At 64.5% G+C, this 54806-nt stretch carries 56 protein-coding genes, 1 tRNA gene and 4 pseudogenes (2 of these 61 cut by a window edge); 25 read left to right on the top strand and 36 right to left on the bottom strand.

Annotated elements, in window-relative coordinates:
• The 4 genes from ACVWY3_RS27315 to ACVWY3_RS27300 form a co-directional block, all read left to right on the top strand.
• Positions 1-1231, top strand: the 3' portion of a protein-coding gene (locus tag ACVWY3_RS27315; protein WP_456841226.1) for an HlyD family type I secretion periplasmic adaptor subunit. It extends 104 nt beyond the left edge of the window; 1231 of the gene's 1335 nt are visible here — the last part of the coding sequence; its start codon lies beyond the left edge, outside the window; the stop codon is at positions 1229-1231.
• 159 nt (positions 1232-1390) lie between these two features.
• Entirely contained in the window at positions 1391-2860 is a 1470-nt protein-coding gene (locus ACVWY3_RS27310; RefSeq protein WP_456841225.1) for an AMP nucleosidase, read from the top strand.
• A 121-nt stretch (positions 2861-2981) separates the two neighbouring features.
• A complete protein-coding gene (locus ACVWY3_RS27305; protein WP_456841224.1) occupies positions 2982-3596 on the top strand; it encodes a tetratricopeptide repeat protein in 615 nt (204 codons plus the stop codon).
• Positions 3597-3702: 106 nt separating this feature from the next.
• Positions 3703-3978, top strand: a complete 276-nt coding sequence (locus ACVWY3_RS27300; RefSeq protein ID WP_456841223.1) for a DUF1488 family protein — start codon at positions 3703-3705, stop codon at positions 3976-3978.
• Between the two features lie 149 nt (positions 3979-4127).
• Here the strand turns inward: ACVWY3_RS27300 and ACVWY3_RS27295 are convergent.
• Positions 4128-4611, bottom strand: a pseudogene (locus ACVWY3_RS27295) (CinA family protein).
• 143 nt (positions 4612-4754) lie between these two features.
• Here ACVWY3_RS27295 and ACVWY3_RS27290 point away from each other — a divergent pair.
• Genes ACVWY3_RS27290 through ACVWY3_RS27280 form a run of 3 tightly spaced genes read left to right on the top strand, consistent with a single transcriptional unit; the run spans position 4755 to position 7414 of the window.
• A complete protein-coding gene (locus ACVWY3_RS27290; protein WP_456841222.1) occupies positions 4755-5813 on the top strand; it encodes an amidohydrolase family protein in 1059 nt (352 codons plus the stop codon).
• A 25-nt stretch (positions 5814-5838) separates the two neighbouring features.
• Positions 5839-6951 carry an amidohydrolase family protein gene (locus ACVWY3_RS27285; RefSeq protein ID WP_456841221.1) on the top strand — a complete coding sequence of 371 codons (1113 nt, stop codon included), beginning with the start codon at positions 5839-5841 and terminating at the stop codon, positions 6949-6951.
• 49 nt (positions 6952-7000) lie between these two features.
• Positions 7001-7414, top strand: a complete 414-nt coding sequence (locus ACVWY3_RS27280) for a Rieske (2Fe-2S) protein (protein WP_456841220.1) — start codon at positions 7001-7003, stop codon at positions 7412-7414.
• 215 nt (positions 7415-7629) lie between these two features.
• On the opposite strand, the gene ACVWY3_RS27275 is transcribed toward ACVWY3_RS27280, so the two are convergent.
• On the bottom strand, positions 7630-8529 hold the full coding sequence (locus ACVWY3_RS27275) for a transcriptional regulator GcvA (RefSeq protein ID WP_456841219.1): 900 nt from the start codon (positions 8527-8529) through the stop codon (positions 7630-7632).
• Positions 8530-8639: 110 nt separating this feature from the next.
• Here ACVWY3_RS27275 and ACVWY3_RS27270 point away from each other — a divergent pair, with 110 nt between their 5' ends.
• Both ACVWY3_RS27270 and ACVWY3_RS27265 read left to right on the top strand, forming a co-directional pair.
• Positions 8640-8843: a DUF1127 domain-containing protein gene (locus tag ACVWY3_RS27270; protein WP_456841218.1), complete on the top strand. Its 204-nt coding sequence runs from the start codon at positions 8640-8642 to the stop codon at positions 8841-8843.
• A 68-nt stretch (positions 8844-8911) separates the two neighbouring features.
• Positions 8912-9535, top strand: coding sequence for an N-acetyltransferase family protein (locus ACVWY3_RS27265; RefSeq protein ID WP_456841217.1), 624 nt, complete (start codon positions 8912-8914; stop codon positions 9533-9535).
• 113 nt (positions 9536-9648) lie between these two features.
• Here the strand turns inward: ACVWY3_RS27265 and ACVWY3_RS27260 are convergent, their stop codons facing one another.
• Both ACVWY3_RS27260 and ACVWY3_RS27255 read right to left on the bottom strand, forming a co-directional pair.
• Positions 9649-10479 (bottom strand): enoyl-CoA hydratase, encoded by an 831-nt coding sequence (locus ACVWY3_RS27260; protein ID WP_456841216.1) that lies wholly within the window; start codon positions 10477-10479, stop codon positions 9649-9651.
• A gap of 133 nt (positions 10480-10612) precedes the next feature.
• Positions 10613-11314, bottom strand: a complete 702-nt coding sequence (locus ACVWY3_RS27255) for an SDR family NAD(P)-dependent oxidoreductase (RefSeq protein WP_456841215.1) — start codon at positions 11312-11314, stop codon at positions 10613-10615.
• A 246-nt stretch (positions 11315-11560) separates the two neighbouring features.
• Between ACVWY3_RS27255 and ACVWY3_RS27250 the strand changes: the two genes are divergently transcribed.
• Positions 11561-13345, top strand: a complete 1785-nt coding sequence (locus tag ACVWY3_RS27250) for an acyl-CoA dehydrogenase family protein (protein WP_456841214.1) — start codon at positions 11561-11563, stop codon at positions 13343-13345.
• A gap of 77 nt (positions 13346-13422) precedes the next feature.
• Positions 13423-14511, top strand: a complete 1089-nt coding sequence (locus tag ACVWY3_RS27245) for a Zn-dependent alcohol dehydrogenase (RefSeq protein WP_456841213.1) — start codon at positions 13423-13425, stop codon at positions 14509-14511.
• 176 nt (positions 14512-14687) lie between these two features.
• Here the strand turns inward: ACVWY3_RS27245 and ACVWY3_RS27240 are convergent, their stop codons facing one another.
• From ACVWY3_RS27240 to ACVWY3_RS27205, 8 genes are all read right to left on the bottom strand, one after another.
• Positions 14688-15041 carry a nuclear transport factor 2 family protein gene (locus ACVWY3_RS27240; protein WP_456841212.1) on the bottom strand — a complete coding sequence of 118 codons (354 nt, stop codon included), beginning with the start codon at positions 15039-15041 and terminating at the stop codon, positions 14688-14690.
• A gap of 134 nt (positions 15042-15175) precedes the next feature.
• Positions 15176-16651, bottom strand: a complete 1476-nt coding sequence (locus ACVWY3_RS27235; RefSeq protein ID WP_456841211.1) for an amidase — start codon at positions 16649-16651, stop codon at positions 15176-15178.
• 225 nt (positions 16652-16876) lie between these two features.
• Positions 16877-17848, bottom strand: coding sequence for an iron exporter MbfA (gene mbfA / locus ACVWY3_RS27230; RefSeq protein ID WP_456841210.1), 972 nt, complete (start codon positions 17846-17848; stop codon positions 16877-16879).
• Between the two features lie 66 nt (positions 17849-17914).
• Positions 17915-19063 (bottom strand): alpha/beta fold hydrolase, encoded by a 1149-nt coding sequence (locus ACVWY3_RS27225; RefSeq protein ID WP_456841209.1) that lies wholly within the window; start codon positions 19061-19063, stop codon positions 17915-17917.
• A 150-nt stretch (positions 19064-19213) separates the two neighbouring features.
• Positions 19214-20083 carry an MBL fold metallo-hydrolase gene (locus ACVWY3_RS27220; protein WP_456841208.1) on the bottom strand — a complete coding sequence of 290 codons (870 nt, stop codon included), beginning with the start codon at positions 20081-20083 and terminating at the stop codon, positions 19214-19216.
• A 90-nt stretch (positions 20084-20173) separates the two neighbouring features.
• Positions 20174-20785 carry a glutathione S-transferase family protein gene (locus ACVWY3_RS27215; RefSeq protein ID WP_456841207.1) on the bottom strand — a complete coding sequence of 204 codons (612 nt, stop codon included), beginning with the start codon at positions 20783-20785 and terminating at the stop codon, positions 20174-20176.
• Between the two features lie 199 nt (positions 20786-20984).
• Positions 20985-21827 carry a fumarylacetoacetate hydrolase family protein gene (locus ACVWY3_RS27210; RefSeq protein ID WP_456841206.1) on the bottom strand — a complete coding sequence of 281 codons (843 nt, stop codon included), beginning with the start codon at positions 21825-21827 and terminating at the stop codon, positions 20985-20987.
• A gap of 243 nt (positions 21828-22070) precedes the next feature.
• Positions 22071-22919, bottom strand: a complete 849-nt coding sequence (locus ACVWY3_RS27205) for an MBL fold metallo-hydrolase (RefSeq protein WP_456841205.1) — start codon at positions 22917-22919, stop codon at positions 22071-22073.
• Between the two features lie 138 nt (positions 22920-23057).
• Here ACVWY3_RS27205 and ACVWY3_RS27200 point away from each other — a divergent pair, with 138 nt between their 5' ends.
• The gene (locus tag ACVWY3_RS27200; protein WP_456841204.1) at positions 23058-23534 is read left to right on the top strand and encodes a DUF3775 domain-containing protein; all 477 of its coding nucleotides are present in this window, start codon (positions 23058-23060) and stop codon (positions 23532-23534) included.
• 214 nt (positions 23535-23748) lie between these two features.
• On the opposite strand, the gene ACVWY3_RS27195 is transcribed toward ACVWY3_RS27200, so the two are convergent.
• Positions 23749-24531 carry an SDR family oxidoreductase gene (locus ACVWY3_RS27195; protein ID WP_456841203.1) on the bottom strand — a complete coding sequence of 261 codons (783 nt, stop codon included), beginning with the start codon at positions 24529-24531 and terminating at the stop codon, positions 23749-23751.
• Positions 24532-24646: 115 nt separating this feature from the next.
• On the bottom strand, positions 24647-25159 hold the full coding sequence (locus ACVWY3_RS27190) for a CvpA family protein (protein WP_456841202.1): 513 nt from the start codon (positions 25157-25159) through the stop codon (positions 24647-24649).
• Between the two features lie 122 nt (positions 25160-25281).
• Here ACVWY3_RS27190 and ACVWY3_RS27185 point away from each other — a divergent pair, with 122 nt between their 5' ends.
• Entirely contained in the window at positions 25282-26043 is a 762-nt protein-coding gene (locus ACVWY3_RS27185) for an SDR family oxidoreductase (RefSeq protein ID WP_456841201.1), read from the top strand.
• Positions 26044-26682: 639 nt separating this feature from the next.
• Positions 26683-26759: transfer RNA gene (locus ACVWY3_RS27180), tRNA-Met, on the top strand.
• 78 nt (positions 26760-26837) lie between these two features.
• Here ACVWY3_RS27180 and ACVWY3_RS27175 read toward each other — a convergent pair.
• Positions 26838-27875 (bottom strand): thermonuclease family protein, encoded by a 1038-nt coding sequence (locus ACVWY3_RS27175; protein WP_456841200.1) that lies wholly within the window; start codon positions 27873-27875, stop codon positions 26838-26840.
• A 488-nt stretch (positions 27876-28363) separates the two neighbouring features.
• Between ACVWY3_RS27175 and ACVWY3_RS27170 the strand changes: the two genes are divergently transcribed.
• Both ACVWY3_RS27170 and ACVWY3_RS27165 read left to right on the top strand, forming a co-directional pair.
• Complete coding sequence (locus tag ACVWY3_RS27170; RefSeq protein WP_456841199.1) at positions 28364-29581, top strand: OpgC domain-containing protein; 1218 nt, start codon at positions 28364-28366, stop codon at positions 29579-29581.
• A gap of 35 nt (positions 29582-29616) precedes the next feature.
• Positions 29617-30105 carry a DUF2059 domain-containing protein gene (locus ACVWY3_RS27165; RefSeq protein ID WP_456841198.1) on the top strand — a complete coding sequence of 163 codons (489 nt, stop codon included), beginning with the start codon at positions 29617-29619 and terminating at the stop codon, positions 30103-30105.
• On the opposite strand, the pseudogene ACVWY3_RS27160 reads toward ACVWY3_RS27165, so the two are convergent.
• Positions 30040-30252: pseudogene (locus ACVWY3_RS27160) on the bottom strand (ABC transporter substrate-binding protein); the annotation flags it as partial. The gene ACVWY3_RS27165 and the pseudogene ACVWY3_RS27160 sit on opposite strands and share 66 nt — an antisense overlap.
• 131 nt (positions 30253-30383) lie before the next feature.
• Here ACVWY3_RS27160 and ACVWY3_RS27155 point away from each other — a divergent pair.
• Entirely contained in the window at positions 30384-31997 is a 1614-nt protein-coding gene (locus tag ACVWY3_RS27155) for an acyl-CoA synthetase (RefSeq protein ID WP_456841197.1), read from the top strand.
• A gap of 12 nt (positions 31998-32009) precedes the next feature.
• Here ACVWY3_RS27155 and ACVWY3_RS27150 read toward each other — a convergent pair.
• Positions 32010-33211, bottom strand: a pseudogene (locus tag ACVWY3_RS27150) (MFS transporter).
• Between the two features lie 176 nt (positions 33212-33387).
• Here ACVWY3_RS27150 and ACVWY3_RS27145 point away from each other — a divergent pair.
• From ACVWY3_RS27145 to ACVWY3_RS27135, 3 genes are all read left to right on the top strand, one after another.
• Positions 33388-34191 (top strand): MBL fold metallo-hydrolase, encoded by an 804-nt coding sequence (locus ACVWY3_RS27145; protein WP_456841196.1) that lies wholly within the window; start codon positions 33388-33390, stop codon positions 34189-34191.
• 154 nt (positions 34192-34345) lie between these two features.
• The gene (locus tag ACVWY3_RS27140) at positions 34346-35368 is read left to right on the top strand and encodes an alpha/beta fold hydrolase (protein WP_456841195.1); all 1023 of its coding nucleotides are present in this window, start codon (positions 34346-34348) and stop codon (positions 35366-35368) included.
• A gap of 2 nt (positions 35369-35370) precedes the next feature.
• Entirely contained in the window at positions 35371-36318 is a 948-nt protein-coding gene (locus ACVWY3_RS27135) for a fatty acid desaturase (RefSeq protein ID WP_456841194.1), read from the top strand.
• Positions 36319-36370: 52 nt separating this feature from the next.
• Here ACVWY3_RS27135 and ACVWY3_RS27130 read toward each other — a convergent pair whose 3' ends face one another.
• Together ACVWY3_RS27130 and ACVWY3_RS27125 are read right to left on the bottom strand one after the other, a co-directional pair.
• Entirely contained in the window at positions 36371-36610 is a 240-nt protein-coding gene (locus tag ACVWY3_RS27130; RefSeq protein ID WP_456841193.1) for a hypothetical protein, read from the bottom strand.
• 137 nt (positions 36611-36747) lie between these two features.
• Positions 36748-37728, bottom strand: coding sequence for a helix-turn-helix transcriptional regulator (locus ACVWY3_RS27125; protein WP_456841192.1), 981 nt, complete (start codon positions 37726-37728; stop codon positions 36748-36750).
• 86 nt (positions 37729-37814) lie between these two features.
• Between ACVWY3_RS27125 and ACVWY3_RS27120 the strand changes: the two genes are divergently transcribed.
• On the top strand, positions 37815-38459 hold the full coding sequence (locus tag ACVWY3_RS27120; RefSeq protein WP_456841191.1) for a glutathione S-transferase family protein: 645 nt from the start codon (positions 37815-37817) through the stop codon (positions 38457-38459).
• Between the two features lie 81 nt (positions 38460-38540).
• Here ACVWY3_RS27120 and ACVWY3_RS27115 read toward each other — a convergent pair whose 3' ends face one another.
• The 4 genes from ACVWY3_RS27115 to ACVWY3_RS27100 form a co-directional block, all read right to left on the bottom strand.
• Positions 38541-39326: an enoyl-CoA hydratase/isomerase family protein gene (locus ACVWY3_RS27115; RefSeq protein ID WP_456841190.1), complete on the bottom strand. Its 786-nt coding sequence runs from the start codon at positions 39324-39326 to the stop codon at positions 38541-38543.
• A gap of 12 nt (positions 39327-39338) precedes the next feature.
• Positions 39339-40448 (bottom strand): cyclic nucleotide-gated ion channel, encoded by a 1110-nt coding sequence (locus ACVWY3_RS27110; protein WP_456841189.1) that lies wholly within the window; start codon positions 40446-40448, stop codon positions 39339-39341.
• 125 nt (positions 40449-40573) lie between these two features.
• Positions 40574-40792 carry a hypothetical protein gene (locus ACVWY3_RS27105; RefSeq protein WP_456841188.1) on the bottom strand — a complete coding sequence of 73 codons (219 nt, stop codon included), beginning with the start codon at positions 40790-40792 and terminating at the stop codon, positions 40574-40576.
• Between the two features lie 261 nt (positions 40793-41053).
• Complete coding sequence (locus ACVWY3_RS27100; protein ID WP_456841187.1) at positions 41054-42499, bottom strand: TAXI family TRAP transporter solute-binding subunit; 1446 nt, start codon at positions 42497-42499, stop codon at positions 41054-41056.
• 433 nt (positions 42500-42932) lie between these two features.
• Here ACVWY3_RS27100 and ACVWY3_RS27095 point away from each other — a divergent pair, with 433 nt between their 5' ends.
• Together ACVWY3_RS27095 and ACVWY3_RS27090 are read left to right on the top strand one after the other, a co-directional pair.
• Positions 42933-43280 (top strand): DUF3307 domain-containing protein, encoded by a 348-nt coding sequence (locus tag ACVWY3_RS27095; protein ID WP_456843471.1) that lies wholly within the window; start codon positions 42933-42935, stop codon positions 43278-43280.
• A gap of 244 nt (positions 43281-43524) precedes the next feature.
• Positions 43525-43923 carry a hypothetical protein gene (locus tag ACVWY3_RS27090; RefSeq protein WP_456841186.1) on the top strand — a complete coding sequence of 133 codons (399 nt, stop codon included), beginning with the start codon at positions 43525-43527 and terminating at the stop codon, positions 43921-43923.
• Here ACVWY3_RS27090 and ACVWY3_RS27085 read toward each other — a convergent pair.
• Both ACVWY3_RS27085 and ACVWY3_RS27080 read right to left on the bottom strand, forming a co-directional pair.
• Complete coding sequence (locus tag ACVWY3_RS27085; protein ID WP_456841185.1) at positions 43920-44234, bottom strand: YkgJ family cysteine cluster protein; 315 nt, start codon at positions 44232-44234, stop codon at positions 43920-43922. The genes ACVWY3_RS27090 and ACVWY3_RS27085 overlap by 4 nt on opposite strands.
• Before the next feature lie 5 nt (positions 44235-44239).
• On the bottom strand, positions 44240-44938 hold the full coding sequence (locus tag ACVWY3_RS27080; RefSeq protein WP_456841184.1) for a helix-turn-helix transcriptional regulator: 699 nt from the start codon (positions 44936-44938) through the stop codon (positions 44240-44242).
• Between the two features lie 112 nt (positions 44939-45050).
• Between ACVWY3_RS27080 and ACVWY3_RS27075 the strand changes: the two genes are divergently transcribed.
• A complete protein-coding gene (locus ACVWY3_RS27075; RefSeq protein ID WP_456841183.1) occupies positions 45051-45311 on the top strand; it encodes a hypothetical protein in 261 nt (86 codons plus the stop codon).
• 36 nt (positions 45312-45347) lie between these two features.
• Positions 45348-46076, top strand: coding sequence for a glutathione S-transferase family protein (locus tag ACVWY3_RS27070; protein WP_456841182.1), 729 nt, complete (start codon positions 45348-45350; stop codon positions 46074-46076).
• A 176-nt stretch (positions 46077-46252) separates the two neighbouring features.
• Here ACVWY3_RS27070 and ACVWY3_RS27065 read toward each other — a convergent pair whose 3' ends face one another.
• From ACVWY3_RS27065 to ACVWY3_RS27015, 11 genes and pseudogenes are all read right to left on the bottom strand, one after another.
• Entirely contained in the window at positions 46253-47404 is a 1152-nt protein-coding gene (locus tag ACVWY3_RS27065; protein WP_456841181.1) for an ABC transporter substrate-binding protein, read from the bottom strand.
• Between the two features lie 78 nt (positions 47405-47482).
• On the bottom strand, positions 47483-47902 hold the full coding sequence (locus ACVWY3_RS27060) for an acyl-CoA thioesterase (RefSeq protein WP_456841180.1): 420 nt from the start codon (positions 47900-47902) through the stop codon (positions 47483-47485).
• 10 nt (positions 47903-47912) lie between these two features.
• A complete protein-coding gene (locus ACVWY3_RS27055; protein WP_456841179.1) occupies positions 47913-48674 on the bottom strand; it encodes an SDR family NAD(P)-dependent oxidoreductase in 762 nt (253 codons plus the stop codon).
• 26 nt (positions 48675-48700) lie between these two features.
• Positions 48701-50587: a feruloyl-CoA synthase gene (locus tag ACVWY3_RS27050; protein ID WP_456841178.1), complete on the bottom strand. Its 1887-nt coding sequence runs from the start codon at positions 50585-50587 to the stop codon at positions 48701-48703.
• Positions 50584-51393, bottom strand: a complete 810-nt coding sequence (locus ACVWY3_RS27045) for a crotonase/enoyl-CoA hydratase family protein (protein WP_456841177.1) — start codon at positions 51391-51393, stop codon at positions 50584-50586. Before ACVWY3_RS27045 ends, ACVWY3_RS27050 begins: the two co-directional genes overlap by 4 nt.
• A gap of 145 nt (positions 51394-51538) precedes the next feature.
• Positions 51539-51937, bottom strand: coding sequence for a type II toxin-antitoxin system HicB family antitoxin (locus ACVWY3_RS27040; RefSeq protein WP_456841176.1), 399 nt, complete (start codon positions 51935-51937; stop codon positions 51539-51541).
• 5 nt (positions 51938-51942) lie between these two features.
• A pseudogene (locus tag ACVWY3_RS27035) lies at positions 51943-52130 on the bottom strand (type II toxin-antitoxin system HicA family toxin).
• Between the two features lie 44 nt (positions 52131-52174).
• Positions 52175-52636, bottom strand: a complete 462-nt coding sequence (locus ACVWY3_RS27030) for a DUF3237 domain-containing protein (RefSeq protein WP_456841175.1) — start codon at positions 52634-52636, stop codon at positions 52175-52177.
• Positions 52637-52648: 12 nt separating this feature from the next.
• The gene (locus tag ACVWY3_RS27025; RefSeq protein WP_456841174.1) at positions 52649-53968 is read right to left on the bottom strand and encodes a TRAP transporter large permease; all 1320 of its coding nucleotides are present in this window, start codon (positions 53966-53968) and stop codon (positions 52649-52651) included.
• Between the two features lie 2 nt (positions 53969-53970).
• The gene (locus ACVWY3_RS27020; RefSeq protein WP_194404518.1) at positions 53971-54480 is read right to left on the bottom strand and encodes a TRAP transporter small permease; all 510 of its coding nucleotides are present in this window, start codon (positions 54478-54480) and stop codon (positions 53971-53973) included.
• A gap of 223 nt (positions 54481-54703) precedes the next feature.
• Positions 54704-54806, bottom strand: the end of a protein-coding gene (locus tag ACVWY3_RS27015) for a TRAP transporter substrate-binding protein (protein ID WP_456841173.1). It continues 914 nt past the right edge of the window; 103 of the gene's 1017 nt are visible here — the last part of the coding sequence; the start codon falls outside the window, past its right edge; its stop codon occupies positions 54704-54706.

Here is a 54806-nt window from a genome sequence, read left to right as displayed (position 1 = left end):
CGTGCTCGGCCTCGGCGGCTGGGCATCCACGGTGCTGATCTCGGGCGCGCTGATCGCGCCGGGCCAGATCGTGGTCGAATCCAACGTCAAGAAGGTGCAGCACCCGACCGGCGGCGTGGTCGGCGAGTTGCGCGCCCGCGACGGCGACGTTGTCAAGGCCGGCGACATCGTGGTGCGGCTCGATGACACCGTGACCAAGGCGAACCTCGCCATCGTCACCAAGAATCTGGACGCCGCGCAGGCACGCACGGCGCGACTGCAGGCCGAGCAGCGCGGCATCGACAAGATCGAGTTTCCGCAATCGTTGCTCGATCGCGCCGACGATCCCGACGTCAAGGCGCTGCTCTCCGCCGAGACCAAGCTGTTCGACGTCCGCGTCAACGGCCGCGCCGGCCAGAAGGCGCAGCTCCGCGAGCGCGTCCTGCAGCTCAACGAGGAGATCGAGGGACTCCAGGCGCAGGAGAAAGCCAAGGACAAGGAAATCGCCCTGGTGCAGCAGGAGCTCACCGGCGTGCGCGATCTCTACGAGAAGCGCCTGGTGCAGATCTCGCGCCTGACCACGCTCGAGCGCGACAGCGCCCGCCTCAATGGCGAGCGCGCGCAGTACATCGCTTCGCGGGCGCAGGCCAAGGGCAAGATCACCGAGACCGAGCTCCAGATCATCCAGGTCGACAAGGACATGGTGAGCGAGGTCTCCAAGGATTTGCGCGAGACCAACGACAAGATCGGCGAGCTGATCGAGCGCAAGGTCGCCGCCGAGGACCAGCTCCGCCGTGTCGACATCCGCGCCCCGCAGGACGGCATGGTGCTGCAATCGACGGTGCACACCGTCGGCGGCGTCGTCACCGCCGGCGACACGTTGATGCTGATCGTGCCGCAGGCCGACGATCTCCAGGTCGAGGCCAAGGTCAATCCGGTCGACATCGACAAGCTCCAGATCGGCCAGAAGACGCTGCTGCGCCTCTCCGCCTTCAACCAGCGCACCACGCCGGAGCTCAACGGCGTCGTCAGCCGCGTCTCTCCCGACGTCACTACCGACCAGCGCACCGGCCAGAGCTACTACACCATCCGCGTTTCGATGCCGGCCGAAGAGGTCGCCCGCCTCGGCGACGTCAAGCTGATCCCCGGCATGCCTGTCGAAGCCTTCGTCCAGACCGGCGACCGCACCATGCTGTCCTATCTGATGAAGCCGCTGCACGATCAGCTGATGCGGGCGTTCCGCGAGAAGTGACGCGCTAAGATCAAGGGTGGGCAAAGGCGCAACGCGCCGTGCCCACCACCTTTCACGTTTCGATAGAAAGACGTGGGCACGCTTTCGCTTTGCCCACCCTACGGCACCGCCTTCTTTGCTATAGTTCGACTCGAGCACTAGCAACCCGGCGGTCGAACCATGCAATCTCCCCCCACCATCGCCACCGAATCCTTCTCCGACGCGTCTGCGGCCGTCGCCCGGCTCGAAGAGATCTACGAGCGCAACACAAAATTCCTGCGCGACCGGTTCGAGGCCTACGTCAATGGCGAAGCCGTCACGACGCGGGTGCGGGCCTATTATCCCTTCGTCCGCGTCACCACCGCGACGCATGCGCGGCTGGATTCGCGTCTCTCCTATGGCTTCGTCGCCGGCCCCGGCGTGCACGAGACCAGCGTGACGCGGCCGGATCTGTTTCGCGCCTATCTCACCGAGCAGATCGGACTTTTGATCCAGAACCACGGCGTGCCCGTCGAGATCGGCGAATCCGCCGAGCCGATCCCGATCCACTTCGCCTATCGCCGCGACATCAACATCGAGGCCGCTATCACCACCAGCGAGAACTCGCCCGTGGCGCGATCGCTGCGCGATGCGTTCGACGTGCCTGATCTCGCCACCATGGACGATTCCATCGCCGACGGCACCTTCGAGCTCCAGCCCGGCGCGCCCGAGCCGCTGTCGCTGTTCCGCGCCGCGCGCGTCGATTACTCGCTGCGCCGGCTATATCACTACACCGGCACCGATCCCGAGCATTTCCAGAACTTCGTGATCTTCACCAACTACCAGTTCTATGTCGATGCCTTCGCGCAGCTCTGCCAGCAACGGCTCCAGTCGGGCGAGGCGGGCCTCGACTCCTTCGTCGCGCCGGGCAATGTGATCATGCAGAATGGCGGTGCGACCAGCGGAACTGCGCCGGTGCGTGCGCCGCAGATGCCGGCCTTCCATCTTGTCGCGTCGGGCTATCGCGGCATCACACTGATCAACATCGGCACAGGCCCGTCTAACGCCCGCAATGTCACCGACCATGTCGCCGTGCTGCGGCCGCACGCCTGGTTGATGCTCGGCCATTGCGCGGGCCTGCGCAACACGCAGCGGCTCGGCGACTACGTGCTCGCCCATGGCTATGTGCGCGAGGACCATGTGCTCGACCGCGAGTTGCCGCTCTGGGTGCCGATCCCGGCACTCGCCGAGATGCAGGTCGCGCTCGAACAAGCGGTCGAGGATGTCACCGGCCTCGAAGGTTTTGAGCTCAAGCGCCTGATGCGCACCGGCACGGTGGCGAGCGTCGACAACCGCAATTGGGAGATCTCCGGCCGCGACGTGATCCGTCGCCTGTCGCAATCGCGCGCGGTCGCGCTCGACATGGAATCGGCCGCGATCGCCGCCAACGGCTACCGCTTCCGCGTCCCCTACGGCACGCTGCTCTGTGTCTCCGACAAGCCGCTGCATGGCGAGATCAAGCTCGCCGGCATGGCCAGTGAATTCTACCGCCGCCGCGTCGGCCAGCATCTCGAGATCGGCCTGAAGGCGCTGGAGCGGCTGAAGCAGCAGGAATCCGAGCGGCTGCATTCGCGAAAGCTCCGCAGCTTCGCCGAAGTCGCGTTCCAGTAAAGGACAACAGACCTGCCGTACGAACGCTGACGTCTCCGTGAGCACGACGCCCTGGAATATCGCTGCCGAGACAGGGTTATCACCTCGTCCGGGGCCGCTCGAAACAGGACTGGAGACCGAGATGTTCACGACGATGATCAGGCTCGTCGCGCTGGGTACGTTTGCGGCAGCATTGTTGAACGCGCCGGCGTTGGCCGCCGGCGGAGGCGGGGGTGGCGGCGGCGGTGGCGGCATCAGCTCCTCCGATCCCTACGCCGGCGCCTATTCGGATCAGAAACCGCAGCCGACCTATCCGAAGCGCCCCGGCAGCAGAGCAACGCAGAAGGGCAAGAAGCCAAGCAATCAATCCAGCATCGGCGATCCCGCATTCGCGGCCGGCTATCGCGTCGCCTATGACACCATCTACGAGCGCAACGACTATGCGGCCGCGATTGCGCAATTGAGGTCGCTCGGCCATGACGACCATCCGAACGTCGCCAACCTCATCGGCTACTCCTATCGCAAGCTCGGCGATTACGAGCAGTCGCAGGTCTGGTACCAGCGTGCGCTCAAGGCCGACCCGAACCACGTGCTGACCTGGCAGTACTATGGACTCTGGCAGCTCGAGCAGGGCAATCGCGAGCAGGCGATGTATCATCTGAGCCGGATTGCTGCCATTTGCGGAACCGATTGCGAGGAGTACAAATCCCTGGCTGCGGCGCTGGAGAAGCCGACCGGCACGGCGCTCGTGTATTGAACGCGCGGTGTGGGTTGGCTGCGAAGCGCAACCCCACTCCAGGGCAGGTGACAAGTCGTCAAAATTTCAGCATTGTCCCGCGCGGGGCGCGACCCGGGACGACTTGATGCCACTCATGCGCGACAGAATCATCGGCCATGATCTCGAACGGCTGGCCTTTCGCTTCACGATGATGCGTGACGACGAGGTCGTGCAGTGCCAGATCTCTGACGCGGCGATGGACGAGCTCGCGGGCATGCAAGGCACCGAAAGCAGCGCGCGCCAGGCGCAGTTCCTGTCGCTCCGCGACACCATCGAGCGGATCGCGTCGGACATTTACGACGAAGCGCCGCGGGTGCCCGGCTATGTGGTGCGGATTTTCATGCGGCATTTGGGGAGGTAGTGTCTGCCCGCCCACCGCTGTCATGCCCCGGCTTTGACCGGGGCATCCAGTACTCCGAGGCCTATCGATTCCATCACAGGCGCTGCGGAGTACTGGATCGCCCGCCTTCGCGTGAGACTGTGCCCGACTCGCTCACATGGTTCAGCGACTTACTCCCCCAGCTTTCTCAGCAACAACTGCAGCGCCGTCGCAGCGAATACTTGCATGTTCGCAAACCGGTCGTTGCTATTAGTTTCCAGCGTCATTACCTCGGCCGCAGGTCCGGCGACCGCCATGCAGCTATGGCCGGCGGCGTCGCCGTAGCGGTTGCCGGGTAGGGCCGGCTGCGCCGGTCTCGGAGAGGCCCCAGTCGGAGTTGAAGCGACTGCGCATCCGTTCGGCGAGCAGCTTTGCGTAGGGCTCCGACGAGGAACGAAAGCCCTTCATTCCCTCATCCGAAATATCCATCAGCACGCGCCTCGCATCGCGGGTGTAGACCACGGCGCCACCGAGGAAATAGGCGGAGGCGCCGGGCACCGCGAGCAGGCTCGCCGCGATCAGGCCGCCGGCGGAGGATTCGGCGACCGCAATGGTCTGTTTGCACGCGATCAGTTTGGCCGCGACTTGTTCCGCAATGCCGACGAGCTCTTTCATCCCAATACCCCTTATGCCTTCGCAACTGAGCCCAGCCTTCCTAGCATATGACAGAAGCCTTGGCCGAGTTGCGGGCGGCGGGCAGGCCTGCTTGAATGGCAGACAGAAGAGAGAAGACGAGGAAACGTGAGAAGGGAGACGTCATGACGTCCCTGATCGCCGGCGGGGTGGATTGCGATGTGCATCCGGCCGTGCCGCATCTGACCAGCCTACTGCCGTACCTGAACGACTATTGGCGCGATCAGGTGACGACGCGCGGCATGGTCGATCTCGTCTCGCAATCCTACCCGAAGAACTCGCCGATCGTGGGGCGGCCCGATTGGCGACCTGAGAAGGGAAAACCGGGTGAGAGCCTGGACGACATGCAGCGCCATGTGCTCGATCCCTTCCAGCTCAAGCTCGCGATCTGCAATCCGCTCTATGGCGTGCAGATGGTGTTTTCCGAGGACATGCAGGCCGCCTTCTGCCGCGCGCTGAACGATTGGCTCGTCAAAGAGTGGCTCGATCGCGATTCGCGGCTGCGCGGCGCGATCGTGATCCCGACGCAAAGCATCGAGAAATCAGTCGCCGAGATCGAGCGCTGCGCGCCCGACAAGCGCTTCGTGCAGGTGCTGATGCTCGTGATGGGCGACACCCCGCTCGGCAAGCGCGCGCTGTGGCCGATCTACGAGGTCGCTGAGCGGCTGGAACTTGCCATCGGCATTCACGCCGGTTCCGCCTATCACAATCCGCCGACGGCGGTGGGCTGGGGGTCCTATCACATCGAAGACTATGTCGGTCAGGCCCAGGCATTCCAGACCCAGCTCACCAGCCTGATTGTCGAAGGCGTGTTCGCAAAGTATCCGCGGCTGAAAATGGTGATGCTGGAATCCGGGATCTCCTGGATCGCGCCCTATCTCTGGCGCCTGCACAAGTTCTGGCGCGGGGTGCGAATGGAGACGCCCTGGGTCGATCGCGCGCCATCGGAGATTGTGCGCAGCAACATCCGCTTCTCGTTACAGCCTTTTGATGCGCCGCCGGAACCTGAGACATTAATTCGCCTGTTTGATCATATGCAGTCCGACGAATTGGTCCTATTCTCCACGGACTATCCGCACTGGCAGTTCGACGGCCAGGACGCGCTGCCCGAGGGTCTTTCCCCCGATCTCGTGCACAAGATTATGATCGACAATCCGTATGCAACTTTTCCCCGCCTGACCTGAGCCCGCTGCCATAGGAGGCAAGGCGATGAATATCCAGTTCCGCGAGAGCCAAGAAGCCGCTTCCCCCCTGACAACGAAATCCGCGATCGCGGACTGTGACATCCATCCGGCCCGCGCCACCCGCACCGAGCTCTATCCCTATCTCGCCAAACGCTGGCAGCATCATCTCGAAATCTACGGCGTCCATGCCTATCAGGGCATGATGGAAGGCCCGCCCTATCCGAAGGCCCAGCCCAACGCCTCGCGCCGCGACGCCTATCCGCCGGAAGGCGGCCCGCAGGGCTCGTCGCTCTCCTTCATGCAAAAGCAGCTGCTCGATCCCAACAATGTCCAGCTCGGCGTGCTCAATCCGCTCAACACCGGGCAGGGCATCCGCAATCACGAGCTGTCGGCTGCGCTGTGCTCGGCGATCAACGACTGGCAGATCGACAAATGGACCAGCAAGGACAAGCGGCTGAAGGCGTCCATCGTCGTCGGCAATGAGGACGGCCTGTCGGCCGCCGCCGAGATCCGCGAGCGCGCCGGCGACAAGAATTTCGTGCAGGTGCTGCTGCTGAGCCGCAACGTCGAGCCGCTCGGCCAGCGCCGCTATTGGCCGATCTATCAGGCCGCGGAAGAGGCCGGCCTTCCCGTCGGCGTGCACGCCTTCGGCTTCGGCGGCAACCCGATCACGCCGTCCGGCTGGCCGTCTTATTACATCGAGGAGATGGTCGGCCACTCGCAGTGCCAGCAATCGGCGCTGGCGAGCCTCGTGCTCGAAGGCGTGTTCGAGCGCTTCCCGAAATTGAAGATGGTGATGATCGAGGCCGGCTTCGGCTGGGCGCCGTCGCTGGCGTGGCGGCTCGACAAGGCCTGGCAGCGCCTGCGCGGCGAGGTGCCGCATGTGAAGCGGCCGCCGTCGGAATATATCCGCGAGCAGGTGTGGTGGACGACGCAGCCGATGGAGGATCCGGAGCGGCGCGAGGATCTGTTCGACGTCATCAAATGGATCGGCTGGGACCGGCTGCTGTTTGCGACCGACTATCCGCATTGGGACTATGACGAGCCGTCGCGGGTGCTGCCGGCGGGCGTGAGCGAAGCCAATCGCGAGGCGTTCTATTTCGGTAATGCTAAGAAGCTCTACGGGATCGCCGCATGATCCGAAAAAGTGTGAAGCGGTTTTTCGATCAGATCATGCGGAAGACATAATGGCGCGGCATGTGATCGCCGCGGTCGATGAGCTTCCGCCCGGCACGCGAAAATTTCTGGAGATCGATGGTCGGCCGATCGCGGTCTTCAACATCAAGGGCGAGTATTTCGGCCTGATGAACCGCTGCCCGCATCAGGGCGCAGCGCTGTGCGAAGGGCCGCTGATCGGCCTCGCGCAGTCCAAAGATCCCGGCGAGATCGAATACACCAAGCTCGGCGAGATCATCCGCTGCCCCTGGCATGGCTGGGAGTTCGACATCCGCACCGGCCAGTCCTATTGCGATCCCCGCCGCTTCCGCGTGAAGAGCTATCCGGCCCATGTCGAGCCAGGCGCGAGCGTGGTGAAGGGGCCGTACGTGGTGGAGACGATTCCGGTCAAAGTCGAGAGCGACTACGTGGTGGTGGAGTTGTAGCTCTCACTGTCATTCCGGGGCGGTTCGCAGGACCGAACCCGGAATCCCGAGGTTCCGGGTTCGATGCTTCGCATCGCCCCGGAACGACCCGCCATCAAAGCCCCCGCCACCGGATCATATGTCGGCACCGCCTTGTCGCCGCCCGCGATAGACGATCAGCGCGGCGATGATGCCGAGCACAGTCAATTGAATTTGCCGCGGAAGCTGATGATTTTTCAGACTTTATTTTGCGTTGCAGCGACCAGCCATTGGCGGAAGGCAGTCAGCTTCGGCGCCTCGCGGCCGCCCTCCGGCGCGACCAGGTAGAAGCCGGCGTCGGCCGGCAGCGCGATCTTGAAGGGGACGACGAGCCGGCCCTTGGCGATGTCGTCCTGCACGTAGGAGGTCCGCCCCATCGCAACCCCGATGCCATCGATCGCAGCCTGGATGGTCATGAAGATCATGTCGAAGGTGATGCCGGGCTGCCGCGCGATGTCGGCCGGCAGGCCCGCCGCCGTCAGCCACAGCCGCCAGTCGTCGCTGTTGGCGTTGGAGGTGTGCAGCAGCGGATGGTTGCGCAGATCCTCCGGCTGGCGCAGCGGCTTGTCGCCGCGCAGCAGCGAGGGGCTGCACACCGGAAACAGCTCGTCCGCCATCAGCCAGTCCGCACGCAGACCCGGCCATTGGCCGCGGCCATAGCGGATCGCGGCATCGACATTGTCGCGCTGAAAATCGACGAGACTCGTCGATGTCGTGATGCGGACGTCGATGCCGGGGTGCTGCTCCTGGAAATCGGTCAGCCGCGGCAGCAGCCATTTGGCGGCGAGCGAGGCCAAGGTCGAGACCGTAAGCACCTTGTCGTCGTCCTTGCGCAGCAGGCGGTCGGTGGCGAGGCGCAAGTCGTTGAAGGCGGCACGCACGCCAGGCAGGTAGTCGCGCGCCTCCGGCGTCAGCGCCAGCGCGCGGTTCTGCCGGATGAACAGGCGGATGCCGAGCTCCTCCTCGAGCCGCCGGATCTGATGACTGATCGCGGTCTGGGTCACGTTCAGCTCGGCCGCCGCCAAGGTGAAGCTGAGATGGCGCGCAGCGGCCTCGAAGGCCCGCAGTCCGTTCAGCGAGGGCAATCTGGCAGTCATCTGGCAGCAGGATGCATGACGTTATTTCATGCGAAAAGGTACAAATTGTCGTTTGTCGCAGCGCGCTAAGAGGCAGAAACTAGCGCCCAAGTTAGCTCAAGGAGCTGAACATGTCCACTTTGACGCACAATTCGATGACAAATCATCATGCACCCGGTCTGATCCAGCAGGTCAGTGAGACCCTTCACGTCTGGCACGAGCGCTATCGGACCCGGCGCGAGCTCGCCAACTGGACCGCCCGTGACCTTCATGACGTTGGCCTGTCCTGGAGCGACATCGCTTTCGAGGCTGAGAAACCCTTCTGGCGGGCCTGATGGCCGCCAGGCCGGCGCCGCCTGATCAGGGGCGCCGGCGGTCCCTTTGGTCACCTTGGACATGTGTCATGAGCACCCTTGGCCTGGAAGACCTGAAGCAATATTCCGACGTGCTGCGTACCCGGCATGGTGAGCGGCTCAACGTTCGCTTCGTCGAGCCGCGCGACACCGAGGAGCTTCAGCACTATTTCCGCTCGCTCTCGACCCGCTCCCGTTACAACCGCTTCTTCGGCGCGATCAGCGAGTTGCCGAAGGGGCTGTTGCGCGACTTCCTGCAGGTGGGCGAGCGCGAGCGCTTCACCGTGGTCGCGACGATGATGGTCGACGGTTTCGAGACCATTGTCGCCGAAGCTCGCTACGCCTTTCACGCCGAGAGCTCGACGCTCGAGTTCGGCCTGTCGGTCGATGATCGCTGGCACGGCCATGGCGTCGCCACGGCGCTGATGAAGAATCTCGAATGCCGCGCCGCCGCGCTCGGCGCTGAGCACATGTTCGGCGATACGCTGCGCTCCAACGAAACCATGATCTCGCTCGCGCGCAAATCCGGCTTCGGCTTCGTCAATCATCCTGATGATTGGAAGCTGGTGCGCTTCGACAAGGAGATCAACGTCGCGCCGAAGGACATTCCCTGCGCGAGCTGGCGTCTCGCCGCCCTTTCCCGTCAGGCCGGTAGCCCCTCAGCCTCGGCCTGACACCACTCCGAGCCCGGCCTGGCCTAGCCAGCACCGGGCATTTTTTTGCCTTCACTTGGCAGCGTCGTCGGTGAAGTCGGTCGAGGTTGCGACCGAGCGCCAGCTAGCCAGGCCTACTTCCCCGTGAACACCGCTTTCCGCTTCTCGATGAAGGCCTGCACCGCTTCCTTGTGATCGGCGGTCGTGGTCAGGCGGATCAGCCGCTCGGCCTCGTGATCCCTGGCGGTCTCGAAGTCGAACAGCAGGGCTTCGTCGAGATTGTCCTTCATGTAGCGCAGCGCGAGGCGCGGGCCTTCGGCGAGGGACTTTGCCAGCGCGAACGCCTCAGTCTGCAGCTTGTCATCGGGCACGACGCGGTTGACGAGGCCGATCGCTTCGCAGCGCGCGGCATCGACGCGGTCGCCGGTGAACAGCAGCTCGCGCGCCCGCGCGGTGCCGACGAGGCGGGTGAGGAGCCAGGCGATGCCGTAGTCGCCGCTGAGCGCAATACGCGCATAGCCGGTGGCGACGAAGGCCGTTTGCGCGGCGATGCGGATGTCGCAGGCCATGGCGATGGCGAGACCGGCGCCGACCGCGGGGCCGGGCAGGGCGGCGATGGTCGGCTTGCGCACCGAGACCAGCGCGCCCGTGAGCAGCCGCTGCCGCTCCTGGAGATCGGCGACCTTGTCGTCGAACGACATCTCCAGCTTCTTCGGGTCGCGATGCGCGCCCATGCCCTTGACGTTGCCGCCGGCGCAGAACGCCTCGCCCGCGCCGGTGAGCAGCAGCACGCCGACGTCAGGGCTTTCGCCGCAGGTGCGGATCATCGTCCGCAGCGCGGGCGTCAGCGTGTCCGACAGCGGATTACGCGCCTCGGGACGGTTCAGCGTGATGACGGCGACGCCTTCACGGATGACGCAGAGCAGTTCGTTGGTGCCGGTGTCGATGGTGGTTTCGGTGGTCATGTCGCCTCCCCGTTTTGTTCGTCGTCATTCCGGGGGGATGCGAAGCATCGAACCCGGAATCTCGAGATTCTCAGGTGCGCAAGTGCGCACCATAGTTCGGCTCTTCGAGCCGCCCCGGAATGACAAATTGACCTCAAAACTTCTCTACCCAGGGCCGCAGCTCGATCTCCCAGCTCCAGGCGCTGCGCGGTTGCTGCAAGACGTTCCAATAGCTCTCCGCGATCGCATCGGGATCGAGCATCGAATCCGGCTTGTCTGCAGGCTCAGTCCGCGCTGCGTTGCGGATGCCGCCGTCGATGACGAAATGCGCGACATGGATACCTTGCGGCGACAATTCGCGCGCCATGCTTTGCGCGAGGCCACGCAGCGCGAACTTGCCCATTGCGAACGGCGCGGATTGCGCATAGCCCTTGACGCTGGCGGAGGCGCCCGTGAACAGAATGGCGCCGTGCTTGTTCGGCAGCATGCGCCTCGCCGCCTGCTGCGCCACCAGGAAGCCGCCATAGGCGCTGACCGCGATCGCGTTCGCAACGTCGGCCGGCACGAGATCGACGAACGGACCGCGCGAGCGGCCGCTGGCGTTGTAGACGACGAGATCGGGCGTGCCGATCTCGCGCTCGACCAGGCCGAACAGGCGCTCGACTTCGTCGGCCTCGGTCGCGTTGCAGGCATAGGCCTTCGCGCCGGTCTCGGTGCAGAGCGCGCCCAGCTTCTCGATCTTGCGCGCGGCCAGCGCGACGCGGATGCCCTGCTTGGAGAGCAACCGCGCCAGCGAGGCGCTCAGGCCTTCTCCGGCGCCGACGATGAGGGCGATCCTGTATTTCGGGTGTTCCATGGTGTGATCTCTGGCGTGATCTCGCGGGGACGGGAAGCCGCTGATCTATGCATGGTTCGTGCGGACAACCAGCCGGAGCGCCGGTCGGGCTGATCACAATTCCGCAGAGCGAATTGCTCCTTCACGGCGATCATGCCTCCCTGACAATTTGCGGCTTTATCCGTCTTTGCGATGGGAGCATGATCGACATCATCCAAAGCGGCAAGCGTTAAGAATTGCCGCCGGGCGGAAACGAAGAGGACGAGCATGCACAAGCCGGTCACAGCGCAGCCGAAAGATGTCGCGGCCGAGCCATCGGGTCTGCTGGCGCCCGATACCACGGGCATGAATTTCTACCGTGCCGATCCCGCGCTGACGGATCTGTTGCGCATCCATCTGCCGGACAATCTGTTCCGCCACATCGAGCCGCATCTCGACCGCCTCGGCGAACTTGCCGGCGGCCGTCTCGACGAATGCGCGCGGCTGGCCGACCGGCACACGCCCGTGCTGCACCAGCGCGACAAGTTCGGCCGCGACGTTCAATGGATCGAATATCACCCGGCCTATCGCGAGCTGGAGAACGCCGCGTTCGGCGAATTCGGCATCCATGCGCTCTCGATCCGCAAGGGCATCATGGGCTGGCCGGACAAATATCCTGTCGTGGCCAAGCATGCCTTCACCTTCCTGTTCAACCAGACCGAATTCGGCATGGGTTGCCCGATCAACGTCACCGACGGCTGCGCCAAGCTGCTTTCGAATTTCGGCGACGAGGCGCTGAAAGCAAAATATCTCGACGGCCTGACCTCGACCGACATGAGCAAGCTGACGCAGGGCGGCCAGTTCATGACCGAGAAGGAAGGCGGCTCCGACGTTGGCACGCTGACCACGCGCGCCGTGCAAGAGAGCGACCATTGGCGCCTCTATGGCGAGAAATGGTTCTGCTCGAATGCCGATGCCAAAGTCGTGATGCTCTTGGCGCGTCCCGAAGGCGCCGGTCCCGGCACACGCGGTGTCGGCCTGTTCCTGATGCCGCGCTTCCTCGACGATGGTTCGCAGAACCATTATCGGATCGTGCGCCTGAAGGACAAACTCGGCACGCGTTCGATGGCTTCGGGGGAGATCAAGCTCGAAGGCGCGATCGCCTATGCCGTCGGCAAGCTCGACCGTGGCTTCGTGCAGATGGCCGAGATGGTGAACTCCTCGCGGCTCTCCAACGGCGTCAAATCCGCCGCGCTGATGCGCCGCGCCTATCATGACGCCATGACGGTGGCGAAGAACCGTGTGGTGTTCGGCAATCGCATCATCGACCTGCCGCTGGGACGCCGGCAGGTGCTGAAGATCATGCTCTCGGTGGAGCAGGCGCTGTCGATGAGCTTTCTCACCGCCGACGCGCTCGACCGCGCCGAAGCGGGTAGCCAGGATGCCGCGGCCCTGTTGCGCATCCTGACGCCAACCTTGAAATTCCGCGCGACGCGCGATGCGCGCAAGGTCTGCGGCGATGCGCTCGAGATGCGCGGTGGCATCGGCTATATCGAGGAATTCGTCACGCCGCGCCTTTTGCGCGATGCCCATCTCGGCTCGGTCTGGGAAGGCACCGGCAACATCGTCGCCATCGACGCGCTCCGGCGCGCGGTGGGTCGGCACGGCGCTGAATCCGCGCTCGCCGCCGATCTTCATGCCCGCCTCGACGACAGCGCCTCGGTGCCGCAGGCCTGGTGCGACAATCTGCGCGGCTTGGTTGATCGCGCGGTCGGCTTCGCACGCGAGGTCGCGGGCAAGTCGGAGAACGAGGCCGACGCGCGGCGCGCCACCAGCTTGCTCTATCACGTCGCCAGCGCCGTCGCGCTCGCCTGGGAGGCGCACCGCATCCACGCAATGCGCGGCGATGCGCGCCGGTTGCTGCTGTCGCGCCTCGTCATCGACCATCGCGTGACTCCCAGCGATCCGTTCCGGCTGACGGAAAATGCGGCGCAGGCGAAGATCGCAGCGCTGCTGCTGAGTGATCGCGATGCCGGCATGAGCGAGGTTGGCGAACTCGTTCTGGCAGCGTAGGCTCTCCTTTCACCTCTCCCATAGGGAGAGGTGAAGAGTCGACCGCTCAACGAAAAAATAACAACGAGGAAACACCGATGAAGGCCGCCGTCCTCTATGAAGTCAACAAGCCCCTGGTCATCGAGGATGTCAGCCTGCCGAAGCCCGGCCCGCGCGAGGTCCTGATCCGCACCGCGGTCGCCGGCCTCTGCCATTCTGATTTGCACTTCATGGAAGGCCTCTATCCGCATCCGCTGCCGGCGGTACTCGGCCACGAGTCCGCTGGCGTCGTCGAGCAGGTCGGCTCCGACGTCACCTATGTGAAGCCGGGCGATCACGTCGTCACGTGCCTGTCCGTGTTCTGCGGCACCTGCGACAATTGCACCACGGGTCGCACCGTGCTCTGCACCGACGCGACGGTGAAGATGCTGCCGGGCGTCTCCAACCGCATGCAATGGTCGAAGCCGGAGAAGCTGCACCAATTCCTCAATCTCTCCTCCTTCGCCGAGCAGATGCTGGTGCACGAGAACGCCATCGTGAAGATCCGCAAGGACATGCCGCTCGATCTCGCCGCGCTGATCGGCTGCGGCGTCATCACCGGCTACGGCGCGGTGGTGAACACGGCGAAGGTGACGGCCGGCGAGACCGTGGCCGTGATTGGCTGCGGCGGCGTCGGCATGGCCGCAATCAACGGCGCGCAGATTGCCGGTGCGGGTCGCATCATCGCCATCGACACCAATCCCGCAAAGCTCCAGCTCGCGACCAAGCTGGGGGCGACCGACATCATCAACCCGGCGGATGGCGATGTCGTCAAGCAGGTGCGCGATCTCACCAATGGCGGCGTCCAGCATTCCTTCGAGGTGCTCGGCCGCAAGGAAACCGCAGAGCAGGCCTTCGCCATGCTCGCCGCGGGCGGCACCGCCACCATCGTCGGCATGATCCCGTTCGGCCAGAAGATCGAGCTGCACGGTTTCGATTTCCTCAGGGAGCGCCGGATCCAGGGCTCCTCGATGGGCTCCAACCATTTCCGCCTCGACATGCCGCGCCTCGTCGATTTTTACCTGCGCGGCCGGCTGCACCTCGAAGACTGGATCTCCGCCAAGCTGAAGCTCTCCGAGATCAACGAGGGCTTTGCCAACATGAAAGCCGGCAAGACGCTGCGCAGCGTGATCGTGTTTGATAGCTGAGCGTTGAAGCTGGCGCTCGCCAGTGTCACTCCGATACCGGTGTCATCGCCCGGCTCGACCGGACGATCCAGTACTCCGCGGCTGGAGTGGTGCGAACGAACTGCTGCCGCGGCGTCCTGGATGCCGCCGCCTTCGCCGGGCATGACAGCGGAGAGGCGACGCCCGATGTGCCCGCCTCACCGCGAGACGTGTGCGGACACCGCGAGCCACGTGCCATTCTGTTTGGCCCAGCAATCGGTGTACCGCCCGGTCGCCTGCTGGCCGTCCGCCGTGGTGTAGCTCGTCGCTGCGTGGATGATGGCGAAGTCGCCCATGATGCGGATCATAACGTCGTAGGCATGCAGATTGCGAATCGCGATCGGCCCCGCGGTCTGCTCCAGGAAGGCGGCGCGGTCGACCAGCGTCTTGTCGGGATTGGAGCAATAGAATTCCGGCGCCAGGATTTCGTTGAAGCGCTTGACGTCGCAGTTTTGCACGGAGGCGACGTAGTCGCGATTGAGTGCGGTGAGCTGCTCGAGGTCCTGGCTCATGACGTTTCACTCCCATGTTGCCCCTCAAGGTGGCGAGGCGCTCAAGCGCCGTCTCGAACCATGAAGACCCGCTGCTACGTCTCGGCCTTCATCCTTCGAGACGGGCGCGATGCGGCCTCCTCAGGATGAGGGTCTCACTTGTCGTTGAACAAAGGCGGCGGCACGAACCCGCCGAATTCGCGCTCGATCAGTTCAGCCAGCTTGAGCGGCGTACGGTCGTCCAGCCACGGACCGACGATCTGCACGCCGATCGGCAGCCCGTCCGGCGCAAAGCCTGTGGGGATAGCAGTGGAGGGCAGCCCGGGCAGCGTCGCGATGCCGGGCCAGGCGAGCTGGTCGGTATAGACGTGCTCCTTGCCGTCGATCTTGATCCGACGCTGTTCCTGGTCCGGCAAATGGTCGTGCGGATAGGCGGCCGTCGGCATCACTGGGCAGATCACCGCGTCGAAGGACTTGAACAGCTCGCGCCATTGCGCACGCAGGCGGGTGCGGCCGGCATTCGCCGCCTGCCAGTCGCGATGGCTGAGCGCGATGCCGCGCAGGCGTTCGGCGGCAAGGCTATTGTCGCTTTCCGGCAGCGCAGCCGCGGCCGCCTTGGCGCCGGCATAGATGTCGGGCGCGAAGCTCGCTCCCAGGATCGACATCAACATCCGCATATAGAGCCGCGAGGACGCGGCGAAGTCCGGCAGCAGCGGACTGCTGCGTGCGATCTTCACGCCTGATTTGGCGAGATTGTCGGCCAGCCGGTTGATGGCGCCGCGAACGTTCGTATCGGTCGGCAGCACCGGATCGGTGTCGATCACCAGCACGCGGAAATCCCTGAATGACGTATGTCGCGCGGGCGGCAATTCGAGCCGGTAAGCGATGCCGGCGTCGATCGGATCCGGCCCGGCCATCACGTCGAGTACGAGCGACAGGTCGACGGCGCTGCGCGCCATCGGCCCGATCACCGACAGGTCGCGCTCGAACGGCAGCGGCGGCAGCGGCGGCGGCGTGTGGCCACGCATCGCGACGAGATTGAAGGTCGGCTTGTGCGCGTAGATGCCGCAATGGAACGCCGGCACGCGCAGCGAGCCGCCGATGTCGGAGCCGATCGACAACGGGCCATACCCCGCGGCGAGCGCGGCCGACGAACCGCCGGAGGAGCCGCCCGGCGTGCGGCCGAGATCGTAGGGGTTGTTGGTGGTGCCGTAGATGTCGTTGTAGCTCTGCCAGTCGGTGAGCCCGAGCGGCACGTTGGTCTTGCCGATTATGATGGTGCCGGCGTCCTTCACGCGCGTGACCGGCAGCGCATCTTCCCTGGCGATGAAATCCTCGTGCGCGGGAATGCCCCAGGTCGTCGGCAGGCCGGCGACGTTGTAGGATTCCTTCACTGTCATGGGCAGGCCGAGCAAAGGCTTACGCTCGCCGCGGGCCAATGCGGCGTCCGCCTCGCGCGCGGCGCTCAGCGCGCGATCAAAGTCCCGCACACAGATCGCGTTGATCTTGCCGTCATGCCGTTCGATGCGCCCGATCGCATCCTCTGTGAGCTCGACCGCGGAGACTTTCTTTGCGGTCAATGCGGCCGACAGCTCGACCGCACTCTTGTAGCTCCATTCCGATTTGGCCACGGCATGCTCCTGCGATTTCACCGATGAGATGATGCGCAGTTTGGCCGAAGGCTGCAACCGCCGTTTGATGGCGATTGATATGTCACCAGCTGTCATCGCCCGGCTCGACCGGGCGATGAAGTACTCCGGGACGGTTGTGATTGACCCGACACGCCGCGGCGTACTGGCCCGCCCGCCCCAGTGCGCTTGCGCAGAAGGCCGGCGATGACACCGCTGCGAGGCGACCTACGCCGCCCCGATGAGGATCCCCACCGCGAGCACGATGGCGCCGCCGAGCACGATCTGGAATACGGCCTGGAGGAACGGCGTGTCCATGTAGCGCGCGCGGATGAAGGCGATCGCCCATAGCTCGAAGAACACGACGACGCAGGCGATCGCGGTCGCGATCCAGAACGCGTTGGGCCAGCCGTCGGGCACGAGATAGGGCGCGGTGTGGCCGAGCCCGCCGAGCGTGGTCATTGCGCCGCAGGTGATGCCGCGCAGCCAGGGCGAGCCGCGCCCCGTCAGCGAGCCGTCGTCGGACAGCGCCTCCGCAAAGCCCATGCTGATGCCGGCGCCGATCGAGGCGGCGAGGCCGACGAGAAACGTCTGCCAGTTCTGGTGCGTGGCGAAAGCGGCCGCGAACAGCGGCGCCAGCGTCGAGACCGAGCCGTCCATCAGGCCGGCAAGGCCGGGCTGCACATATTGCAGCACGAACATCCGCCGCCGCGTGCGGTCTTCCTCTGCGCGCACGTCGGGCTTCAGGATCTCGTCGGTCAGCGCCACCGCGCGGTTCTCGTGGTGCTTCTCTTCTTCTGCAAGGTCGCCAAGCAGGCGGCGCACGCCGACATCCTCGGCCTGCTCGGCGGCGCGCGCGTAGAAGCGCTCGGCCTCGAGCTCCATGGTCTCGACCTCCTTGCGGATCGTGTCGAGCGGCAGGTTCTTGGTCAGCCAGATCGGGCGCCGGCGCAGAAAGCCTTTGACGTCCTCGCGGCGGATCGGCGGCAGATGCGGGCCGAACCGCTCCTCATAAAGCTTGAGCAGCCGGTGCCGGTGGCCGCGCTCTTCCTCGGCCATCTCCTCGAAGATTTTGGCCGTGTCCGGGTAGCGCTCGCGCAAATCTTCGGCGAAGGTCATGTAGATGCGGCTGTCCTCCTCCTCGGAGGAGATCGCGACCGCAAGCACCTCGCGCTCGGTCAGATCGGCAAAAGTCTTCACGGCGGCCCTGCTATCTAGTTTAGAACGATTCTAAACTATATAGGGCGGCGCAGTTCGCCGGTCAAATCAGGCCATGTGGGCCTTTGCGAGGAAGTCGAGCAGCAGCCGGCTGACCTCGGCGGGCTGCTCCTGCTGCACCCAGTGGCCGGCGCCCTCGACGAGATGGCAGCCGAGCATCCTGGTGCAGCTCTGGCCCTGCATCGCCTCGAACACGCCCGGGCGTTGATAGGTGCCCCAATCCTGCTTGCCGGAGATGAAGCAGGAGGGCACGTCGATGCTGCGGCCGGCAAACAGCCGCATCTCGTTATTGAGCATGCCTGACGTGCCGTAGCGATACCACTGCAGCCCGCCCTGGAATCCGGTGCGGCCGTATTCGGCGCTGTAGTAAGCAAGATCGCTGTCCGGCAGCCATCGGTTGGCGGCGATCGCGGCCGGCGAGGGCATCTCTTTCGCGACCGTCTCGGCCATGGTCTCGTTCAGATCCATTACATAGTAGGTCGGCAGCTTCGCCAGTTCATTCGCCGACCACGATTGCAGCGGATAGGGCTTGTTGTCGGTCCAGTCCGCACTCTTGTGGTGATAATAGGCGCGCAGGAAATCATGCACACCTTGCACCGCGTGCAGCATGTCGTCGTTCGCGCGCCGTGTCGAATAGTACCATTGATAATGCTTGCGCGGGCGGGGCAATGCGGCGAGCTCGCGATGCACGGGATCTTCCATGTCAGGTTTTGCCGGACCATCGACCGTATCGAACGGCAATGTCGGCGCGCCGCCGAACGGCGCACTCATCAGTGTCACCGATCGAAACACGTCGGGCCGGATCAGCGCGCACCACGCCGCGACCGGGCTGCCGAAATCATGGCCGGCAAGATCGACCTGCCTGTAGCCGAACGCCGATGCCAGGGCGAGCACATCGCGCACGAGGTTGAGCAGCGAGAACGGCGTGAGGTCGCCATCATAGTCCGCGGTCCACCCGGTGGTGCGGCCATAGCCGCGCTGATCCGGTGCGAGCACGTGATAACCCGCGGCAGCCAGCACCGGCATCACCTTGCGCCAGGAGAAGGCGAGCTCCGGGAAGCCGTGCAGCAAAAGGATGCAGGGCCGCCCCTTGGTCTCGAAGCCGGCTTCCAGCACATGCATGCGCAAGCCGTTGATGCCGTCGACATAACGCGAGCGGATTCCGGCGGGCAGACGAATGTCGGGGAGATCGGGCATGGTGTTTCCTCGTCATTGCCGGGCATAGCCGTCCGAAGGGCGGCGTCGCTTCCGCTCGCCTATGCCCGGCCATCCACGTTCTTGTTGCCGCCGATTGTAAGAGCGTGGATGCCCGGGACAAGCCCGGGCAGAAAGGGCGATCGCGGCGCGTTAAACCGACTCGCAGACGAACGCATTGCCCTTGCGCCGGATCTTCCCCACCGATGGCGTGGGGAAATGCGCGGTGCAGCACAGCGTGTCAGTATCGCAATAGCGTTCCAGGACGCTGCGGCGCGTCTTCGCCGCGGTGGCCTGGTCGACGTCGAACTTCATCGACAGCTCCGGATAAAGCGTCTGCAGCGGCGAGTGGATGAGGTCGCCGGTAAACACCGCATCGTCCTTGCCGCGCCCCATCGCGAATGCGACATGGCCCGGCGTGTGGCCGGGCGTCGGCACGATGCGGACGTGATCGCCGATCTGATGGTCGTTGCCGACGAGCTCGTGGCGTCCTGCCTCGACCACCGGCAGCACGCTATCGGCAAAGGGTGGCACCTCGGCCTTCGCGTTCTGCTCGGTCCAGTAGTCGAACTCCTGCTTGGCGAAGACGTAGCGCGCCTTGGGGAAGGTCGGCACCCAGCGGCCGTTCTCCATCCGCGTGTTCCAGCCGACATGGTCGACATGCAGATGCGTGCACATGACGAAATCGATGTCCTCGACCGCGATGCCGGCGGCGCTGAGGCCGCGCATATAGGTGTCGTCGGTCTTCATATGCCATTTCGGCCGCTGCGGCCGCGACTTGTCGTTGCCGATGCAGCTGTCGATCAGGATGGTGTGGTGCGGCGTCTTCACCACGTAGGACTGGAAGCACAGGATCAGCGTGTCCGCATCGTCCAGCGCCTTGGCCTGCCGCATCCACGCCCGGTTCTCGGCCAGGATCTCCGCCGTCAGTCCGGGGATGAACTCCAGCGCCGGGAAGAACGGGGCTTCCTGCTCGACGATGCGATGGATGGTGAGATCGCCGACCGAATATTTGAGGCTCATGAGAACTCCCGCGTTTACAGCATGATCCGGACCCGGAGGGCCGCGTCAGCGCAAAGTCTGCAGCGGTCTTCCGAAGAGATCATGCTCAAATTACGCCGGAGGCGGCGCCGAGATCTTCACGGAGGGCCGCTCCAGCATCTTCTGGTGGAAGGCGTCGAGCTTCGGATAGGCCTTGCGCCAGCCGCAATCGGCGAAGCGGAAATCGGCATAGCCGAGCACGCAAGTGAGGCCGATCTGCGAGATGTCGAACGGACCGTTCAGCACCTCGGGCATATTCTCGAAGCGCGCCATGCCGGTCCAGGCCCGGTTCCAATGGTCGTCCGACCAGGCCTGCCATTGCAGGCCCTGCGGCCGCACCATCTTCTCGTAGCGGCACAGCAGCATGGAATCGAGCATGCCGTTGATCAGCGAGTGATTGGTCTTGGCCTTCCAGCGCCGCGGGCCATAATCCGGGATCAAGCTGCCGCCGGCCAGCTCGTTGAGATATTCGACGATGACGTAAGAGTCCAAGATGACGTCGCCGTCATTGGTGATCAGCACCGGCAGCTTCTTCAGCGGCGTGATGCGCGAATAGTCCTCATTGGCCGTGCCCGGCGCGACGGTTGCGGGTATCAGCTCGATCTTGTCGATCAAGCCGAGCTCGATCGCGGCGATGCGCACCTTGCGGGCGAAGGGCGAGGCGGGGGAGAAGGAGAGTTTCATCGGGGCTGTTCCCTGCAATCAAAGATTCTGGAGCGATGCCTTCTCCACCGTCATTCCGGGGCGATGCGACGCATCGAACCCGGAATCTCGAGATTCCGGATCTGGCGCTTAGGCGCCATCCCGGAATGACCGTGGGAGAGATTCCTAGATGCCCGGGTCAAGCCCGGGCATGACGACGGAGCGTGATGCGCGCACGGCCTTACGCCGCGATGATCTCCTGGCGCTGCTCGCCGAGGCCTTCGATGCCGAGCGTGACGACGTCGCCGACATTGAGGAAGGTCGGTGGCTTCATGCCGAGGCCGACGCCGGGCGGAGTGCCCGTGGTGATGATGTCGCCGGGCAGCAGCGTCATGAATTGCGAGACATAGGACACGCACTTGGCGATCGAGAAGATCATGGTCGCGGTCGAGCCGGTCTGGCGGCGCTGGCCGTTGACGTCGAGCCACATCGACAGGTTCTGCACGTCCTTGATCTCGTCCTTGGTGGCGAGCCACGGCCCGAGCGGGCCGAACGTGTCGTGCGACTTGCCCTTGGTCCATTGTCCGAGACGCTCGGTCTGGAAGTTGCGCTCGGAGACGTCGTTGCAGACGCAATAGCCGGCCACGTAGTTCAGCGCATCGGCTTCCGAGACGTATTTGGCGCGGGTGCCGATGATCGCGGCGATCTCCACCTCCCAGTCGAGCTTGGTCGAGCCGCGCGGCTTCTCGACCGCATCGTTCGGGCCGGACAGCGAGGTGTTGGCCTTCATGAAGATGATCGGCTCGCTTGGGATCGCAGCGCCCGTTTCCTTGGCGTGGTCGCTGTAATTGAGGCCGATGGCGACGAATTTCGAGATGCCGGTCACGGGCGAGCCGAAGCGCGGCTTGCCGGAGACGGCGGGCAGCGAGGCCGGGTCAAGGGCCGCCAGCTTCTTCAGGCTCTCCGGCGAATAAGCCTCGCCCGTGAGGTCCTTCAGATGCGCCGACAGGTCGCGCAGCTGGCCGGATTTGTCGATCAGGCCGGGCTTTTCCGCACCCTTTTCGCCATAACGAACAAGCTTCATTCTCGTTTCTCCCTGGAGATGGACCGATCGGTTAAATAGCTTCATGGAACAGGGCGGCCGGAAATTCAACCGCTCAAAAGGGGGCGCATTGCAGCCCTCTGGATTCAGGTGGGAGCGACCGTGTCCCGGACGCGGTGCAGCGTGCAACGCTGCTCCGCAGAGCCGGGACCCAGATTGTGGCCACATGGGCCCCCGGCTTAGCAGCGCATCACTCCGTGCTGCGCAGCATCCGGGGCACGAGACTTAGGCCAGCGCCACAAACCTGAATGCGTCCCTGTCGCGCTTGATATGCCCCGCGGAAAAATGTCCGCCGATCACCAGCGTCGGAGTGTCGGCGAACCGGCTGAACAGCTCGCGTCGCGTCGCTGCGGATTGTGCAGGGGCACTGTCGACGACCGAGCACCAGTCGAGATGCGCCATCTGGCAGGGATGATGGGCGACGTCGCCGCTGAGCAGCGCCTGTTCACCGCCGGACTCGATCAGCACGCTCATGTGCCCGGGGCTGTGGCCGGGGGTCGGGATCACGCTGATCTCCTCGCAGAGCCGGTGGTCGCTCGGGATCAGCTCGGCCCGACCTGCATCGACGATCGGCTTCACGGAATCGTCGAACACCGCGACCTTGTCCGGCTCGGCCGTATAGTCGCGCCAAAATTCGTATTCGGTCTTGCCGAACAGGTAACGCGCCCTGGGGAAGGTCGGCACCCATTTGCCGTCGACCAGCATCGTATTCCAGCCGACGTGATCGACGTGGAGATGTGTGCACAGCACCGTGTCGATGGTCTCAGGCGCAAAGCCTGCCGCGGTCATCGTCTGAAGGAACGGCGTGCTGCGGTTATTCCAGGTCGGGACGCCGCGGCCCTGCTTGTCGTTGCCGAGGCCGGTATCGACCACGATGCGGCGCGTCGGCGTCTCGACCACCAGCGAATGGATCGACATCTTCAGCCGGCCCTCTTCGGTGGCGAAATGCGGGATCAACCAGGGCAGCTTCCGGATCTCGTCATTGGTCGCGTCCGGCAGGATGAAGCGCGTCGAGCCGACTGTCTCCATTTCCACGACCTTGGTGATTTTGACGCTGCCGACCCTCCAGTGCATGCGGTATGCCCCCATTTTCTTGCTTTGGTGCCGAAAGATGCGCACTTTCTACCACTGAGCGCAATGGATCATCTGTCGTGATGTTGCGTTATCGAGGGGAACCTGGAACCAGCCCACGATGCGCCGGGAGGGGAGCCCATGCCAGAGCTTGCGATTTCCGCCGAGAAGGTCGCCTTCATCATCGAGAAGGCGCGCGAATTCGACGTCAAGGAATTGGACTCCGATCCGGATTCCGGCTCCAACCCCAGCGATGACGATTCGGTCGATGTCCTCGAGGACGACGGCTCCGATCCCGTCGGCAGCGAGCTCGGCAGCTTCATCGCTGCCCTGAACGAGGACGAGCAGATCGATCTCGTCGCGCTGACGTGGCTCGGTCGCGGCGAGGGCACGATCGACGAGTGGGACGATTTGCGCGCCCGCGCCGTGGAGGCGCGCGGCGAATATCGCAGGCCCCGGCACGAGACCGTGCAATATCTGCTCGGCGATCCCATGCTGGGCGATCTGCTCGCGGACGGGCTCGACGAGTTCGGCATCGACTGGACCGACGAGCGCCTCACCGCCGATTCCTCCGATCCCAGCGAGCGGGACGAAGACGAGCCGACGAAGCAGCGATGATCTTGCTAATCTCGCCCCGCTAGCGGGCTCTCTTCGCCTCTCCCCCGGGAGAGGCCGGATTGCATCGAAGATGCAATCCGGGTGAGGGGGACTCTCCGCGAGTCCAACTCTCGCCGCCTTTGCCAAAGCAGCCCCTCACCCCAACCCTCCGAGGGCGAGCGAAGCTCGTCCCGGCCCGTAGGAACGGGGCGAGGCAGTACACCCGCAATCGCGGTTACAGCGTGCCCGGGAACGCACCACCGTCGAGCAAAATGTTCTGCCCGGTGATGAAGCCGGCCTTGGCGCCGCACAGGAAGGCGCAGGCGTAGCCGAACTCGTCGGGCTGGCCGAAGCGGCCGGCCGGATTGAGCTTGGCACGCTCGGCCAGGATCTGCTCGGCGGAGACGCCGCGCTTGTCGGCTTCGGCCTTGGCGGTGCCGGTCAGACGATCGGTCTCGAACGGGCCCGGCAACAGGCCGTTGATGGTGACGTTGTTGATCACGGTCTTGCGCGACAGGCCGGCGATGAAGCCGGTGAGGCCGGCGCGCGCGCCGTTGGAGAGGCCGAGGATGTCGATCGGCGCCTTGACCGCGGCCGAGGTGATGTTGACGATGCGGCCGAACTTGCGCGCCATCATGCCATCGACGGTCGCCTTGATCAGTTCGATCGGCGTCAGCATGTTGGCGTCGATCGCCTTGATCCAGTCGTCGCGGGTCCAGTTGCGGAAATCGCCGGGCGGCGGCCCGCCGGCGTTGTTGATCAGGATATCGGGCTCCGGGCAGGCCTCCAGCACGGCCTCGCGGCCCGCCGGCGTCGTGATGTCGCCGACGATCTCGGTGACGGTCACGTCGGGATAGGCCTTGCGGATCTCGTCGGCCGTCTTCTTCAGCGCTTCGGCGCCGCGCGCCGTCAGCGTGACGTGAACGCCGGCGTCCGCCAGCGAGATGGCGCAAGCGCGGCCGAGGCCCTTGCTGGATGCGCAGACGATGGCGCGGCGACCTTTGATCCCAAGATCCACTGTTTCACTCCGAAAATAGCAGGCAGGTTTTGGATGGCGCACTCTAGCCAACTGCGGCTCGGCTGATAAGGGAGCGGCCCGCGTCAAAATGCATGGCGCGCGCTGCGGCGATGCACTAGATGCGACGCTCCTGCTTGAGGCGGTCGATCGCGGCGGCGGCCTCCGGCGGCAGTGATTTGAATCCCATCTGCCCGGCCGCCGAGAACAGCGGCCGCAGATGCGAGCCGGCGAGGAAGGGCGGCTGGCGGTTGGCCGGCACGATCTTGTCGAACACGAGAACCAGCGTGGTGGCGACGAGGCCGACCCTGATGGCCCCGAGCGCGGCGCCGCCGAGGCGGTCGCCGATGCCGGCTTCGCCGAGGGTGTCGTTCAGCGCGACGCGGCCGATATGACCGAGCAGCATGCCGATCACCACAAAGATGCCGAAGAACCAGATCCAGTTCTGCAGCAGCGGCGCGTTGGGATTGCCGGCGATCTGCGGCGCGATCATCGGCATCAGCGCGACTGCCATGGGCGCGGCGAGGAGATAGGCGAGGATGGTCATGGCGCTGCGCAACAGGCCGGTCCGAAAGCCGAGGCCCACGGCCATGGCGAGCGCCGCATAGACCGCGAGATCGAAACTGTTCATCACTGCGAGCCCTGCCTCAGGTGGAACGAATGAACGCCGAACCGATCATTCCGGTTTCAGATCGTTAAAATCGTCGGTATTGATGGCTTCAAAGCTCGGGGAAATCGCTCAGGGACATCGTCATGTCAGACCTATTCGACGTCAATAAGGAAACCATCCTCGTGACAGGCGCGAGCCAGGGGCTGGGGCGGCAGTTTGCCCGGGTGTTGGCAGCGCATGGCGCGGCGGTCGCGCTCGCCGCGCGGCAGACCGACAAGCTGAAGAGCCTCGAGGAGGAGATCCGCGGCAAGGGCGGCCGAGCCGCCGCGGTCGCGCTCGACGTCACCGACACCGCATCGATCGCGAAAGCCGTCGATGCCGCTGAATCAGCGCTCGGTCCGATCACGGTGCTGATCAACAATGCCGGCATCGCGATCGAGAAGCTCGCGACCGAGCAGACCGAATCCGACTGGGACGCGGTGATCGGCGCCAATCTCAAGGGCGCTTATTTCCTCGCGACCGAGATCGCGCGGCGCATGATCGCGCGCAAGCAGGAAGGCAACATCGTCAACATCGCCTCCGTGCTCGGCACCGGCGTGCTCAAGGCCGTCTCGCCCTACGCGATCTCCAAGGCCGGCATCATCCAGGCGACGAAAGCGATGGCACTGGAGCTCGCAGGCCAAAACATTCGTATCAACGCGCTCGCGCCCGGCTATATCGACACCGAGATGAATCACGCCTTCTGGTCGACGCCCGCAGGCGAGCGCCTCGCCAAACGCATTCCGCAGCGCCGCGTCGGCGCCGAGTCCGATCTCGACGGCGCCATCCTGCTGCTGGCCTCGAAGGCGTCGCGGTACATGACGGGCAGCGTGGTGACGGTTGATGGCGGGTTCTTGTTGAATTGAGCGCACTTTCGCCTTTCCCCGCGTGCGGCAGGGCTATCGCATATGATTTCACGGGGATTGTCTGCGGGCTTGCTCCGCCTCTCCCGATTGCTTGCGGGAGAGGGAGCCCAGTGCCGATGCCGCCGCATCGTGCAAGCCATATGCGATTGCCCTGCCGCGTGCGGGGAGAGGCCGGAATTTGCGAGAGCAAATGCCGGGTGAGGGGGAGCCGATTCGAGTGGTTGACACGAGCACCGCTCAATCCATAGCGGCCGCAGCGAAGCAATCCGAACGATCCCTACGAAGTGATCCGCATAGTCCTCTCCAGCCGCGCATCGGGCAGGCGCCGGTCAGCGAGTGGTCACAGCGTTCCCCCGTGATCTTTGTTTCCGGAAGCTGGCCCGTTGTGGAACTTCTGGCAAGGGCGGGCCAAACCGGCCGGAATCCGGCCCACGGCTCTGTCACAAAGTCGAAAAAAAACGTCCCGGCGGCCCTTTCCAAAGCCAGCACGCCTTGATACATACGCCCCGCACCCAACGGGCTTTGCCCCGGGGTTGCCTTCCAAAGAAGCCTTTGGGACGGACGAGCAAGCCACGCGAACAGCGCCGGCCTCAACCTCTACCGTCCCCAGGATTTTGCCGAAGGCGTGCAACGGTTTAACGCGGGGTGGAGCAGCCCGGTAGCTCGTCAGGCTCATAACCTGAAGGTCATAGGTTCAAATCCTATCCCCGCAACCAAATTTCGGATGAACCGCATTCGACACGAAAAGGGCCCGCTTGAAGCGGGCCGTTTTTGTCTGGGGGCTTGTGCTCTTCTCAGAACTTCGTAATCGGCTTCCCGTCCGCCCCGACCAGCGTCGATGGCGCTTCCCCGAACACCAGCCCTTCCGGCTGAAACTTGATCGTCTTCCCGCCCACGACGAAGTCGGCGAAATTCCTTGGCGTCGCCGCGTGCACGCCATTGGCCAGGAAGTCGGTGGTCTCGTAGCAGGTGTCCGGCTTGCCGCTGGATCCTTCGCTCAGGAATTTCTGGAAATTCTGACTGGTCACCTTGGCCTTCTTGCGGGCCGACCAGTTGGTGTAGCGGCGGTAGAGCTTTGGCAGGATCACCGGGCCCTTGTCGGTTGCGAGCACACCGGTCTCGCCCTTTTTGGGCTCGATCAGGTCGAAGTCGAAGGTACCGATCGTCTTGGCGAGATGCTTCCAGACCGGCAGCTTCTTTGATCGGGCGGTCTTGGCCAGGGCCAGGAAGGCCTTGATCTCGTCATCGTTCATCGACGAGTAGAACGTAGGATAGGCAAACCCCTGCTCGACCAGCCAGTGGTTGATGTCGACCTTGATGCCGCCGACCGTCACCTCGATGTCGCCGACCAGCCGGCCATAAGTGTCGAACACCTCATTCGGCGTATCGACATGGGTGTACACCCGGCAGGCGAGTGCCGCTTCGCGGGGGCCGCTGAGGAAATCATGCAGCGCCTTGCTCGCGGTGGCGCCGAGGAATTGCCGGTAGGAATGGGTGACCTCGTGATAGGCCTGCTTCTTGGCATCGGTCAGCTCCTTCTTCTCGGCGGCCGAGAGCGGCGACGGCATATAGTGCAGCTCGGGCGCATCGATGCCCTGGAGGCGAATGGTAAGCTTGCCGTTCTTGATCGGCGGCGTCGCGGTGCGGCCCTTGACCTTGGCGTTGTCGAACACATGGGTCGGATGGAACGGCGCCGTGTCGCTCTTGCGGAAGCGGATCGCGTCGGGCGCGACGTTCACGATCACCTTTGTGGTGTCGGCGTCCGACCGGCCCTCCGGCCAGAACTGGCTGACCTCGATGGTGCCTTCGACTTCCAGCAGTCCCACGGGCATCGGCCGCTCCTCCCCCTTGGGCGCGTCGGTCGCCTTCGGCAAGGCGACTCGCGCGCACAATGAGGCAGCGGATCATCTTCATGCGACAGGCCCGTGACGGCGGATGGGGCAGGCGCGACACGTTGTGGCGCGCAGCGCGCATCCATTGCCTTTGCCCGGAGGTGTCCTGCCGCGCCTCGACCGACCCCGCTCCGGGGCGCGCAAGCGGAGGGAGCCCAGTACCGATGCCGCCGCATTATGCAAGCCATAAGCGATTGCCCTACGCTCCGGCGCTGGCCCTGTCAGGGCAGCCGCCCGCCGCTTGTGCGGCGCAGGGCAGGCTCGGCTGTGGCGGCCGGGCCGTGCCTACAAAATCCCTTGCGCGTCCGTCACGGTCGGCTACCGTTGCGGTGCTAGCCGCAGGGTTAGGTGACGTTTTGATCGCGATTTTTTAGCATCCGATTTTTCGGCGCCGCATTGGCGCGACGCCCAGCAAGCGAGGCGGGGCCATGATCGCACGAGACCAGTCAGCTCTGTTGGCGCCGGTCGAGCGCGACCTGCGGCTCGACCTGTTTCGCGGCATCGGTCTGTGGATGATCTTCCTCGACCACATCCCGCACGACGTCGTGGCCTGGCTGACCCTGCGCAACTACGGTTTCAGCGACGCCGCCGAGTTCTTCGTCTTCATCTCGGGTTACCTCGTCGGCTGGATCTACGGACCGATCATCGCCGGCGGCTGGTTTCTCGCTGCGGTCAAGCGGCTGTGGCGACGCGCGGCCGAGCTGTATGTCGCCCACATCATGTTGTTCCTCTTGTTCACCGCACAGATCGCCCGCACCGTGCGCCGCTTCGACAATCCGATGTACGAGCACGAGTTCAACGTGTTCAACTTCCTGGCTCATCCGGACGAGCTGATCGGCCAGGCGATCCTCTTGAAATACAAGCCGGTCAATCTCGACGTACTGCCGCTCTACATCGTGCTGGTGTTCGCCTCGCCCTTCATCGTGTGGTGCCTGGTGCGCCGGCCGAACCTGACGCTCGCCGGATCCGTCGTGCTCTATATCCTGTCGCGCTGGTTCAACTGGAACATCGCCTCCTATCCGCACGGCGCGACCTGGTACTTCAACCCGTTCTGCTGGCAGCTGATGTTCGTGTTCGCGGCCTGGTGCGGCATCGGCCAGATCGACAAGATCGCGACATGGGTGTGGTCGAAGGCGACAATGACATTGGCGGCGGCCTGGCTCGTCTTCGCCCTGCTCATCGTGATGACCTGGCACGTCCACGCGCTCGAGGCCCTGATCCCGAAATGGATGATCAAGGCGATCTACCCGATCGACAAGACCGATCTCGACATGCTGCGCTTCACGCATTTCCTGGCGCTGGCAATCTGGGTGACGCATTTTATCTCGCGCAAATGGAAGGTGCTGCACACGATCTGGCTGCGCCCCGTCATTCTTTGCGGCCAGCATTCGCTGCCGATTTTTTGCCTCGGCGTGTTCCTGTCGTTCTCCGCGCACTGGATCCTGACCCAGTACACCAAGGGCGCATGGGAACAGCTCGCCGTCTCCTTCGCCGGCATCGCCATCATGATCGGCGCCGCCTGGCTGCTCGATCGCGCCAAGCGGGTGCCAAACCTGTTCGTGAATGTGACGGAGATCGAAGAGCCCGAAACTGCATTGGAGCGCGCGCCCGTGACGACCGCCGCCATGGCGCCGGCGAGCCGCTGAGGGATCGCGGCGCGTGCATCTTCATGGAGAGGCCCATGTCCAGACCTGTGTTGACGATCGCCGGCGCCCTCCTGCTGCTGGCCTGCGGTGCCTCCGCGCAAGCGCCCTCGCCGGAGCCTATCGGCGCGGCGCGCAAGCTCGTCGTCACGCTGAAGATCGCGGATCAGTATCGCACGCAGCTGCCGCAGCTGCTGCTCAAGCTCCGGCCCGTGGTCGCCCAGGACAGGCCGGAGATCGAGCGCGACTACGACGCGCTGACGGCGCCTGGTTCGGAGATCTACGCCCCCTTCGTTGCGTCCATGATCGACCAGATCGCAGCGATCTATGCCGCCAGCTTCACGCTGGATGAGCTGCGCCAGATCGATGCCTTCTATGCCCAGCCGGCGGGCCAGAAATTTCTGGAGAAGTCGGATGCGCTGGCGCAGGCGAGCGCGCAAGTGAGCCAGGACGTCAGCCAGAAGGCTGCGGATGAGCTGAAGCAGCGCCTGATCGAGGCGCTGCGCCAGAAGGGGCACAAGCTCTGAGTAATGCAGCGTCGCGCTGTAGGTCGCGGCGCGGTTCATCGTCGGCATGCGCTTGACACGCTCGAGGAAGCGCTTGCCGAAGGCGCACGTCTTGTCGTTGAGGTCCCAGTAACAGGCCTCGGTGATGACCAGCCCCTGCGCGAGCCGAGCTTGCTGCTGATTTGACGCGGCGGATTGCGCCGACTACGCTTTGCGCAAACTTGAAAATGCGCAAGAGCGGCGACCTGGCGAACGTCCTGGCTGGCCTGCGCAGACTGCAAATTCCCGGGGGGACGGAAATGTCGAGCGATACCGCAGCCATCATCGCGAAAGCGCGCGAGCACTCCATCGGCGATCTCTTGCGCCGCTCGGCAGGCCGCGAGCCGGACAAGCTCGCCGTGAGCTGCGGCGATATCAGCTGGACCTTTGCCGAGATGGACGCGATCTGCAACCGGCTCGGCCGCGGCCTGCTCGGGCTCAGCGTCAAGAAGGGCGACCGTATCGCCGTGCTCTCGCGCAATTCGCATGCCTTCGCGGCGCTGCGCTTCGCCGTGGCGCGGATCGGTGCGGTGCTGGTGCCGATCAATTTCATGCTCAATCCGGACGAGATCAACTTCATCCTCAAGAGCTCCGGCGCCAGGCTGCTCGCGACCGGCCCTGACTTCCTCGAGCCCGCGAAGGCCGCAAGCGCCAGGGATTGTGCGGTCGAGAAGATGATCTGGCTGCCGGGCGAGGATCCCGCCATCGCGCCTGCGGGCCTCACCACCTTCGAAGATCTCCTTGATGCTGACGGCTCGTTCCTGGAGGCATCCGTGGACAGTCGGGATCTTGCGCAGATCGTCTACACCAGCGGCACGGAGTCCCTGCCGAAGGGCGCGATGCTGACCCATGAAGCGGTGATGTGGCAGTATGTTAGCTGCATCATCGACGGCGGCATGAGCGTGGACGACAAGTTCTTGCACGCGCTGCCGCTCTATCACTGCGCCCAGTTAGACGTGTTTCTGGGGCCGCAGGTCTATCTCGGTGCGTCCGGCGTCATCACCGGCAAGCCGACCGCCGACAACATCCTGGCGCTGATCCAGGCGCACAAGATCACGTCCTTCTTCGCGCCGCCGACGATCTGGATCGCGATGCTGCGTTCGCCGAATTTCGACAGGATCGATCTGTCGACGCTTCAAAAGGGCTATTACGGCGCCTCGATCATGCCCGTGGAAGTGCTGCTCGAGCTCCAGCGCCGCCTGCCCAACGTCAGGTTCTGGAATTTCTACGGGCAGACCGAGATCGCGCCGCTCGCGACCGTGTTGCGGCCGGAAGATCAGCTCCGCAAGGCCGGCTCTGCGGGCAAGCCCGTGCTCAATGTCGAGACGCGGGTGGTCAACACGTCGATGGAAGATGTGAAAGTCGGCGAAGTCGGCGAGATCGTGCACCGCTCGCCGCATCTGCTCTCCGGCTATTACAATGATCCGGTCAAGACGGCGGGGGCGTTCAGCGGCGGATGGTTTCACTCCGGCGATCTCGCCACTGTCGATGACGAGGGGCACATCACCGTGATCGATCGCGTCAAGGACATGATCAAGACCGGTGGCGAGAATGTCGCGAGCCGCGAGGTCGAGGAGATGATCTACCGCATCCCCGCCGTCTCCGAGGTCGCCGTGGTGGGCCTGCCCGATCCACGGTGGATCGAGGCGGTGACCGCGATCGTCGTCGTCAAGACAGGCGAGACGCTGGATGAAGCGACCGTCATCAAGCATTGCGCCGCCCAGATGGCGCATTTCAAGGTCCCCAAGCGCGTCATCTTCGTGGATGCCTTGCCGAAGAACCCGAGCGGCAAGCTGCTCAAGCGCGAGCTGCGCCAGCGGTTCGTCGGCGGCGAGACCCTTGACAAGGCGGTCCAGACGAGTTTTGGGACTTAGCGACGATTGGTCTCAATACTTCTTCACGTGCGCCCCGAACGCCAGCCACAGCGCCGTCGACGCGAGGCCGAAGCCCCCGAGCAGCAGGAAGGTTGGGCCGTAGCCGATCCATTGCGCGATCCAGCCGCCGAGCGCGGGGCTGAGGCTTGCACCGACGCCTTGCACCGTGATTACGGCGCGCCCTGGCCGAGATTGATGCGGCCGGTGCCGTCGAGCGAGCGTGCCACCATGCCGGGGACGGCGACAGTCTGAAGCCCGGTGCCGATGCCGTCGAGCACCTGCATCGGCACGACGCCCCACCACCCCGTGACGAAGAACGCGAGCACGCCGCGGATCGGCAGAAACATGAACGACACCAGGATCACCGGCCAGTAATTGCGCTTGCCCGCGACCTGCATGGCCACCAGCGACGTCACGACCATGACGCCCTGCGCGATGACGATGGTGGTCGCCACGAAGCTCGGGCCGTTGGCCTGTCCCTCCGCCACCGCCGCAAGGCCATAGAGCGGGACGATCGCTGCATTGCCGAGGTGGAACATGGCAAGCGCCAGCGCCAGCACCAGGAGCGGCTTGTGCTTAAGCAGGACGGACATGGCATCCGGCGGGTTCTTGCTTTCATCCTCCTTGCTGCCGCGGGCCTGGCGATCGTCAATCGCCTTGGCGGGAATCATCAGCACACAGGCGATCGCGACGACACCGAACACGGCCGCGAGCACGAACACGGCGACATAGCCGTACCTGTAGCCGAGATAGCCCGACAGCGCGGCGCCGACCATGTTGCCGGCGTGGTTGAAGGCCTGGTTGCGGCCGTTCAGCGCGTTGAAGCCTTTTTGCTTGGCGATGCCGAGCGTGATGCCGGTCACCGCCGGGACGATCGCGGCGCTCGCCAGCGATTGCGCCACTTGCGAGAACGTCACCGCCCAGAAATTCTGCGACAGCAGGATGATGGCGGAGGCGAGAACGACGCAGATGCCGGGAATGACGACCCACAGCCGCTTGTTGCGGCTGGAATCGATGAAGCCGCCGATCGGCGTCGTGACCAGCATGCCCGCGACATTGCCGACAGTCAGCGCGGTGCCGATCAGACCGCTCGCCCAGCCGCGCTCCTGAAGGAACACGCCGACGAACGGCCCGATGCCCGACTGCATGTCGGCCATGAAGAAATTGACTGCAAACAGCGGCCAGATGCGGGGTGGTGAGGAGCGCGATGTCATCGAGACGCTGGAATGTTCCTGCCGGCGAGTGAGGTCTCATGCAAAGCTGATCGTGATGACCGGCCGATTGCGCCGGCATGGACCAGAACGTAACTTGGGCTGACAGCGTTGGTTCCTTCCCGCTCTGCGACCGCGCACATGTGTTACGTCGCGCCGTCCCTTCTTGGATCCTGGCCATGCCTCTCTGGACCTGCGAAACCTGCGGCGCTCAATTTCCGGCGAGCGAAAAGCCGCCTGCGTCATGTCCAATCTGCGAGGACGAACGGCAGTTCGTCGGCTGGAAAGGGCAGACCTTTCTCACGCGAGAGGCATTGGCTGACAGCCATCGCCTCGTCTGGCGTGATGATCTCGGCCTCACCGGCCTCGGTCTCGAGCCGAGCTTTGCCATCGGACAGCGCGCGCTGCTGGTGCCGCTAAGCGATGGCTGCGTGATGTGGGATTGCATCCCGGTGGCAACGCCGGAAGCAGTCGCGCATGTGCGTTCGCTCGGCGGCTTGAAGGCGATCGCGATCTCGCATCCGCATTATTATGGCGCGGTTGCGGACTGGAGCGAGGCGTTCGGCAGCGTGCCGGTCTATCTGCACGCGGACGATCGGCAATGGGTGACACGGCCGCATCCCTCGATCGTGCACTGGACCGGCGATCAGCAGCGCATCGCCGAGGATGTGCTGCTGCTGCGCACCGGCGGCCATTTCGCCGGCGCCACCATGCTGCACCATGGGCGCGGTGCAGACGGCAAAGGCGCGCTGCTCACCGGCGATATCGCGCAGGTGACGATGCACCGCCGCTTCGTCAGCTTCATGTATTCCTATCCCAACTACATGCCGCTCGGCGCTGCCGCGGTGCGGCGGATTGCGGCCGCCGTCGAGCCGCTCGACTTCGACCGCATCTACGGCGCCTGGTGGGACCGCAACATCGCGAGTGGCGCCAAGGCCGCGTTCGCGGCGTCGGTGCAGCGTTACATCGCCGCCATCACCTGACGCGCGACGGCAAAAAAAGCGTTGCCCTCGGTCAATAACTGTACTATATGTACAGTTATTGGGAGCGACGCAACGATGCGTTTGCCGGTCCGGCACGATCGATGCATCGTTGTCCCGGCGGGCGCGTTTTGCGGCCGCGCGAGGGAGTTGGTCCATGACCGGGCGGCGCGACTACGAGATCTTTGAGGCCGGCGACGTCACGCTGCAGTCCGGTGCGATCTTCCCCGCGATGAAGCTCGCCTACAAGAGCTACGGCACGCTCAACGCGGCCAAGGACAACGTCATCCTCTATCCGACCTCGTTCAGTGCGCAGCACTTCGACACCGAATGGCTGATCGGGCCCGACAGCGTGCTCGATCCCACGCGTTACTTCATCATCATCCCGAACCTGTTCGGCAATGGCCTGTCGTCCTCGCCGTCGAACACCGCCGGGGTCTTTCCTGAAATCAGCTACCACGACGCGATCGCGGTCCAGCATCGCCTCCTCACCGAGCGATTCGGCATCTTAAAGCTCGCGCTGGTCTATGGCTGGTCGATGGGCGGCATGCAGGCCTATCACTGGGCGGCGCTACACCCTGAGATGGTCGCGCGCGCCGCAGTCGTGTGCGGCAGCGCGCGCTGCGCGCCTTACAATCATGTCTTCCTCGAAAGCGTGAAGGCTGCCCTGTCAGCCGATCCCGCCTTCCGCGATGGCCGCTTCGTCGAGAAGCCGGTTGCCGGCTATCGCGCGATGGGGCGCGTCTATGCCGGCTGGGCGATGTCGCACGGCTTCTACCGCGACGAGCTCTGGCGCGAGGCCGGCTTCACCTCGCTCGAGGATTATCTCGTCCGCACCTGGGACACGACTTTCGCCCGCCGCGACGCCAACGACCTGCTGGCGCAGGCCGGCATCTGGCAGCGCGGCGATATCAGCGCATGCGCGGCGTTCGGCGGCGATCTCGACCGGGCGCTGGCCGCAATAAGTGCGCATATGCTGCTGATGCCAGGCGCGACCGATCGCTATTTCGACCTCCGCGACAATGAGGCCGAGCTTCCGAGGCTCGTCAACGCCAAATCGGCGGTGCTGCATCCGATCCCGTCGCTACACGGCCATCGCGCCGGCAATCCCGTCAACAATCCGCGGGACGCGGCCTTTCTCAAGGCCGAGGTCGCGGCACTTCTGAGCAAGCAGGACTGATCATGACCGATGCGACCGTCTCCGAGCCCGCCCATCGCCTCAAGCCGCTGAGCCCGGCGATGCTGCGCGAATTGTCGGTGCGCTCGAACGTCAGGGGCGCCGTGCAGAGTCTTGGCCATTACGGCATGATCGTATTGGTCGGCGTGCTGATCTGGATGGTCTCCTCGCGCTATGGCGTGCTCTGGGCGCTGCCACTGATGGCGGCGCAGGGTTATCTCGTCGCCTTCCTGTTCATGGCGGTGCACGAGACCGCGCACAAGACCGCGTTCAGGAGCCGCGGCCTCAATCTCGCGGTCGGCTATCTTTCGGCCTTCATCATCGCATTGCCCTACGAATATTACTGCCTGTTCCACTGGGACCATCATCGCTACACCCAGGACCCCGAGAAGGACCCGGAGCTGATCGTCGGCGTCAAGCCGAAATCCGACACGCAGCTCGCGATCGCCTATAGCGGCCTGCTTCAGGTCGCTGGCCGGCTCCAGCTCATGCTCGGCCATGCCGTCGCCGGCAAGGTCGTCGTGCCCTGGATCCCCGAGAACAAGCGCGCCGTCATTGTGGCCGAGGCGCGCGCCTATGTCGCGCTCTATGCGCTGCTGCTCGTGCTCTCGGCGTGGTTCTCTTCAGCCCTGCTGCTCTGGGTCTGGATCGTGCCGCTCGTCATCGGGCAGTTCTTCCTGCGGCCCTATCTCTACGCCGAGCACACCGGCTGCGATCGGACCCGAAGCGCCTTCCAGAACACCCGCACCACCTACACCGGTGCGATCGTCAAATGGATCGCGTGGAACATGCCGTACCATGTCGAGCACCACGCCTATCCCTCGATCCCGTTTCACGCGCTACCGAAGCTGAACGCGATCGTCGACGGCGAGATCGTCCATCGTGGCCGCGGCTACATCCAGACGACGCGCGAAACCTGGGCTTGGTTTCGCCGGCATCGGCAGGGCGTCTAACGCAAAACTCCGGCCGCGATGCAGCCGGAGCTTTGTCGAAGAAGGCGAGATATCAGTAAATCCCGTAGGCGCAGACATTCACGACGCGAACGCGCAGGCCGTGGCGGGTCTGGACGACGCGCTCCTGGTAGCAGTTGTTGATGCCGGTGTTGACATAGAGGCCGCCATAGCCAAAGCCCCAGCCGGGACCCCAGTGATGATGGAAGCCGTGAGCCGAAGCGGCGGTGGGCGCGAGAGCAGCAGCACCGAGCGAGCCGGCAGCGATCAGACCAAGAGCAAGCTTACGAAGCATCTTCATTCTCCAGTTTGGCGCAAGGCCGTTGTTGTGTCCCTGCATCTCGGTCGGGCCGAAACGGGATCGCGTTCACACGGGACGGGGAGAATCGTGTTTCAGGATTGTTTCGGCGGTCACGGCGAACTGCGCCGATATCAGGCTTTCCGTGCCGCGCGATAGCGCGCGGACATCGCCTCCGTCATCTCCGCGATTTTCTCGCGGAGATCGGCGGGCTCCAGAACTTCGGCCTCGGAGCCGAGCCGCAGCAATTCGGACGCGGCGTGCCATGAGGTCTTGCCGGTCGGCACGCGCGCAATGCGCCAGCCGTCGGCGTCAGTGGTGTCTTCGAGCTGCGTGCGCGCCTTGACGTATGGCTGGCTCAATGCGTCCAGCAGTTTCACGCCGAACGGCGACAGCCGCACGACCGCGACATTGGGATGCATCTCGGCTTCGAGGCGCAGCGTCGCGGCCTGCCAATAGGCGGCGAGATCGAAATCGGCAGGACGATCGAAGCGGTCGTCCAGCGCGGTGCAGTCGAGAACGCGCGCGACGCGATAGGTGCGTACGCTACCGTCGACCTGCCCGGCGAGATACCAGCTGCCGCCCTTCAGCACGAGGCCGAGCGGCGCAACGCGGCGCTGTTTCTCGGCGCGCCAGCTCTGGTAGCGGATCTTGATCAAGGTGCCGCGCAGAGCCGCGCCGGCAATGGTGCGCAGATGCTTTGGCTCTTCCACCTCGCCGAACCAGCCGGGCGCGTCGAGATGAAAGCGCTCCTGCATCCGCCCTGCGTCCTCGCGCAGATTGGCCGGCAGCGCGGCCATCAGCTTGTTCTGCGCGGCGATCATCGCCGCATCGAGCCCCAGCGCCGCGGCCGGGCCGGGGAGCCCTGCGAGGAACAGCGCGCCAGCTTCGCTCTGCGACAGTCCGTTCAGCCGCACCCGGTAGCCGTCGAGCAGGCGATAGCCGCCCTCGGCGCCGCGGTCGGCATAGACAGGCACGCCCGAGGCCGCGAGCGCGTCGATGTCGCGATAGATGGTGCGAACCGAGACCTCGCAGGCCTCGGCAAGCTCGGGCGCAGTGACCTGCCCCCGGGCCTGGAGGGTGGTGAGGATCGACAGCATCCGGCTCGCGCGCATGATCCCTTAAACCATACCTGACACAAGATGTCAGGTATCCTGTCTTACAAGATGCGCCATCACCAGCGGCCAGATGGAGATCTGCCATGACCGATTCCAATCGTATCACCCTGTATTACTCGCCGCAGAGCCGGGCCACCGGCACGCGGGTGCTGCTGGAGGAACTGGGCGCGCCCTACGATCTCCACGTCTTCAACATGAAGGCCGGCGAGCAGCGTCAGCCGGCCTATCTCGCCATCAATCCGCTGGGTAAGGTGCCGGCGATCCGCCATGGCGAGGCGCTCGTGACCGAGCAGGTCGCGATCACCATCTATCTCGCGGATCTGTTCCCGCAGGCCGGGCTGACGCCCGCGCTGAACGATCCGCTGCGCGGTCCCTATCTGCGCTGGATCGCCTATTACGGCTCCTCGTTCGAGCCGGCCCTGATCGACAAGTTCATGCAGCGCGAGCCCGCGCCGATCACGCAGTCGCCCTACGCCGACTACGACACCATGCTGGGTGCTCTCGAGGCGCAGCTAGCGAAGGGGCCCTATCTGCTCGGCGAGCGCATGACCGCCGCCGATGTGCTGTGGGGCATCGCGTTCAGCTGGACCATGATGTTCGGCATCGTGCCGAAGAAGGACGTGTTCGTGCGCTATGCCGAACGCATGACCTCGCGGCCGGCGTTCCAGCGCATCACTGCGGCGGATGACGAGATGGCGGCGGAGCATGCCAAGGCTGCTGGGGTCTGAGCCGGCGTCTCAACGCTCGGTGTTCTCCCGGATCGGCGCGCGCTTATGGCGCGCTTGTCCGGGACGACAGCGAGAGAAGTTTCAAAACCTTGGCGCCCGCTTCTCCGCGAACGCCTTGATCCCTTCCTTGATCTCATCGCCGCGCATGCTGTCGCGGTGGCGCTGGTCAGCGGCGGCCTCATCGAGCTCGCCGCGGGCGAATTCGTTGATGGCGCGCTTCATGCCAGCCATCGCCTCCGGCGCGTTGCCGGCGAGGATAGCGGCGAGCTTGTCAACCTCCTCATCGAGCATCTCCTCCGGCACCATCGCGGTGAGATAGCCGATCCGCAGCATCTCCGGCGCGCTGATCTTTTGCGCGGTCAAAAACAGCTTCTTCGCATTGTCGACGCCGAGCCGCGTCACATAGCGCTTGATGCCGTTCCGGTAGTAATGCAGCCCGAGCCGCGCCGCCGGCATGAACATCTCGGCGGTGTCGACGCCGATGCGGAAATCGCAGGCCAGCGCGAGATCGGTCGAGCCGCCATAAACGCCGCCGTTGAGCCGGCAGATCGTCGGCACGCCGAGATCCTCCAGCCGGTTGACGACCACCTCGAACGCCGAGCCCGCGCTCTGCTGCTCCTTGGCGCTGACCGCGCGCTCCGCAACCGAGTTGAGGTCGTAACCGGCCGAGAAGGCGCGCCCGGTGCCAGTCAACACCAGCACGCGGATCGCAGGGTCGGCCTCGACCGCGTCGAACAGCTTGAGCAGCTCGCCAAGGTCTTCCGCTTGTAGCCGGTTGAGATGCTTGGGCCGGTTGAGGCGGATGGTGGCGCGTGCGCCGCTGATTTCGAGCACGGGGCTGGAAGCCGCATCGGCGTGATCCGACATTCTTGTCTCCATTTACTTGTTTTCCAGCGCGCGGCGCTTTGCTTCGGCGTCGATGGTCTCGGCGAGATCGGGATGCCGGGCCATCAGCACGCGAAAGTCGACGAGGTCGAGCACCAGCAGCCGCGACACCTTCGTGGTCGAGACGTTGGCGCCGCGCACGTTGTTGCCGAGCAGCGCCATCTCGCCGAAGAAGGCGCCTTCGCCGAGCTGCACCTTCTTGCCGGGGAGGTCGACCTCGACCTCGCCGGCGGCGATGAAGTACATGCAGTCGCCCTGCGTGCCCTTGCGGATGATCATGGTGCGCGCCGGCAGCTCCATGGTGCGCAGCATGTGGGTGACGTCGGCGATCGCCGCAGGTCCAAGCGCTGCGAAGAACGGCACCTTGCTGACGGATTCCCAGGTCTTGAGGAAATTGTCGCGCCTTGTCTCGGCAGCAAAGCCGGTCGCCAGAATACCGGTCCAGAGACCGAACACGCCAAGCCCGGAGATCATCACCAGCGCCGCCACCATGCGCCCGAGCGGCGTCACCGGCACGACGTCGCCATAGCCGGTCGTGGTCAGCGTGACGACAGCCCACCACAGCGCGGCCGGCACGCTGCCGAAGGTCTGCGGCTGCACGTCCCGCTCCAGGAAGTATTCGGCCACCGAGGCGAGGAAGACCACCATCAGGAAGATCACGAGCACGCTGAGCAGCGGTCCGGACTCCAGCACCAGCACGCGGCGAAGCTGGCGCAGGCCGGGAATGCCCGGCACCACCTTCAGCACCCAGAGCACGCTGAGCAGCCAGGCCGTCTTTGGCTCGACGCCGAGCGTCAGTGCGAGGGGAACGGCCAACGCTCCGATTGCATCGACAACGCCGGCGGACGAGGACAGGTAGAGCGACAGACGCTCCGTCCGTGCCATGTGGCGCAGCCGGACCACCCATTCGAACACGAAATAGGCGAGGCAGGCCCACAGCAGGGTGTCAACCCAGCGGTGCGCCGCTTCATAGGCCGGGCCAATCGTCAGCAGCACCATGCTGAGCACGCCGACGCCCACGGCCACATAGGCCGCCTTGGTCATGTTGCGGCCGGCCGTGGCGGCCGCGAACTGGGCCAGAGCGGAGATCAGCGGCTTGGGCATGCGGGAGGGCGGCTCGGTTTGGCTTTTGCGGTTCCGGCTGGGACCACGGGGCCAAAGTGCCTGCGCGGACCGGGCCCGTCAACGATGGGGGCGCGGCATCACTAATGAGGGAACAGAGGCGGGGGTTACCTGAAGTGCGGCGGCTCGTCGTAGCCGCGGCGGCTGCTGAAAAACAGCAGGATCATCAGGCCGGCGCCGACGATGACCGAAAACCCGGCCCCGAGCGCCAGGGCGACATAGCCTTCGGTCGGGATCGGGCCCCCTTCGACCGCCATCGCGGAATAAGCGAAATAGCCAACCGCCGCCAGCATTCCCACAAGGAAGACGATGAGGAGTGTACGCATGGGTGCGTTCTCCGGCTGTAACGGGGAGCCAACGGTTGCGGAAGGAGACGGTTCCCGGGCCGCCATTGATCGAGTCTCGCGCCCCGAACGCAGCGCAACACTCCGGGCGATGTGAAGCATCGTCCGGTGTGATGCGCTGCACAGCCGCGGCCCATGCGGCAGCGGACGGTGCGGCTTGCTGGGTCCCGGCTCGGCGCTGCAATGCCTTGGCATTGCAGCTTGTCCAGGACACGAGAGGGGCGGTTGTCCCGACCTCTCGGGTCAGGCGCTTTGCGCGGTCTTCACCACCACGACATTGCTGTCGTCCGGCAGGGGGAGCGAGGCAGGGCCTGCGACCTTGTCGGCCTCGCCGCAATGGCGCTTGAGATAGTCGCGGCGCATGCCGATCTCGTCGCGGACGAATTCGTAGCCGAGCTTGAAGGTGTCGAGCCCGTCGGTGCTGATCGTGCCGTCTCTGAGCCCGACCACCGCGCCGCGCAGGATGCTTTCCAGCTCGTCCTGGAGACATTCGAGCTGATCCAGCGAATGGGCGTGCTCGATACGCTCGCCGATGTCGAGGATGGCAGTGGAGAGTTCGCTCGCTTTCTCCGGTGCGATACGGGTGATCTTGGCGTAGATCCCGGCGAAGATCGAGCCGATGACGCTGAGCGCGGCGGCGCCCAGATACATCATGTCGCTGTACTTATCCATGAACGACTTGGTATCGTCGTTGATGTAGTCGGCCGCGCCCTGATGCGCCATCACGTAGGCGTCCTTCTCGACCGAGGCCGGCTCGATCTTGCTGGCGAAGCCGTTGTCGAGCCCGAGCGCGGACTTGTTCTCGTAGACGATGCGCGCGAGATCGCCGGCCGTCGTCGCCGACATCCTGGATTGCGCGACCAGCAGCCATTCCAGCCCGACCGTTTCGAGGTCGTCGTCGGGAATCTCGGGCGAGGCCGACAGGGTGCCTGCGGTCAGCGTCTCGTCGGAAATGCCCGGGAATTTGCGAGCCAGCGCCTTGGCCTCGTCGATGGCGTTCAGCGTGAAGCCGCCGCGTTTGGCCACCTGCTCATAGGCCTTGTCCCGCACCGCCTTCGAGGCGTGGACGATCGCGATCACCGCGCCGTATCCGCTCGCCGGCGCAAGCAGCTTGTCGAGCGTTGCGCCCTGCGGCGCCATCTGGACTCTGGCGGCGTCCGGACCGTCGGGGATGTCGAGGATGCCGCGTACGAAAGCGAGCGCGGAGTCGTTCTCGGCGAGGACGGCGACCTTCTTCTTCTTCAACTCGGCGAGCGACTTGATCTTCTTGTTGCCGGGCCCGAGCAGCAGCACGAGATCGTGCTCGAGGATCGCGAGCGTGCGCGCCCGCAGCGGCACCTTGGCATCGGTGCGCAGCACGGCGAGATCGGCCTGCTTGCGGTCGAACTGCGCGAGCGCCTTGGCATTGTCGGGGTTGTTGACGATCTTGATCCGGAACCGCGAGGCGTTGTTCTTCAGCACCGCGGCGAGCTTGGCCGCGAACAGCGCCTCGTCGCTGTTGGGGATACCGACGGCAAAGGTCAGCGTCTCCGAATTGTGCAGCATGGCGCGACCGCCCCAGACGGTGGCGAGCGACAGCAGCAGGGTCAGCACGACGTAAAGCAAGACCTGTTGCTGGTTGGTTTTGATCACCTTGGGACGCCGCGGCTGCGGCTCTGATGGCGACGAGGCGGGGCCTTCAGTACTCATGCTCAGTACTCGTTTTCAGTACTCATGGCTTTTCAGTACTCATGGCAGCGCTCTGGCCCTTATTCATAGGTGGCAGGCGGCCCGCGCGGCGCGCCATGCAATTTCTAAACGACTGAAAAAAGAACGATATTCTCTGAATCGATGATAGCGCGCCGCTACCCGAATGCAAATTTCGAGCCGAAGCTAACCTTACTCCTCCCGACCGCGGCGATTGCTCATCCTATCACTAGTTAGCCACAGTTGGCGATTTTCCGGTTCCCCCGGCTGCATTCTGTCGCGGGAGGTGTCATAAATTGGCGGTCCCGGCGATTTGACCGGTCCAAGAAGAAGTTGCGCTGAACGCTCCAATCTTTCTTGTCACGTCAATGAGGGCGTCAGCTTGTCGTTTCCACCCATGTCATCGGCGGTTCCGGTCGAAGCGCTCATTGGCTGGATGTTGCTGCTCACCTTCAAGCACATCATCGCTGATTTCGTCCTCCAGACCGCCTGGATGGCGCAGGGCAAGGACCAGAAACACGGCTGGGCCCTGCCGCTTCTGGTGCATTGCCTGATTCACCTTGCGGTTGCGCTGCCGCTGATCCTGATGGTGGCGCCGCGATTCTGGTTTGTCGCCTTCATCGACTTCGCGATTCACATCACCATCGACCGGGCCAAGGGATTCGTCTCGGCCAATCTGGGTGTCGATCTGCATCATCCCTGGTTCTGGACCCTGATCGGCGTCGACCAGGCGCTGCACCATCTGACCGGCTTTGGCCTTTCCATCTTCATGGCGGCGAACTGACTGCTCACACCCGTCATTCCGGGGCGGTCCGCAGGAGCGAACTATGGTGCGCAATTGCGCACCTGAGATTCTCGAGATTCCGGGTTCTCGCTTCGCGAGCCCCGGAATGACGGCCGGTGGCAATTTACGCCGCCCCACTGATTCGCGGCGCACGCGCAAGGACCCCGGGTGACTACCTGGCAGCGTGGTTAACCTTTCATTAGAGAATTGCGCTGCATCTTCCGCACCACGAGGGAGAACTGCAATGTTTTCAAGCCGTGACGCTTTTGAAAGCGATTTCTGCCCGGTTCGCGACGAGCTCCTTGGCGAGATGTATCGCGCCAGCGAGAGTGGCCTGCCGAGGCTGGTTGAGAGTGTTTCCCCTGAGGCACGCGCCCGTCTGGCGCTGTTCTGCTATCGCCGCAGCCATCTGCACTCGCTGGCGGTTGCCATCGCTGCAAGCTGCAGCGAGCGCGACCTGATCGAGAACGGTGGCCGCGTCGGCTCGACGCTCTACGCGCTGTCCCGTGAGAAATCGGCCAAATCATCGCCGTCGCTGTCCGGTGGCCGCAAGCCGATCACGCTGTCGACCAAGCCGCTCTCGGTGCTCGCGCCGCTGGACGACGAACTCGACGACGAGATCGGTGAAGCCGTTCCGGCTTAAGCTGGTTCGATCTCTGGAAGCCCGAACTTCCGCCGCGCCATCGTGCATTCGGCATCACCCGGCATGCAGGTGCGGCACACTTCCGGCCGCACCGCGTAGATGCCGCACGCCGTCGCCTTGCCGATCTCTCCCTGCAAGGCCGAGCAGCGATCGCCCTCGCAACGCATGCCGGATTGACGTGCGTTGACGAGCGCGTCGGGGATCGCTGCAAGCTCCTCGTCGCTCTCGATCGAGAAGCGCGGCCAGTTCTCCGAATAGCCGCAGCAGGCGCCGCAGCTCTGGCAGCAGCTCGACAGATCGATTTCTTGCATCGTTCTCACGTGTCCTTTGGCGGGCCCCAGACCAGGCTCTGCCGCCATCTCGCGCGCAGCACGTCGCGCCTTTCCGGATATTTCTCGTCGAGATAGGTCGCCTCCACCACGCGATCGGTGCGGAAGCTGCGGAAGTCGCCGCGCAGCTCGCACCACGCCGCAAGCAGCCGCACGGCTTCGAGATAGCCGACCGAGATCGGCCAGATCATGCGCTCGCTGGGGCGGCCCTGCTCGTCGCGATAGCGCAGCATGATCTTCTTGCCTTCGTGGATCTGGGTGCGCGTGCGCACCATGTCGAGGCGATCCGGCTCCCTGTTCCAGCTCGGCCGCGCGCGGCTTGCCGGCTCCAGCACGAACGGACGCAGGCGTTCCGGCACGGTGTCGGCGATCTTGGCCATCAGGTCTTCGGCCGCGCGCGCCAGCGCGCTATCGGCATGGCCCGCCACCCACTGCGCGCCGAGCACCGCGGCTTCGATCTCGTCGGGTGTCAGCATCAGAGGCGGCAGGTCAAAACCCTTTTCCAGGATGTAGCCCATGCCGGCTTCGCCGCGGATAGGCACACGCTGGCCGATCAACGTCGCGATGTCGCGATAGATCGTGCGCTTGGAGGTCTCGAGCTCGGCCGCGATCGCGTCCGCCGTCAGCGGCTTACGCGTGCGCCTCAGCACCTGGATGATCTGAAACAGCCGGTCGGCGCGTCTCATGGCAATTCTCTTATCGGGATCGGATCAGAAAGCGGCGCGCTGCTGCTGACAGGATGTTGGCAGCAGGGGGGTTCTATACCGGGACAACACATCGACTGAAGAGGATTTGTCCATGATCGTTCCAACCCATTTCGGCCCGGCACTTCCGATGCTGCGGGTACAGGCATGGTCCGCATCGGCATTCGGCCGCCTCGTTTCGCTCGATCTCATCGCCGTCGACCTCCGGTTTGCCCTCGCAAGCGTGGTGGCACGCTCGCTGACCCAGGCTGCGGACGCGCTGGTCCGCCACGTCATGGCCCGCGCCTGGCAGGGGGCCCGTTTCGCAGAAGATATCACGGCTGCTGCCACCATGGTGGCAGCAGCCCGGCACTAGGTTCCGTCAAGTTTTCGGTAGACCAGGAGAACGCGCATGATCACGCTTTACGGCTTTGGCACCGGCTTCGGCCTGCCGGAAATCAGCCCCTTCGTCACCAAGACCGAGGTGCAGCTCAAGATGGCAGGGCTGCCTTACCGGAAGGAGCGCGCGATGCCGCCCGCGTCCCCGAAGGGGCAGCTGCCTTTCATCGACGACGGCGGCGAGGCGGTGGCCGACTCCACTTTCATCCGCGCCCATATCGAGCGCCGCTACGGCTTCGATTTCGACGCCGGTCTCTCCTTGCAGGAGCGCGCGCAGGCCTGGGCGTTCGAGCGGATGATCGAGCATCACGTCTACTGGGCGCTGGTCGGCGCGCGCTGGGTCGATCCGGTCAACTTCGCCAAGGGCCCGTCGCATTTCTTCGACGGCGCGCCGGAGCACAACCGCGAGAAGCTGCGCGAGGACGCGCAATTCCGCGTCGCCGAGAATTATCTGCTCTCCGGCCTCGGCCGCCACGCGCCCGATGACGACGTCGATCTCGCGGTGCGCTCGCTGTTCGCGCTCTCGGTGCAGCTCGGCGACAAGACCTATCTGATGGGCAACAAGCCCTGCGGCGTCGACGCCACCGCCTTCGGCGCGCTCGCGGGGATCCTCACGCCATTCTTCGAATCGTCCTTGCGCCAGCGCGCCGAGGGATTTCCGAACCTCACCGCCTATGTCGACCGCATGATGGACACGTACTATCCCGAGTTCGCCTGGACCCCGCTGCGGCAGGCGGCGTAGGAGCGCGCTTCCGCTTCGTCATGCCCGGGGCTTGTCCCGGGCATCCACGTTCTTCGCGCCATGTGGCGAGGCGTGGATCGCCGGGACAAGCCCGGCCATGACGACCTCTGTGGCAGTGCTAAGAAAAAGAGCCGGTCCATCGGGCCGGCTCTCGCCGTCTCAAACTGTCGCGACTCCTACTTCACGAGCGAGTACTTGCCGTTCTTCACCGTGAGCAGGATGCGGGCGCGCTCGTCGACGCCGTAGCGGTCCTTTTCGGTGAAGTTGTAGACACCCTGGCTCGCCGCCAGCTCCTTCTCCGACAGCAAGGCCTGACGGATCGCTTCGCGGAATTCCGGCGTGCCGGGCTTGGCGGTCTTCAACGCCACCGGAATGATACGCTTGAGGATCTCGAAGGCATCGTAGGAATGGCCGGCGAACTGGCTGCGGCTGTTCGGGCCATACTTGGCTTCATAGGCCGAGTTCAGCGCGAGGCCCGGCCGCTTGGTGGCGGCCTCGTCGGGCTGGTCTTCGGGGTCCATGACGGGACCGGAGGCCATCAGCACGCCCTCGGCCGCTTTGCCGGCGATGCGAATGAAATCCATGCTGGCTGCGCCATGGGTCTGATAGATCAGGCCCTGATAGCCGCGCTCGCGCAGCTCGGTCTGCGGCAGCGCGGCGGCGGTGCCGGAGGCGCCGACCAGGATCGCGTCGGGATTGGCGGCCACGAGCTTGAGCACCTGTCCGGTCACCGAGGTGTCGGGACGCGCGAAGCGCTCCTCGTCGACGATGGTCATGCCCATCGGCACGGCCTGCGCCTTCAGATCGTTGAACCAGAGATCACCATAGGAGTCGGAGTAGCCGATATAGCCGAGCGTCTTCACGCCCTTGGACTTCATGTGATCGTACAGCACCTTGCCGACGATCGGAATCGGCTGCGGCATCGCCACCGACCACTTCATGCGCTCCGGCGTGATCGGGAACGGCGCCAGGCCAAAGTGCGGGATGCCGGCTTCATTGGCGACGTTGGAGACGGCGATAGTCGGCGGCGTCAGCGCCGAGCCCATGATGATGTCGGCCTTGGATTCGGTGACGAAGCGGCGGGCGTTGGTGGTCGCCGTGGTGGGATCGCCGCCGTCGTCGAGCACGATCACCTTCAGCGGCACGCCGCCGATTTCCTTGGGCACGAATTCCAGCGCGTTGCGCTCGGGAATGCCGAGGGCTGCGCCCGGGCCGGTCGTGGTGGTGGTGATGCCGATGGTGATCTCGGTGGTCTGGGCCCCCGCTGGCAGCGCCGGCAGGGCGAGCGCCGCGGCGGCAATGGCTGCGGTCAGGTAAAAGCGTTTCATTGATTCCTCCCTTGACGTGTTTCCTTGAAAGCAGAAATCGGGGGGTAATTCAGCCCCCTCTTTTGGTGATGCGGCGATTTAGCTTCCCGTGAATTTGGCGACCATCTCCGGCGGAAACGGTGCCGATTTCAGCTTGTCGGGGTTGTTGGGATCGCGGCCGACCAGGACGCGGGTCTCGAACCCCTCGATCGCCAGCGCCTCGCCCTTGTAGACATTGTGCTTCACCTCGAAGCTCGAGCGCTTGATGCTCTCGATCTTCGTCTCGATGCTGATCCAGTCGCCATAGGTCGAGGGGATGTAGAACTTGGCCCGCGTGTCGACCATGGGGATGCCCACCAGGCCGTATTTGCGGACCAGATCCTGCTTGGAGAAGCCGGCGACCTCGAACAGGGTCGAAGTCGAATCGTCGAACATCGCGAAATAGCGCGGGTAGTAGACGATGTTGGCGGGGTCGCAATCGCCCCACTGGATCTGGACCTCGCGCCGGTTCACGAACATCCGCCGCGCCCTACTTCGGCGCCATGCGCAGCGAGCCGTCGAGGCGAACCACCTCGCCGTTCAGGTACGCGTTTTCCACCATGTGCAGCGCGAGTGCGGCGAACTCGTCGGCTTGGCCGAGCCGGCGCGGGAACGGGATCGCGGCGGCGAGCGAATCCTGAGCTTCCTGCGGCAGATTGGCGAGCAGCGGCGTCAGGAACAGGCCGGGCGCAATCGTCAGCACGCGGACGCCGAACTGCGCCAGCTCGCGTGCGATCGGCAGCGTCATGCCGACGATGCCGCCCTTGGAGGCCGAATAGGCCGACTGGCCGATCTGGCCGTCATAGGCAGCGACCGAGGCGGTGTTGATGATGACCCCGCGCTCGCCGGATGCCTGCGGCTCGAGCTTGGACATCTCAGTTGCGGCTAGGCGAAGCATGTTGAAGGTGCCGATCAGATTGACCTTGATCACCTTGTCGAACTCCGCGAGCGCCATCGGGCCGTCGCGGCCGACGACGCGCTTTGCTACGCCGATGCCCGCGCAGTTGACCAGCACGCGCGCCGGGCCATGGGCCTTGGTCGCCTGCGCGATCGCAGCTTCAGCGGAAGCGGCATCGGAGACGTCGCAGGTCACGGCGACGCCCTTGATCTCGCCAGCAACGGTTTCAGCGAGCTTGGCATTGAGATCGCACACCGCGACCTTGGCGCCCTGCGCCGCCAGTTTTCGCGCGGTGGCAGCGCCAAGTCCTGATGCGCCGCCGGTGACGATGGCTGCCTGATCCTTCAACAACATGGCGGTTCTCCTGTGGCGATACTTTCCTAGGCGACCGATATCACACGGTCCGACGGATTGGCAGCGTAGAGCTCGTCGATCAGAGCCGCGCGATGCTCCAGCACCGCGCGCTGGTTGATCGAGCCCTTGTCGGTGACCTCGCCCTTGTCGATCGACAGCGGCGTATCCATCAGGATCGCGCGCGTGATCCGGGTCGAGGATCCCGTGGCCTCGCTGAGGAAACGGGTCAGGCGCTCGCGAAAGGCCTCGCGAACCAGCCGGTCGCGTGTCGCGACGACGAGATCGTCGGCCGGCAGCGTCGGATTGATCAGGCGGCAGCCGTCGAGATCGAGCACGACCAGCGCGGAGATCTCGTCCCGGTTGATGCCGGCGATGACGACGTCGCGCACCAGCGGCGCGCAGGCCGCGGTGAGGCGGGCGCGCAACGGGCCGACGCTCACCCAGGTGCCGCTCGCGAGCTTGAAATCCTCGCTGACGCGGCCGTCGAAATCGAAGCCGGCGTTGAGATCGTTGGGATCGGCGGGCTTGAGCGCATCGCCCATCTTGTAAAACCCTTCCTCGTCGAAGGATTTTGCGGTGATGTCGGGCTGGCGCCAGTAGCCGGGCATCACGTTCGGACCCTTCGCGCGCACCTCCAGCTTGCCGTTATTCGGCACCAGCTTTGCGTCGTTGCCGGAGACCGGCAGACCGACATGGCCCGAGCGGCTGGTGCGCGGATTGACCGACATGAAGAACGGTGCGGTCTCGGTCGCGCCAAGGCCGGTCAGCATCGGCACGCGATAGCCCTTCTCTTTGACCGCGAGCTCGTCGAGGCTGTTCCAGATGAACGGCGACAGCGCCGCGCCGGAGAAGAACATCGCATGCAAACGGTCGAAGAACTTTGCGCGCAGGCCCTGGTCGTCGCGCAGATACGGCAGCAGCGATTCATAGCCCTTGGGCACGTTGAAATAGACCGTCGGCGAAATCTCCTGGAGATTGCGCACGGTCTCCTCGATGCCGCCGGGCACCGGCTTGCCGGCGTCGAGATACATCGAGCCGCCATTGTAGAGCGTCAGCCCGATATTGTGGTTGCCGCCAAAGGTGTGATTCCAGGGCAGCCAGTCGACGATGACGGGCGGCTCGTCCTTGAGGAAAGCGAGCGTCTCGCGCAGCATCACCTGATTGGCGCAGATCATGCGCTGGGTATTGATGACGGCCTTGGGATTGCCCGTTGAGCCCGAGGTCAGCAAGAACTTTGCGATCGTATCAGGGCCGATCCTGCCGTGAACCGCGTCGAGATCGTCGCGGATGGGCGTCGCCATGAGATCGGCGAGCAGGGTGACATCGCGGCCCGGCACGGTACCCCAGGACGCCGCGATCTCGGTGCCGAGCGAGACATTGGCCGTGAGCGCGTCGGCGAACTTGCTGGCATCGTCGGCGAAGACCAGGCCGGGCGTCAGCAGCTTCATCAGGTAAGAGAGCTTGCCGTAATCCTTCGACACCAGCGAATAGGCCGGCGACACCGGGCAGAACGGAACGCCGGCATAGAACGCGCCGAAGGCGAGCAGGGCGTGGTCGATGGAATTGCCCGAGAGGATCACGACCGGTCGGTCCGCCGACAAGCCGCGCTGGATCAGTGCGGAGCCGATATGCCGGCTCGCGGTGAGCAGCTCGGCATAGGTGATCTTGCGCCAGGAGCGGCCGCCTTCGCGCTCGGCCATGAAGACGCGGTCCGGCGTCGCGGTCGCCCAATGATGCAGGCGGTCGGTGATGCGGACGGGATAGTCGCCGAGCGGCTGCTTTGGCCTGAGATAGATCGTGCCGTCGTCGCGCCGCTCGATGTTGACGACGGGATCGCCGAACGAAATGGGCCGCAGCGGGGAAGTGCTCGCGCCGCGCTCCATGCTGGACGAAGAGGACGGCTGCGCGCTCATGGCTTCGGCTTTACCTTGGCGGTCTTGTGCTCGAGGAATTCGCGGATCCTGCGTTTTGCCTCCTTGTCGCTCTGCGCGACGGTCGCCATGAGCGACTCCATCAAGAGGCCCGTTTGAGGGTTGGCCTCCGCGATCATCGGCAGCGCCTGGAGCACGGCGAAGTTCGTCAGCGGCGCGTTGGAGGCGATCTTGGTCGCGAGTTCCAGCGCCTTGCCGAGACCGTTGCCGGCCTCGGTCAGATATTGCGCGAAACCGTAGGAGGCGCCTTCGGTCGCGCTGTAGACGCGCCCCGTGAGCATCATGTCCATCATCCGGGCAACGCCGATCAGGCGGGGCAGCCGCACCGAGCCGCCGCCGCCGACGAAGATGCCGCGCTGCCCCTCCGGCAGCGCGAAATAGGTCGAGGGCTCGGCGACGCGGATATGCGCGGCGCAGGCGAGCTCCAGCCCGCCGCCGATCACCGCGCCCCTCAGCGCTGCGATCACGGGCACGCGGCTGTACTGGATGCGGTCGAACACCCGGTGCCACATCTGCGAATGCAAGAGCCCGCCGGTGGCGTCATGCTCGGTCAGCTCGGAGAGGTCGAGCCCACTGGAGAAATGGTCGCCGATGCCGTGGATCACGACCGCGCCGATGTTCTCGGGCAGTGACGCGAAACATTCGCCGATTTCCAGGATGATGCCGTCATTGAGCGCATTGCGCTTGGCCGGCCGGTTCAGGCCGACGGTCAGAACCCGGTCCGTCCTCTCGATCCGGAGCAGTCCGGAGGCGCCCGCATCCGCGGTTTCGGCGTTTCCCTGTGTCATTTGCGTCCTTGTCAGAATAGTTATGTTGTATAACGAACTTTGGGGGAGTCAAGGTGGGGCGGCCTCGTGGTTGCGCGGAAGAACCGCCTTTCGAACGCAGACGCCGCTGGGCATCGGGCGCCGAACCGCGCAAGGTGCAGACGCCTCAGGCGACGTCGGTGATTAGCTTCTTGGCGGCTTGCGCAAGCAGGCCCGATCGCGTGTAGCCGTGGGCCTCGGCGTATTTGTCGATTTGCTCCAGCACATCGCCGGGCAAGGTGACATTGACGCGGACGATCTTTGGCTGCTCGTCCTTCACCGACACCAGAATGGCAACGCCCGCGCGGTTCTCTGGATCCGACATGATTTCCTCAAGCGACGATGGCGCGGGAATGGCTTCTCCGTCTTCAGCCATGCCTTCGAGATGAAGCGCCAGCGCTTCCTCCGCCATGTCGCGCGCTTCGTCGAGTGTGCTCCCTGCGGTGACAAGGCCCGGCAGATCGGGAAACGACACGCCGAAATCGCTGTTGGCATCCTTATGGATGAGACCGATGTAATGACGCATAGCGCTCACCTCAGCTTCAGGCCGGTCTGCCGCTCGATGCTCTTCAACGTTCCGAGGGGGATGTCCCGTTTCGGGTGCGGGATGGTGACGCGACCTGGTTTCGTCGGGTGCTGGAGTTGGACGTGGCTGCCTTTTGAGCCACCTGGAGCCAGCCGTCCCTCTGAAGCGCAGAGATAACGTCCCGGCTATTCATGGTGTGTATTTATACACATTAGCGCGCATCTGTCAACGAACAGGTCACATCACCTGGTGCACATCGATCACCACCCGGTCCGCATGCCGTGCCGCTGAGCCAACAAAAATGTGCTCCATCAGCCAGCGGTAGTTCTCGTGTCCCGTCTCGAACCGCGGCACGGTGCGGAAATAGATCAGCTTCGGATCGACCGGCTCGCCACGCTTGAGCTTTTGCAGCAGCTCGACCGGGCCGAAGCGCAAGCCCTTGTTCTCGACATAGACGATCGCACCGTCGTCGGTCTCGAAGGCGTATTTGGCTTCGAGATCGATCAGCTCGTTGGGGCGGATGGTCTGGAAGTCGGCGCCGAACGGGAGGACCTTGCCGGTGATCGCACCCGTCACTTCGCCGCCGATGATCGGAATGATGCGGCGAACGCCGATCCCGGTCTCGCCGGCGGTGACGACGTCGCCGATGCGGGCGGTGATGGTGAAGACGTATTTGGTCCCGAGTGTCGGCGTGGTCATCGCTTCACCTCGTCAATGCGCCATCATCCGCGTCGGCAGCCACGTTGCCAGCAGCGGAAACGCGATCAGGATCAGCAATCGCACCAGGTCCGTCGCAACGAATGGGATCACGCCCTTGAAGATGGTGGAGAACGAGACGTCCTTCACCACGCTCTTGATGACGAAGACGTTCATGCCGACAGGCGGATGGATCAGGCCGAGCTCGACGGTCATCACGATGATGACGCCGAACCAGATCGGATCAAAACCCAGATGCGTGATCACGGGGAAGATGATCGGCACGGTCAGGATGATCATTGCCATGGCGTCCATCAGGCAGCCGAGCACGAGATACATCACCATGATCAGCGTCAGCACGCCGTAGGGGCCGAGGCCGAGCCCGGTCAGGAACTCCGTCACCTTCTGGGGCGTCTGCGTCACCGTGAGGAAATAGCCGAAGATCAGCGCGCCGATCAGCACCGTGAACACTGCGGCCGCGGTGCGCGTTGCCTGAAGCAGCGAGGCCAGGATCTTCTCGCGGTCGAGCCGTCCTGTCACGACGCCGATGAAGAAGGCGCCGGCGGCGCCGACGCCGCCGGCTTCCGTCGGCGTGAAGCGCGGCAGGAAGGGCAGGCCGTAGAGGCCGCCGATCACGAACACGAACAGCAGCACCGGCGCCCAGATGTCCTTCAGTCCGGCAAAGCGCTCACGCCACGGCAGCATCTTGCCCTTGGGCAGGAACTCGGGGCGGAAATAACCGATCAGGAAGATCGTGATCATGTACATGGTCATCGCCAAGAGGCCCGGAATGATGCCGGCGATGAAGAGTTTTCCGATGTCCTGCTCGGTAATGATGCCGTAGACCGCGAGCACGGTGGAGGGCGGCAGCATCGCGCCCAGCGTGCCGCCGGCCGCGATCACGCCGGTTGCGAAGGATTGCGGATAGCCGAAGCGGCGCATCTCGGGATAGGCAACGGCGGAGAAGGTCGCGGCGGTCGCAACGGAAGAGCCGCAGATCGCGGCAAAGCCGCCGCAGGCGCCGACGGTGGCGATGCCGAGCCCGCCGCGCAAGTGTCCGACAAAGCCGTTGGCGGCGCGGAACAGCTCGCGGCTCATGCCGGAATGGCTGACGAAGGAGCCCATCAGCAGGAACATCGGGATGACGCCGAACGTGTAGTCCGTGACCGTGCGCATCGAGGTCTGGCCGACCAGCTTCAGCGCTGCCGTTCCGTTGACGAGATAGGCGAAACCGGACACGCCGACGAGGCCCATGGCCATGCCGACTGGCACTCGGAGCAGCATCAGGACGAAGAGGGAAACGAAGCCGATAACGGCGACGGTATCGGTGCTCATGATCACTCCGTCGCCTTCAGCTTGGGGTCGTGCATGTCTTCGGGGTGGAAGATCAACCGGTAGGTGCGGATCGCGATCAGCAGCACGGCCGAGACGTCGCCGATCCAGGCGATCGCGAAGAACGGCCAGGTCGGCATGTGCATGTCGAACGTCTGGACGTTGTCGTTGTAGGTGCCGCGCACCTTGTCGAACAGCGTCCAGGTCTGCACCGTCACGACGAACAGCAGCACCAGCGTTGCGAACACGTCGATCCAGCGCTGGTAGCGCGGCCCGACATTACCCCAGACGAGGTCCACGGTGATGTGGGTGCCGCGATAGGACGTCGCCGCGATGCCCCAGAAGATGAGGATGCCGAGCAGCATGCGGCCGATGTCGAAACTGTCGGGGATCGAATAGTTCAGCGTGTTGCGTAAGAGCACCGACAGGAAGATGTCGAGCGCGACGATGCCGACGAAGCCGGCCGCGATCCATTCGATCGTGTCGATGATGCGGTCCATCCAGGAGCGCTTCATGGGAGGTGTGCCGTCGTGTGAGCTCATTGTTTGCTCTCGGTCTCGCCGCGGACTTCACCTCGCCCCGCTTGCGGGGAGAGATCGAATTCGAGCGCAGCTCGAATTCGGGTGAGGAGGACTCTCCGCGAACGCGCTGTCACTGTCTTTGTAGAAGCAGCCCCTCACCCCAACCCTCTCCCCGCAGGCGGGGAGAGGGGGAGGAAAGAGCGATCGCGCCGCGGCCTCACTCCGCCAGCGCGTTGTACTTCTTCAGCGAGGCCTTCAGCTCGCTAAGGGCCCCATCCGGATCGGCGCCGGCCTTCTTGGCGCCGTCGCCCCAGGTCTTT

The sequence above is a fragment of the Bradyrhizobium sp. USDA 4486 genome (genome assembly GCF_054057995.1).
This window is presented reverse-complemented; position numbering and strand designations above follow the sequence as displayed.

Bases quoted from the DNA above. Each gene is read 5' to 3' on its own strand.
- ACVWY3_RS27220 (WP_456841208.1), bottom strand. From the start codon at position 20,083: ATGAGCCTCAAATATTCGGTCGGCGATCTCACCATCCATCGCATCGTC.
- ACVWY3_RS27210 (WP_456841206.1), bottom strand. From the start codon at position 21,827: ATGAAGCTTGTTCGTTATGGCGAAAAGGGTGCGGAAAAGCCCGGCCTG.
- ACVWY3_RS27030 (WP_456841175.1), bottom strand. From the start codon at position 52,636: ATGACCACGCCGACACTCGGGACCAAATACGTCTTCACCATCACCGCC.
- ACVWY3_RS27055 (WP_456841179.1), bottom strand. From the start codon at position 48,674: ATGTTGTTGAAGGATCAGGCAGCCATCGTCACCGGCGGCGCATCAGGA.
- ACVWY3_RS27305 (WP_456841224.1), top strand. From the start codon at position 2,982: ATGTTCACGACGATGATCAGGCTCGTCGCGCTGGGTACGTTTGCGGCA.
- ACVWY3_RS27225 (WP_456841209.1), bottom strand. From the start codon at position 19,063: ATGCCCGATCTCCCCGACATTCGTCTGCCCGCCGGAATCCGCTCGCGT.
- ACVWY3_RS27165 (WP_456841198.1), top strand. From the start codon at position 29,617: ATGTCCAGACCTGTGTTGACGATCGCCGGCGCCCTCCTGCTGCTGGCC.
- ACVWY3_RS27120 (WP_456841191.1), top strand. From the start codon at position 37,815: ATGACCGATTCCAATCGTATCACCCTGTATTACTCGCCGCAGAGCCGG.
- ACVWY3_RS27185 (WP_456841201.1), top strand. From the start codon at position 25,282: ATGTCAGACCTATTCGACGTCAATAAGGAAACCATCCTCGTGACAGGC.
- ACVWY3_RS27105 (WP_456841188.1), bottom strand. From the start codon at position 40,792: ATGCGTACACTCCTCATCGTCTTCCTTGTGGGAATGCTGGCGGCGGTT.
- ACVWY3_RS27115 (WP_456841190.1), bottom strand. From the start codon at position 39,326: ATGTCGGATCACGCCGATGCGGCTTCCAGCCCCGTGCTCGAAATCAGC.
- ACVWY3_RS27260 (WP_456841216.1), bottom strand. From the start codon at position 10,479: ATGACCACCGAAACCACCATCGACACCGGCACCAACGAACTGCTCTGC.
- ACVWY3_RS27130 (WP_456841193.1), bottom strand. From the start codon at position 36,610: ATGCTTCGTAAGCTTGCTCTTGGTCTGATCGCTGCCGGCTCGCTCGGT.
- ACVWY3_RS27285 (WP_456841221.1), top strand. From the start codon at position 5,839: ATGAATATCCAGTTCCGCGAGAGCCAAGAAGCCGCTTCCCCCCTGACA.
- ACVWY3_RS27280 (WP_456841220.1), top strand. From the start codon at position 7,001: ATGGCGCGGCATGTGATCGCCGCGGTCGATGAGCTTCCGCCCGGCACG.
- ACVWY3_RS27095 (WP_456843471.1), top strand. From the start codon at position 42,933: ATGTTGCTGCTCACCTTCAAGCACATCATCGCTGATTTCGTCCTCCAG.
- ACVWY3_RS27175 (WP_456841200.1), bottom strand. From the start codon at position 27,875: ATGCCCGTGGGACTGCTGGAAGTCGAAGGCACCATCGAGGTCAGCCAG.
- ACVWY3_RS27100 (WP_456841187.1), bottom strand. From the start codon at position 42,499: ATGAGTACTGAAGGCCCCGCCTCGTCGCCATCAGAGCCGCAGCCGCGG.
- ACVWY3_RS27125 (WP_456841192.1), bottom strand. From the start codon at position 37,728: ATGCGCGCGAGCCGGATGCTGTCGATCCTCACCACCCTCCAGGCCCGG.
- ACVWY3_RS27060 (WP_456841180.1), bottom strand. From the start codon at position 47,902: ATGTTCGTGAACCGGCGCGAGGTCCAGATCCAGTGGGGCGATTGCGAC.
- ACVWY3_RS27040 (WP_456841176.1), bottom strand. From the start codon at position 51,937: ATGCGTCATTACATCGGTCTCATCCATAAGGATGCCAACAGCGATTTC.
- ACVWY3_RS27270 (WP_456841218.1), top strand. From the start codon at position 8,640: ATGTCCACTTTGACGCACAATTCGATGACAAATCATCATGCACCCGGT.
- ACVWY3_RS27245 (WP_456841213.1), top strand. From the start codon at position 13,423: ATGAAGGCCGCCGTCCTCTATGAAGTCAACAAGCCCCTGGTCATCGAG.
- ACVWY3_RS27200 (WP_456841204.1), top strand. From the start codon at position 23,058: ATGCCAGAGCTTGCGATTTCCGCCGAGAAGGTCGCCTTCATCATCGAG.
- ACVWY3_RS27140 (WP_456841195.1), top strand. From the start codon at position 34,346: ATGACCGGGCGGCGCGACTACGAGATCTTTGAGGCCGGCGACGTCACG.
- ACVWY3_RS27070 (WP_456841182.1), top strand. From the start codon at position 45,348: ATGATCACGCTTTACGGCTTTGGCACCGGCTTCGGCCTGCCGGAAATC.
- ACVWY3_RS27075 (WP_456841183.1), top strand. From the start codon at position 45,051: ATGATCGTTCCAACCCATTTCGGCCCGGCACTTCCGATGCTGCGGGTA.
- ACVWY3_RS27170 (WP_456841199.1), top strand. From the start codon at position 28,364: ATGATCGCACGAGACCAGTCAGCTCTGTTGGCGCCGGTCGAGCGCGAC.
- ACVWY3_RS27215 (WP_456841207.1), bottom strand. From the start codon at position 20,785: ATGAAACTCTCCTTCTCCCCCGCCTCGCCCTTCGCCCGCAAGGTGCGC.
- ACVWY3_RS27045 (WP_456841177.1), bottom strand. From the start codon at position 51,393: ATGACACAGGGAAACGCCGAAACCGCGGATGCGGGCGCCTCCGGACTG.
- ACVWY3_RS27275 (WP_456841219.1), bottom strand. From the start codon at position 8,529: ATGACTGCCAGATTGCCCTCGCTGAACGGACTGCGGGCCTTCGAGGCC.
- ACVWY3_RS27085 (WP_456841185.1), bottom strand. From the start codon at position 44,234: ATGCAAGAAATCGATCTGTCGAGCTGCTGCCAGAGCTGCGGCGCCTGC.
- ACVWY3_RS27255 (WP_456841215.1), bottom strand. From the start codon at position 11,314: ATGGAACACCCGAAATACAGGATCGCCCTCATCGTCGGCGCCGGAGAA.
- ACVWY3_RS27135 (WP_456841194.1), top strand. From the start codon at position 35,371: ATGACCGATGCGACCGTCTCCGAGCCCGCCCATCGCCTCAAGCCGCTG.
- ACVWY3_RS27155 (WP_456841197.1), top strand. From the start codon at position 30,384: ATGTCGAGCGATACCGCAGCCATCATCGCGAAAGCGCGCGAGCACTCC.
- ACVWY3_RS27310 (WP_456841225.1), top strand. From the start codon at position 1,391: ATGCAATCTCCCCCCACCATCGCCACCGAATCCTTCTCCGACGCGTCT.
- ACVWY3_RS27190 (WP_456841202.1), bottom strand. From the start codon at position 25,159: ATGAACAGTTTCGATCTCGCGGTCTATGCGGCGCTCGCCATGGCCGTG.
- ACVWY3_RS27250 (WP_456841214.1), top strand. From the start codon at position 11,561: ATGCACAAGCCGGTCACAGCGCAGCCGAAAGATGTCGCGGCCGAGCCA.
- ACVWY3_RS27065 (WP_456841181.1), bottom strand. From the start codon at position 47,404: ATGAAACGCTTTTACCTGACCGCAGCCATTGCCGCCGCGGCGCTCGCC.
- ACVWY3_RS27025 (WP_456841174.1), bottom strand. From the start codon at position 53,968: ATGAGCACCGATACCGTCGCCGTTATCGGCTTCGTTTCCCTCTTCGTC.
- ACVWY3_RS27110 (WP_456841189.1), bottom strand. From the start codon at position 40,448: ATGCCCAAGCCGCTGATCTCCGCTCTGGCCCAGTTCGCGGCCGCCACG.
- ACVWY3_RS27240 (WP_456841212.1), bottom strand. From the start codon at position 15,041: ATGAGCCAGGACCTCGAGCAGCTCACCGCACTCAATCGCGACTACGTC.
- ACVWY3_RS27080 (WP_456841184.1), bottom strand. From the start codon at position 44,938: ATGAGACGCGCCGACCGGCTGTTTCAGATCATCCAGGTGCTGAGGCGC.
- ACVWY3_RS27145 (WP_456841196.1), top strand. From the start codon at position 33,388: ATGCCTCTCTGGACCTGCGAAACCTGCGGCGCTCAATTTCCGGCGAGC.
- ACVWY3_RS27050 (WP_456841178.1), bottom strand. From the start codon at position 50,587: ATGAGCGCGCAGCCGTCCTCTTCGTCCAGCATGGAGCGCGGCGCGAGC.
- ACVWY3_RS27205 (WP_456841205.1), bottom strand. From the start codon at position 22,919: ATGCACTGGAGGGTCGGCAGCGTCAAAATCACCAAGGTCGTGGAAATG.
- ACVWY3_RS27020 (WP_194404518.1), bottom strand. From the start codon at position 54,480: ATGAAGCGCTCCTGGATGGACCGCATCATCGACACGATCGAATGGATC.
- ACVWY3_RS27300 (WP_456841223.1), top strand. From the start codon at position 3,703: ATGCCACTCATGCGCGACAGAATCATCGGCCATGATCTCGAACGGCTG.
- ACVWY3_RS27265 (WP_456841217.1), top strand. From the start codon at position 8,912: ATGAGCACCCTTGGCCTGGAAGACCTGAAGCAATATTCCGACGTGCTG.
- ACVWY3_RS27090 (WP_456841186.1), top strand. From the start codon at position 43,525: ATGTTTTCAAGCCGTGACGCTTTTGAAAGCGATTTCTGCCCGGTTCGC.
- ACVWY3_RS27290 (WP_456841222.1), top strand. From the start codon at position 4,755: ATGACGTCCCTGATCGCCGGCGGGGTGGATTGCGATGTGCATCCGGCC.